This is a genomic window from Nocardia rhamnosiphila NBRC 108938 (assembly GCF_000720425.1).
In the GTDB taxonomy this organism is placed as follows: domain Bacteria; phylum Actinomycetota; class Actinomycetes; order Mycobacteriales; family Mycobacteriaceae; genus Nocardia; species Nocardia rhamnosiphila.
Genome location: NZ_JOAJ01000016.1, coordinates 1 through 57671, shown reverse-complemented (window position 1 = coordinate 57671; position 57671 = coordinate 1). Strand labels below are relative to the sequence as shown.

46 protein-coding genes, 4 tRNA genes and 1 pseudogene (1 of these 51 running past the window's edge) are annotated in these 57671 nt (G+C 67.7%); 18 read left to right on the top strand and 33 right to left on the bottom strand.

Annotated elements, in window-relative coordinates:
- From IG75_RS0134515 to IG75_RS0134490, 6 genes are all read right to left on the bottom strand, one after another.
- Nucleotides 1–123, bottom strand: part of the annotated coding region (locus IG75_RS0134515; RefSeq protein WP_036515959.1) for an NAD-glutamate dehydrogenase domain-containing protein (this coding region is incomplete at its 3' end). 2389 nt of the annotated region lie to the left of the window's left edge; 123 of its 2512 annotated nt are in view.
- A gap of 95 nt (nt 124–218) precedes the next feature.
- A complete protein-coding gene (gene ettA, locus IG75_RS0134510) occupies nt 219–1895 on the bottom strand; it encodes an energy-dependent translational throttle protein EttA (RefSeq protein WP_030525555.1) in 1677 nt (558 codons plus the stop codon).
- A gap of 35 nt (nt 1896–1930) precedes the next feature.
- Nucleotides 1931–2431 carry a single-stranded DNA-binding protein gene (locus IG75_RS0134505; protein ID WP_030525554.1) on the bottom strand — a complete coding sequence of 167 codons (501 nt, stop codon included), beginning with the start codon at nt 2429–2431 and terminating at the stop codon, nt 1931–1933.
- 137 nt (nt 2432–2568) lie between these two features.
- Nucleotides 2569–5352, bottom strand: a complete 2784-nt coding sequence (locus IG75_RS0134500; RefSeq protein ID WP_162183831.1) for a helix-turn-helix transcriptional regulator — start codon at nt 5350–5352, stop codon at nt 2569–2571.
- 297 nt (nt 5353–5649) lie between these two features.
- Nucleotides 5650–6618: a threonine/serine dehydratase gene (locus IG75_RS0134495; RefSeq protein WP_030525552.1), complete on the bottom strand. Its 969-nt coding sequence runs from the start codon at nt 6616–6618 to the stop codon at nt 5650–5652.
- Complete coding sequence (locus IG75_RS0134490; RefSeq protein ID WP_030525551.1) at nt 6619–8658, bottom strand: bifunctional copper resistance protein CopD/cytochrome c oxidase assembly protein; 2040 nt, start codon at nt 8656–8658, stop codon at nt 6619–6621.
- 135 nt (nt 8659–8793) lie between these two features.
- On the opposite strand from IG75_RS0134490, the gene IG75_RS0134485 reads away from it, so the two are divergent.
- The 4 genes from IG75_RS0134485 (at nt 8794) to IG75_RS0134470 (ending at nt 10718) form a co-directional block, all read left to right on the top strand.
- Nucleotides 8794–8867, top strand: a tRNA-Arg gene (locus IG75_RS0134485).
- Between the two features lie 161 nt (nt 8868–9028).
- Nucleotides 9029–9832 carry a mycolate reductase gene (gene cmrA / locus IG75_RS0134480; RefSeq protein ID WP_030525550.1) on the top strand — a complete coding sequence of 268 codons (804 nt, stop codon included), beginning with the start codon at nt 9029–9031 and terminating at the stop codon, nt 9830–9832.
- 84 nt (nt 9833–9916) lie between these two features.
- Nucleotides 9917–10558, top strand: coding sequence for an oligoribonuclease (gene orn / locus IG75_RS0134475; RefSeq protein ID WP_030525549.1), 642 nt, complete (start codon nt 9917–9919; stop codon nt 10556–10558).
- An 87-nt stretch (nt 10559–10645) separates the two neighbouring features.
- A tRNA-His gene (locus IG75_RS0134470) sits at nt 10646–10718 on the top strand.
- 58 nt (nt 10719–10776) lie between these two features.
- Here IG75_RS0134470 and IG75_RS0134465 read toward each other — a convergent pair.
- The 6 genes from IG75_RS0134465 to IG75_RS0134440 all read right to left on the bottom strand — a co-directional run bounded on the left by IG75_RS0134465 (nt 10777) and on the right by IG75_RS0134440 (nt 15790).
- On the bottom strand, nt 10777–11484 hold the full coding sequence (locus IG75_RS0134465; RefSeq protein ID WP_030526095.1) for a DUF4389 domain-containing protein: 708 nt from the start codon (nt 11482–11484) through the stop codon (nt 10777–10779).
- 161 nt (nt 11485–11645) lie between these two features.
- Nucleotides 11646–12695 (bottom strand): mechanosensitive ion channel family protein, encoded by a 1050-nt coding sequence (locus IG75_RS0134460; protein ID WP_036515955.1) that lies wholly within the window; start codon nt 12693–12695, stop codon nt 11646–11648.
- Nucleotides 12696–12803: 108 nt separating this feature from the next.
- Nucleotides 12804–13121, bottom strand: a complete 318-nt coding sequence (locus IG75_RS0134455) for a hypothetical protein (RefSeq protein WP_030525546.1) — start codon at nt 13119–13121, stop codon at nt 12804–12806.
- A gap of 68 nt (nt 13122–13189) precedes the next feature.
- Nucleotides 13190–13522: a hypothetical protein gene (locus tag IG75_RS38720; RefSeq protein ID WP_081877344.1), complete on the bottom strand. Its 333-nt coding sequence runs from the start codon at nt 13520–13522 to the stop codon at nt 13190–13192.
- A complete protein-coding gene (locus IG75_RS0134445; protein WP_030525544.1) occupies nt 13522–14706 on the bottom strand; it encodes a fatty acid desaturase family protein in 1185 nt (394 codons plus the stop codon). The genes IG75_RS38720 and IG75_RS0134445 overlap by 1 nt, the downstream gene beginning before the upstream one ends.
- Nucleotides 14707–14731: 25 nt before the next feature.
- Nucleotides 14732–15790: a ferredoxin reductase gene (locus tag IG75_RS0134440; RefSeq protein ID WP_030525543.1), complete on the bottom strand. Its 1059-nt coding sequence runs from the start codon at nt 15788–15790 to the stop codon at nt 14732–14734.
- A gap of 176 nt (nt 15791–15966) precedes the next feature.
- Between IG75_RS0134440 and IG75_RS0134435 the strand changes: the two genes are divergently transcribed.
- Nucleotides 15967–16575: a TetR family transcriptional regulator gene (locus IG75_RS0134435; protein ID WP_245713453.1), complete on the top strand. Its 609-nt coding sequence runs from the start codon at nt 15967–15969 to the stop codon at nt 16573–16575.
- A gap of 23 nt (nt 16576–16598) precedes the next feature.
- Here the strand turns inward: IG75_RS0134435 and IG75_RS0134430 are convergent, their stop codons facing one another.
- Both IG75_RS0134430 and IG75_RS0134425 read right to left on the bottom strand, forming a co-directional pair.
- Complete coding sequence (locus IG75_RS0134430) at nt 16599–17936, bottom strand: MFS transporter (protein ID WP_030525541.1); 1338 nt, start codon at nt 17934–17936, stop codon at nt 16599–16601.
- A 177-nt stretch (nt 17937–18113) separates the two neighbouring features.
- Nucleotides 18114–18186 (bottom strand) — tRNA-Lys (locus tag IG75_RS0134425).
- A 303-nt stretch (nt 18187–18489) separates the two neighbouring features.
- Here IG75_RS0134425 and IG75_RS0134420 point away from each other — a divergent pair.
- A complete protein-coding gene (locus IG75_RS0134420) occupies nt 18490–19695 on the top strand; it encodes a L,D-transpeptidase (protein ID WP_030525540.1) in 1206 nt (401 codons plus the stop codon).
- Between the two features lie 55 nt (nt 19696–19750).
- Here the strand turns inward: IG75_RS0134420 and IG75_RS0134415 are convergent, their stop codons facing one another.
- From IG75_RS0134415 to IG75_RS0134400, 4 genes are all read right to left on the bottom strand, one after another.
- Nucleotides 19751–20737, bottom strand: coding sequence for an ABC transporter ATP-binding protein (locus IG75_RS0134415; protein WP_030525539.1), 987 nt, complete (start codon nt 20735–20737; stop codon nt 19751–19753).
- A 2-nt stretch (nt 20738–20739) separates the two neighbouring features.
- Nucleotides 20740–21588, bottom strand: coding sequence for an ABC transporter permease (locus IG75_RS0134410; RefSeq protein ID WP_245713454.1), 849 nt, complete (start codon nt 21586–21588; stop codon nt 20740–20742).
- Nucleotides 21581–22408, bottom strand: coding sequence for an ABC transporter permease (locus tag IG75_RS0134405; RefSeq protein WP_030525537.1), 828 nt, complete (start codon nt 22406–22408; stop codon nt 21581–21583). The genes IG75_RS0134410 and IG75_RS0134405 overlap by 8 nt, the downstream gene beginning before the upstream one ends.
- An 83-nt stretch (nt 22409–22491) precedes the next feature.
- Complete coding sequence (locus IG75_RS0134400) at nt 22492–24531, bottom strand: NADPH-dependent 2,4-dienoyl-CoA reductase (protein ID WP_030525536.1); 2040 nt, start codon at nt 24529–24531, stop codon at nt 22492–22494.
- A gap of 734 nt (nt 24532–25265) precedes the next feature.
- On the opposite strand from IG75_RS0134400, the gene IG75_RS0134395 reads away from it, so the two are divergent.
- Together IG75_RS0134395 and IG75_RS0134390 are read left to right on the top strand one after the other, a co-directional pair.
- Nucleotides 25266–25904 carry a transglycosylase SLT domain-containing protein gene (locus tag IG75_RS0134395; protein WP_030525535.1) on the top strand — a complete coding sequence of 213 codons (639 nt, stop codon included), beginning with the start codon at nt 25266–25268 and terminating at the stop codon, nt 25902–25904.
- A 450-nt stretch (nt 25905–26354) separates the two neighbouring features.
- Nucleotides 26355–26666: a hypothetical protein gene (locus tag IG75_RS0134390; RefSeq protein ID WP_030525534.1), complete on the top strand. Its 312-nt coding sequence runs from the start codon at nt 26355–26357 to the stop codon at nt 26664–26666.
- Nucleotides 26667–26765: 99 nt separating this feature from the next.
- Here the strand turns inward: IG75_RS0134390 and IG75_RS0134385 are convergent, their stop codons facing one another.
- A complete protein-coding gene (locus IG75_RS0134385; protein ID WP_245713455.1) occupies nt 26766–28886 on the bottom strand; it encodes an acyltransferase family protein in 2121 nt (706 codons plus the stop codon).
- A gap of 314 nt (nt 28887–29200) precedes the next feature.
- Here IG75_RS0134385 and IG75_RS0134380 point away from each other — a divergent pair, with 314 nt between their 5' ends.
- Nucleotides 29201–29512 carry an excalibur calcium-binding domain-containing protein gene (locus tag IG75_RS0134380; RefSeq protein WP_030525532.1) on the top strand — a complete coding sequence of 104 codons (312 nt, stop codon included), beginning with the start codon at nt 29201–29203 and terminating at the stop codon, nt 29510–29512.
- Between the two features lie 79 nt (nt 29513–29591).
- Here the strand turns inward: IG75_RS0134380 and IG75_RS0134375 are convergent, their stop codons facing one another.
- The gene (locus IG75_RS0134375; RefSeq protein ID WP_030525531.1) at nt 29592–29813 is read right to left on the bottom strand and encodes a DUF3618 domain-containing protein; all 222 of its coding nucleotides are present in this window, start codon (nt 29811–29813) and stop codon (nt 29592–29594) included.
- Between the two features lie 256 nt (nt 29814–30069).
- Between IG75_RS0134375 and bcp the strand changes: the two genes are divergently transcribed.
- Nucleotides 30070–30543, top strand: a complete 474-nt coding sequence (bcp, locus tag IG75_RS0134370) for a thioredoxin-dependent thiol peroxidase (protein WP_030525530.1) — start codon at nt 30070–30072, stop codon at nt 30541–30543.
- A gap of 30 nt (nt 30544–30573) precedes the next feature.
- Here bcp and IG75_RS0134365 read toward each other — a convergent pair whose 3' ends face one another.
- Nucleotides 30574–31377 carry a TetR/AcrR family transcriptional regulator gene (locus IG75_RS0134365; protein ID WP_245713456.1) on the bottom strand — a complete coding sequence of 268 codons (804 nt, stop codon included), beginning with the start codon at nt 31375–31377 and terminating at the stop codon, nt 30574–30576.
- A gap of 207 nt (nt 31378–31584) precedes the next feature.
- Between IG75_RS0134365 and IG75_RS0134360 the strand changes: the two genes are divergently transcribed.
- The 3 genes from IG75_RS0134360 to IG75_RS0134350 all read left to right on the top strand — a co-directional run bounded on the left by IG75_RS0134360 (nt 31585) and on the right by IG75_RS0134350 (nt 34180).
- Nucleotides 31585–32535, top strand: a complete 951-nt coding sequence (locus IG75_RS0134360) for a daunorubicin resistance protein DrrA family ABC transporter ATP-binding protein (protein WP_030525528.1) — start codon at nt 31585–31587, stop codon at nt 32533–32535.
- Nucleotides 32536–32605: 70 nt separating this feature from the next.
- Complete coding sequence (locus IG75_RS0134355) at nt 32606–33337, top strand: ABC transporter permease (RefSeq protein WP_051715529.1); 732 nt, start codon at nt 32606–32608, stop codon at nt 33335–33337.
- A 222-nt stretch (nt 33338–33559) separates the two neighbouring features.
- Nucleotides 33560–34180 carry a TetR/AcrR family transcriptional regulator gene (locus IG75_RS0134350; protein ID WP_051715520.1) on the top strand — a complete coding sequence of 207 codons (621 nt, stop codon included), beginning with the start codon at nt 33560–33562 and terminating at the stop codon, nt 34178–34180.
- A gap of 236 nt (nt 34181–34416) precedes the next feature.
- Here IG75_RS0134350 and IG75_RS0134345 read toward each other — a convergent pair whose 3' ends face one another.
- Complete coding sequence (locus IG75_RS0134345) at nt 34417–35325, bottom strand: oxidoreductase (protein WP_030525525.1); 909 nt, start codon at nt 35323–35325, stop codon at nt 34417–34419.
- A 97-nt stretch (nt 35326–35422) separates the two neighbouring features.
- Between IG75_RS0134345 and IG75_RS0134340 the strand changes: the two genes are divergently transcribed.
- From IG75_RS0134340 to IG75_RS39980, 3 genes are all read left to right on the top strand, one after another.
- The gene (locus IG75_RS0134340; RefSeq protein ID WP_030525524.1) at nt 35423–35989 is read left to right on the top strand and encodes a TetR/AcrR family transcriptional regulator; all 567 of its coding nucleotides are present in this window, start codon (nt 35423–35425) and stop codon (nt 35987–35989) included.
- A gap of 81 nt (nt 35990–36070) precedes the next feature.
- Complete coding sequence (locus IG75_RS39985; RefSeq protein WP_210436877.1) at nt 36071–36343, top strand: Rossmann-fold NAD(P)-binding domain-containing protein; 273 nt, start codon at nt 36071–36073, stop codon at nt 36341–36343.
- Nucleotides 36340–36660 (top strand): hypothetical protein, encoded by a 321-nt coding sequence (locus IG75_RS39980; protein ID WP_210436876.1) that lies wholly within the window; start codon nt 36340–36342, stop codon nt 36658–36660. The genes IG75_RS39985 and IG75_RS39980 overlap by 4 nt, the downstream gene beginning before the upstream one ends.
- Before the next feature lie 277 nt (nt 36661–36937).
- Here IG75_RS39980 and acpS read toward each other — a convergent pair whose 3' ends face one another.
- Complete coding sequence (gene acpS, locus IG75_RS0134330) at nt 36938–37375, bottom strand: holo-ACP synthase AcpS (RefSeq protein WP_030525523.1); 438 nt, start codon at nt 37373–37375, stop codon at nt 36938–36940.
- Between the two features lie 11 nt (nt 37376–37386).
- Nucleotides 37387–46731, bottom strand: coding sequence for a type I polyketide synthase (locus tag IG75_RS0134325; protein WP_030525522.1), 9345 nt, complete (start codon nt 46729–46731; stop codon nt 37387–37389).
- Between the two features lie 388 nt (nt 46732–47119).
- Between IG75_RS0134325 and IG75_RS0134320 the strand changes: the two genes are divergently transcribed.
- Nucleotides 47120–47201: transfer RNA gene (locus IG75_RS0134320), tRNA-Leu, on the top strand.
- A gap of 957 nt (nt 47202–48158) precedes the next feature.
- On the opposite strand, the gene IG75_RS0134315 is transcribed toward IG75_RS0134320, so the two are convergent.
- The 8 genes from IG75_RS0134315 to IG75_RS0134280 all read right to left on the bottom strand — a co-directional run bounded on the left by IG75_RS0134315 (nt 48159) and on the right by IG75_RS0134280 (nt 55731).
- The gene (locus IG75_RS0134315; RefSeq protein ID WP_051715515.1) at nt 48159–49595 is read right to left on the bottom strand and encodes an MFS transporter; all 1437 of its coding nucleotides are present in this window, start codon (nt 49593–49595) and stop codon (nt 48159–48161) included.
- Nucleotides 49596–49695: 100 nt separating this feature from the next.
- Nucleotides 49696–50616, bottom strand: a complete 921-nt coding sequence (locus IG75_RS0134310) for a hypothetical protein (protein WP_210436875.1) — start codon at nt 50614–50616, stop codon at nt 49696–49698.
- A gap of 77 nt (nt 50617–50693) precedes the next feature.
- Complete coding sequence (locus IG75_RS0134305) at nt 50694–51398, bottom strand: DUF8020 domain-containing protein (RefSeq protein ID WP_030525519.1); 705 nt, start codon at nt 51396–51398, stop codon at nt 50694–50696.
- A gap of 6 nt (nt 51399–51404) precedes the next feature.
- A complete protein-coding gene (locus tag IG75_RS0134300; RefSeq protein WP_030525518.1) occupies nt 51405–52769 on the bottom strand; it encodes a serine hydrolase domain-containing protein in 1365 nt (454 codons plus the stop codon).
- Nucleotides 52770–52913: 144 nt separating this feature from the next.
- Nucleotides 52914–53396 carry a GbsR/MarR family transcriptional regulator gene (locus tag IG75_RS0134295; RefSeq protein WP_030525517.1) on the bottom strand — a complete coding sequence of 161 codons (483 nt, stop codon included), beginning with the start codon at nt 53394–53396 and terminating at the stop codon, nt 52914–52916.
- Nucleotides 53397–53557: 161 nt separating this feature from the next.
- Nucleotides 53558–53845, bottom strand: coding sequence for a hypothetical protein (locus IG75_RS0134290; RefSeq protein WP_030525516.1), 288 nt, complete (start codon nt 53843–53845; stop codon nt 53558–53560).
- Between the two features lie 301 nt (nt 53846–54146).
- Entirely contained in the window at nt 54147–54581 is a 435-nt protein-coding gene (locus tag IG75_RS0134285; protein ID WP_030525515.1) for a DUF6640 family protein, read from the bottom strand.
- Between the two features lie 46 nt (nt 54582–54627).
- Nucleotides 54628–55731: an FAD-dependent monooxygenase gene (locus tag IG75_RS0134280; protein WP_030525514.1), complete on the bottom strand. Its 1104-nt coding sequence runs from the start codon at nt 55729–55731 to the stop codon at nt 54628–54630.
- 118 nt (nt 55732–55849) lie between these two features.
- Here IG75_RS0134280 and IG75_RS0134275 point away from each other — a divergent pair, with 118 nt between their 5' ends.
- On the top strand, nt 55850–56575 hold the full coding sequence (locus IG75_RS0134275; RefSeq protein ID WP_030525513.1) for a TetR/AcrR family transcriptional regulator: 726 nt from the start codon (nt 55850–55852) through the stop codon (nt 56573–56575).
- A gap of 216 nt (nt 56576–56791) precedes the next feature.
- Here IG75_RS0134275 and IG75_RS0134270 read toward each other — a convergent pair.
- A pseudogene (locus tag IG75_RS0134270) lies at nt 56792–57115 on the bottom strand (Tn3 family transposase); the annotation flags it as partial.
- Nucleotides 57116–57671 lie beyond the last annotated feature (556 nt).

Here is a 57671-nt window from a genome sequence, read left to right as displayed (position 1 = left end):
GTCGGCGTCGTCGGTCTCGACATGCCGGAAATAGCCGTCCTCCAAGGTGCCGAGGTCGGCGCGTAGCGTGTCCGGCAGCTCGGCAGCCCATGCCTCGCTGGACAATTCGGACGAGACCGTCATTTCCCACTCCCTTGAATCCGGTATTTCTCTCGGACACACCGACACCGACCCCGAGGGTAGACCCGAAGCCGGGCAGCGGGAAAAGTCTCGCGGCGTTACCCGCGGGTCAGCTTGCGATGTGTCACTCGATGCGGCCGTGCGGCTTCCTGACCGAGGCGCTCGATCTTGTTGGCCTCGTAGGCTTCGAAGTTGCCCTCGAACCAGAACCACTTGGCCTCGTTGTCGGCATCACCTTCCCAGGCGAGGATATGCGTACAGGTGCGGTCCAGGAACCACCTGTCGTGGGAAATGACCACGGCACAGCCCGGGAACTGCTCCAATGCGTTCTCCAGCGATCCCAGGGTTTCGACATCGAGGTCGTTGGTGGGCTCGTCGAGCAGGATCAGGTTGCCGCCCTGCTTCAGGGTGAGCGCCAGGTTCAACCGGTTGCGTTCACCACCGGAGAGCACCCCGGCCGGCTTCTGCTGGTCCGGGCCTTTGAACCCGAAGGCACTCACGTAGGCGCGCGAGGGCATCTCCTGCTGGCCGACCTCGATGTAATCGAGCCCGTCCGAAACCACCTGCCATACGGTTTTCGTGGGGTCGATACCGGCGCGGGACTGGTCCACGTAGCTCAGTTTGACGGTATCGCCGACTTTCACCGTGCCGCTGTCCGGCGCCTCCAGACCAACGATGGTCTTGAAGAGCGTGGTCTTACCGACACCGTTGGGCCCGATGACGCCCACGATGCCGTTGCGCGGCAGGGTGAAGGACAGATCCTTGATCAGCTGCCGGTCGCCGAAGCCCTTGTCCAAGTGCTCCACCTCGACCACCACACTGCCCAGTCGCGGACCGGCCGGGATCTGGATCTCCTCGAAGTCCAGCTTCCGCATCTTCTCCGCTTCGGCGGCCATCTCCTCGTAGCGGCCCAGACGTGCCTTGTTCTTCGCCTGGCGTGCCTTGGCGCCCGACCGGACCCAGGCGAGTTCGTCCTTGAGCCGCTTCTGCAGCTTCTGGTCCTTCTTGCCCTGGACCGCGAGCCGCTCGGCCTTCTTCTCCAGATAGGTGGAGTAGTTGCCCTCGTAACCGATGGCCCGGCCACGGTCGAGCTCGAGAATCCAGCCGGCGACATTGTCCAGGAAGTACCGGTCGTGGGTGACCGCCAAGACCGCGCCCGGGTACTGCGCGAGGAACTGTTCGAGCCAGAGCACGCTCTCGGCATCGAGATGGTTGGTGGGCTCGTCGAGCAGCAGCAGGTCGGGTTTACTGAGCAGCAGTTTGCACAGGGCCACCCGGCGGCGCTCACCACCGGAGAGGTTGGTCACCGGCTCGTCCGGCGGCGGGCAGCGCAGCGCGTCCATCGCCTGCTCCAGCTGGGAGTCCAGGTCCCAGGCATCGGCGTGGTCGAGCTCCTCCTGCAGCTTGCCCATTTCGTCCATGAGCTCGTCGGAGTAATCGGTGGCCATGAGTTCGGCGATCTCGTTGAACCGGTCGAGTTTGACCTTGATCTCGCCGAGCCCCTCCTCGACATTGCCGCGGACGGTTTTCTCCTCGTTCAGCGGCGGTTCCTGCTGCAGGATCCCGACCGTGGCGCCCGGCGCGAGAAAGGCCTCGCCGTTGTTCGGCTGGTCCAATCCGGCCATGATCTTCAGCACGCTGGATTTACCGGCGCCGTTCGGACCGACAACGCCGATCTTGGCGCCGGGAAGGAAGTTCAAGGTGACATCGTCGAGCACGACCTTGTCGCCGTGCGCCTTACGAACCTTCTTCATTTGGTAGATGAACTCAGCCATAGCGATCACCCTATCCGTCAAACATCGGTGCGGTTTCACACGTCGGCGTTCACGGGCTCCTCGTCGCGCGCCGGCTGCTCCACCATCGGATCGTTCGGTTCCCCCGCCGCCCCGGTTTCGGCAGTCGCAGCGCCGGGACCGGCGGATATATTCCCGGTCGTGGCCGGATGCCCGGTCCGTCGGCGCTCCACCCGGGCGGTGCAGCGGGTGAGGTCCGGCCCCAGGGTATGCGCTCGCATCTCCAGATCGCGACGCTGGGCGCCTTCCCGGGTGTGGTACTCGTTCGACCGCAGCTGCCCCTGCACGATCACCGGATCACCCCGATGGATCGACGCGTCCACCCCGGCCACCAACCGCCGCCAGCAGCTCACCGTGAGGAAGAGCGTCCCGTTGTCCACCCATTCACCGGTTTCGCGATCCAGCCGCCGCGCGGTACTCGCCAACCGGAAGCTGATCATCTGCTCGCCGCCGGGCAGTTCTCGTCTCACCGGTTCGGTCACCACCGTACCGACCACGGTCGCCACTGCTTCGTACATTTCCGCCCCTCCGTTCGCCCGGTGCTTCCGGGGACGTACTCATGGTTACCGGCCCGACGGGGCGGTGGGGGGCGCGAATCGAATCTGTGCACAACTTCCGCGCGGCCGCGCACTTGTGGAAAGAGTGGTCCCCGGATTCAGCGGCCCGCGGCCGTCATGGCGGCGGCGATATCCCGCCGTGAGCGCACGCCGAGTTTGGCCAGAATGCTCGACACATGCGATTGGACGGTGCGTCGCGACAGGAACATCTGCGCAGCGATATCGGCGTTCGACGAGCCGTCGGCCACCTGGACCGCCACGGATCGTTCGGTCTCGGTCAGCGACGCCCAGCCCGTTTTCGGGCGATTGCGCGGGCCCCGCACGCCCCGGCGGATTCCGTAACGCCGGATCCGGGCCACCGCGCGGGCGGTATCCCACGAAGCACCCAGCCGGGTGTACAGCTGGACGGCGGATTCGAGCGCCTCCCGCGCGTCGGCCCCGCGACCGCCCGCGGCCAGCACGATCGCCGCGTCCTCGTAGGCCTGGGCTTCGTAGAGCGGCCAATCACAGTGCGCGAACTCCCGCGCGGCGGCGAAGAGCGCGTCGGAGTCGCGGTCGGCCAGCCCGCGGCACAGCTGCGCGATACCCGAGCGTGCGGCGGTCCACTGCTTGGCCACCAGTTCGTCGGCCGCCGTCCGCGCGCCGTGCAGCGCCTCCGCATCGCCGGCGTCGAACGCCAGGCGGGCTATATCGGGAAGGATGTAGTGCAGGGTCGAGGCGCTCATACCTCCGTCGAGCTTCGCGTGGGTCTCGACGAGCAACCGCAGCGCCGGTTCCGGGTTGCCCCGGGTTTCGTGGACCAGGGCGGTGACCCACGGTTGCATGTACCCGTATCCGGCGGTACCCAAGCGGTCGTCCGCGACGAGCGCGTCTCCGGGTGGCGCCGCACCACGGTGTATCCCGATCAGCGCCATCACACTGTGGGCGACCGGCGCGTAACCGAGCACATCGGCGGTCTCCAGGCACGCCCGGCACTCCGCGATCGCCTCGTCCCAGCGCCCGTTCAACAGAAACATGCGCGCTTTGGCCATCAGGTTCGCGGCCAGGTAGAGCCCGTGCATCCGGCGGTTGTGGCCGATGGCGGTCTGCAGGGCCTCCACGGCCGCGGCCGGGCGGTCGAGCTCGATCAGGCAGTGCGCGTACAGCACGTACGGATCGATCTGGTCCGAGCCGGCGCCGTCCTGCAACACCGTGAGCGACTCGGTGCTGATCTCCAGCGCTTCGTCCAGGTAGCCCTGGGTGTAGCGCACGGCGCCGAGGGCCATCAGCCCGTACCCGGTGGCCAGGGAGTTGCCCGACTGCCGTCCCAGCGCGACCGCGTGCCGCCCGGCCTGTTCGGCCTCGGCGAACCGTTCGAGGAAGAAATTGTCCAGCGCGCACAGGCCCAGGAAACGCGCCGCGTCGGCGTCGCCGAGATCCAGCGTGTTCAGCGCGGTCTCGGCGACTTCGACGGCCTCGGCCAATCGACCCTGGGCATGGCATACATGAGCCAGCAACCAGCGCAGACCCGGGTCGTCGGCGTGCTCGGGCCGATGCCGTAACGCCACTCGCAACGTGGCCTCGGCCTGGTCGGTCCGGCCGTTCCACAGCAGCGCGCGGGTCCGCATCCGGATCAGGGCGGCACGGGTCGCCGTGTCGAGCCCGGCCGTATCGACTATGCGGGTCAGCAGGCGCATCGCCAGTTCCGGGGCGCGCACGATCAACGCGTCGGATACCGAGAGCAGCCATTGCAGACTCGCCGGCTCGAGTTCCCGGCCGCCGATCGACAGGTAGTAGGCGACCCGTTCTATCGGGGCGCCCGTGGTCTGCAGCACGCGCCCGGCCCGGCGCAGCAGATCCGAGCGCAGGGAGGCGGGTAATCGCTCCGCCAGCACATGCCGGATCAGATCGTGGCGGAAGGCGAGCTCGGAATCGACCATGGTGAGCAGCCCGGCGTCCGTCGCCTCGGTCACCGCGCTCCACACTTCCATGATGTGGCCGTCCAGCACCGCGGCGAGTTCCACGACATCGACCTTCGGGCCCAGTGCCGCGGCCATGGGCAACAGGTCGCGGGTCGGCCGCGACAGCGATTCGGCCCGGCGCCAGATCGCCTCGGCCAGGGAGCCGACCGGCTGCCGGGCGGAACCGGTCGTGGGCTTCGCGTCGCCGGCGGGATCCAGCAGTGATGCGGCCACCAGCTCCGTGATGTGCAGCGGATGCCCGTACGCTCGGGCGACCTGGCGCAGCAGCGCCGGCGGCGGCACCGTGCCGACCATCTCCCGGACCATGGTCGTTGTCGCCGCGTCGGGCAGCGCGCCCAGCCGGACGGTGGTGGCGGCGCAGGTGGTCAATGTGGCGGTCAACACCGCGAAGGCCGGGTCGGAGGTGACGGGGCGGGTCGACAGCACCAGTACCAGCGGCAGCCGATCGGCGAGCGTGCACAGCCGGTGCAGCACGGCCAGACTGGAGCGGTCGGCCCAGTGGACATCGTCGAGCAGCAATGCGACGGGTCGCTCCGCGCACCAGGCACGGATCTGTTCGAGCAGGAGTTCGGCCAAGGCGAATTCGTGCGTGGCCGCGGCATCTCCGGCCTGGTCCGCGCCGTCGAGCAGGGTGCGGATCGGATCGGAATCGGCGGGTGGATCCCCGGTGACGAGCCAGGTGGCCAACGCCGCGAACGGAACATCCTGCTGGAGTTCTCTCGCGCGACTCGTCCGCACCTGCAATCCCAGTTCGGCGAACTGCCGGGCGGCGGCACCGAGCAGCGTGGTCTTGCCGATACCGGCTTCGCCTTCCACGAGGATCACGGCACCGCGCCCCGCGAGCGCGGTACGCCCACCCGAGACCAGAGCCGCGACCTCGGCGTCGCGACCGACGAACACTGTCGCGAGAGATTGCTGCACTCGCATCAGTTTAAGCACCCGGACCATGACATGCATGGACCCACCACCGGCGGAGCCGGTGATATCCCTCCTCAGCGCCAGCGGAGAACGGACAATTCGGAGATAGCCGGCCGCCGTCCCACATTCGCGCGGGGCCGCACGACAACAGCGGGGCCGGGTGTCGAAAACGTTCGGACGCAGCCGGACTCGATGCTCCCGGTGTCTCGTTCACGCCATGGCGACAACCGTCGGACGAAAGATCGCTCGGCGCCGCGTCCGCGGCGTGGTCGAGCGGTGAACCGATACGCGGTCAGCGTGTCAGAGCACCGGGAGTTCGGTGTTCGCGCCGCACAGCACAACCACCGGCCGCTCGCCCTCCCGCGGTACATAGGCACCGCTGAGAATCGCGGCCAGGGCCACCGCGCCGGAGAGTTCGACGACGATCCGGAACTCCCGCCACAGATAGTCCCGGGCGTCGGTGATCGCGTCATCGGTCACCAGCGCGGACCGCACACCGTAGCGCCGGGTCACATCGAGAGCGATCTCGCCGATCCGCGAGGCGCCCAGGGCATCGGCGGTGATACTGGACACCTCCACATCGACCGGCTTTCCGGCGGCCAGCGCGGAATTCAGCGTCGGGATCCCCTCGGGTTCGACGCCCACGATCTCGCGGCGGCGCCCGCCGGCGGCGGCGATCCCGCCGATCAACCCTCCGCCGCCGACCGCGACCAGAATCGGCGGCCGCCCGCGGACCTGCTCCTCGATCTCCAGTTCGATCACTCCGGCCCCGGCCACCACCGCGGGCAGATCGTAGGCGTGCAACTGCAACGCCCCGCGCTCGGCGGTGATCTCGCAGGCGTGCTCATAGGCCTCGGCGTAGGTGGTTCCGTGCCAGCGCACCTCGGCACCGTGCGACCACATGGCGGCGACCTTGGTGTGCGGTGCCGATTCCGGGACCACCACCGTGCAGGTCTTGCCCATCCCGGCCGCCGCCAGCGCCGCGGCGATCCCCGCGTTACCGCCCGAAGCGATCACCACATGCTCGGGACACACTCGTTCCGACAACAGCGCGTTATAACTGCCGCGCACCTTGAATGTGCCACCGTGCTGCAGATACTCGAGCTTCAGGGTGACCGGGACAGGGCCGCCGGGCCCCGGTACGGCGGTGTGGAAGACCGGGGTCTTGCGAATGCGCCCGGTCAGTCGCCGACGCGCCGCCCGCACATCCGACCGGTAGATACGCCGGAGCGGTGGCACAGGTGTCAGCGGGATTCTCTGCTCGGTCATCTACCTACTTGCCCGATCTCGCTTGGCCAATTGGGCGAACATGGCATTGTGCGCGGCGAGTTCCGCGTCGTCGTCGCGTTCCGCGGCGCGGTCGGTGCGCCGGGCCAGCCGCGCGTCGCTGCGCGACCACTGGATCAGCAGCGCCAGCATGACCACGACCAGCGGTACCTCACCGGTGGCCCACGCCAGACTGCCTCCGGTGCGCTGATCACCCAGTAGATCGATGGGCCAGCCCAGGTCGAGGCTCCGATAGAACCAGCCGGCCAGCACCGTGCTCATTCCCATCAACACGACCCCGAAGAAGGCGTGGAAGGGCAGCGAACCGAACACCATGGCCAATCTGGTCAGCGGCTCCACCCGGCGCGGTTTCGGGTCTATCCCGATCACCACCCAGTAGAAGAGATAGCCACTGAGCAGGAAATGCAGGTTCATCAGCAGATGCGCGGTATGGGAATCGGCGTAGGCATCGAAGATCCCGCCCAGGTAGAGCGCATAGAAACCGGCCACGAAGAGCACCGAGGCCACGATCGGCTGAGTGAGGAACCGGGAGACCGGGTTGTGTACGGCCGCCAGAATCCATTCCCGGGGGCCCGGGACGCCGTCCCGCCCGGCCGGCGGCAGCGCGCGCAACGCGAGCGTCACCACGCCACCCAGGGCCAGCAGGATCGGGGTCAGCATCGACAGCGCCATATGGGCGCCCATGTGCACGCTGAACATGGCGGGCGCGTAGCGGCCGACCCCCGACGAGGTCGTGAACAGCAGCACCGCGCAGCCGAGCAGCCAGGCGAGGGTCCGGCCGACCGGCCACACGTCACCACGCGCCCGCAACCGCCGGACGCCCAGCAGATAGAGCACCGCCAGCACGATGGCGAGCGTGCCGAAGATCAGGTCGAAACGCCAGTCGAAGAGCAGCCGCGCCACCGTGGGCGGGCCGTCCAGGTTGTAGCCGAGCTCGACCTCCATCGGGGTCGGCACGCTGGTCGGCGCCGGCGGCGGAGTCCGGCCCAGCCCCACCGCCAGGCCCATGGTCGCGGCGAAGACGAGCAGTTCCACACTCGCGAAGCGGGCGAGCGCGCGCCGGTCGTCCGGGTCGGCGGCCAGTGCCGGAAGCGCCGCGCGCCGCTGGAACCAGCCGAAGACGCCGAGAATCACCAGTGCGGCGGCCTTGGCCAGCACCAACCGGCCGTAGGTGCTGGTGAACAGCTCGTCCCAGGGCACCCGCACCCACGAGTTGGCCAGGCCGCTGACGGCCAGCACCACGAAGGACACCAGGGCCACCGCGGAGAAACGCCGGGCGGCCAGGGCCGTATGGGTACCGTCCCGCAACGCGTGAACCAGCAGCGCGCCGAGACCGCCGACCCAGACCGCCGCGGCGATCAGATGCAGGATCAAACTGTTGGTGGCCACATCGTGGGCACCACCGGACGCGGAATGCCCGGTCAGCGCCAGCGGCATCATCACCGCGACCGACGCGCCGAACAGCACCGGCGTCCATCCCCAGCGCAGGGCCAGCCGGCAGCCGATCGCCAGCAGCAGAGCGCCGATCGCGGTGAGCCGCCAGGTACCGGCGAGTTCGATCTCGTCGGCGACCCCCCACAGATCCTGGGGTGCCAAGATCTCGGTGACCGGCCGGCCGGTGCTGTCGGAGACGGTCAGCGGTACCAGCAGCGCGGCGCTCACCGCCCAGGCCACCGCCAGGCCCGAGGCCCGCCGCACCGCGCGGTAACCCCCAGTGTCGAGTAGACCGCCACGCTGCGGCGGCACCAGAAAAGCCGCGAAGAGCAGCGACCCCACTGTGAAGGCCGCGAAGAGATCGGCCAGCGCCCGGAGCGCGGGCAGACCGTAGGTGGTCAGCGGACCAGGATCGGGAATACCCAGCAGACTCAGCGCTTGGGCGGCCGACAAGCCCACCACCAGCATCGATACCAACGCGGCGAGTGCCGCGGCGAACACTGTCAGCACCGCCGGAACGACCGCCGAGCCACTGGGCCGACCGGCCTTCGTAGCGGGTTCGGCGGCGGGAGCCTGGGCTGACGACATAGCTTCGAGAGTAGTTCGACGGGCACCGTTCGGCCCGCCGGGGCTGTTTCCGGGCAGCCCAAATCAGACGATCCGGTCGATCGCTACACTTTTCAGCTGGACAGCGCGGCCGTTGTCCGCCATGGTGGAACCACTGCCTCCGTAGCTCAGTTGGATAGAGCAAGGGCCTTCTAATCCCTAGGTCGCAGGTTCGATTCCTGCCGGGGGCGCTCCACCCACCCGACTGAGCTGTTCGGGCCAGTCGGAGTGGGTGTACCCCCTCCGTCACGCCCCAAACACCCGATCCCGGTCAGCGAACCTCCGCATTCGCCCCGGCCCTGCGCGGGCTGTGGGCGGGCTACGCCCGGCAGCGCCCTCTAGGGTGTCGGGAATGGGTTTGCCTTCGCCTACCGCCGAGAGCCGCGCCGTGGTGACCGGCGCTTCGTCCGGAATCGGAACCGCACTGGCCGCCGAACTGGCCCGCCGGGGTCATTCGCTCATCCTGGTCGCGCGCCGCGGCGAGCTCCTCGACGACCTGGCCGGTCGGCTGACCAGGGAGCACGGCATCACCGCCGAAGTCCGCGCCGTCGATCTCGCCGACCGGGCGCAGCGGGCTCCGCTCACCGAGGAACTCGCGGGCCGGGATATCTCGATCCTGTGTAACAACGCGGGTATCGCGACGTTCGGGCCCCTGTCCGCCCTCGATCCCGCCTACGAACGCGATCAGCTGGAGTTGAACGCCGTCGCCGTGCACGACCTGACCCTGGCCGTGCTTCCCGCGATGCTGGCCCGCCGGGCCGGGGGCATCCTGGTGAGCGGTTCGGCGGCCGGGAACATGCCCATCCCCAACAACGCCACCTACGCGGCGAGCAAAGCCTTCGCCAACACCTTCGCCGAATCCCTGCGGGGCGAGCTGAAAGGTTCCGGGGTGCACATCACCCTGCTCGCCCCGGGCCCGGTGCGTACCGAGATCCCCGATCCCGCCGACGCCTCCCTGGTCGACCGCATGGTCCCGGATTTCCTGTGGGTGTCATCGGAGTACACGGCCCGGATCTCGATCGACGCGCTGGCCCGCAACAAGATGCGGGTGGTGCCCGGCCTGATCGGGAAGGGTATGAGCGCTGCCGGCAACTACGGGCCCAGAGCGGTCACCGCCCCGATCGCGGGCGCGTTCTACAAGAAGCTCGGCGGCTGACCGGGGGCCGGTCCCGGAGACTTCCCACACGGAGAGGGCGGTGATTGCGCTCGGCGGGTGGCGGCGCTGATTAGGGTGGTGCGGGTGTCGGACAAATTAGTGGTGTGGATGGATTGTGAGATGACCGGGCTCGACCTGGTCACCGACAAACTGATCGAGGTGGCCGCCCTGGTGACCGACAGCGATCTGAATGTTCTCGGTGACGGGGTGGATATCGTCATCCACGCCGACGACGAGGCGCTCGCGGCGATGCCCGAGGTGGTCGCCGAGATGCACGCCCGGTCCGGCCTGACCGAAGAGGTGCGGCGCTCCACGGTCACCCTCGCCGAGGCCGAGCGGCAGGTCCTCGATTATGTGAAGCAGTACGCACCCACCGCCCGGGTGGTGCCCCTGGCCGGTAACTCCATCGCCACCGATCGTGGTTTCATCGCCCGGGACATGCCGGAGCTGGACGCGCACCTGCACTACCGGATGATCGACGTCAGCTCGATCAAGGAACTGTGCCGCCGCTGGTACCCGCGGATCTATTTCGGCCAGCCCGAGAAAGGTCTGGCCCATCGCGCGCTCGCCGATATCCAGGAATCGATCCGGGAACTCGAGTACTACCGGCGCACCGCCTTCGTCCCCGCGCCGGGCCCCTCGACGGCGGAGATCTCCGCGATCGCCGCCGAGGTCAGTGCCGGTACCACGGGCGGAACCGGCGGCGGCGCGCCCGGCCGGGTCTAGAGCCCGGCGACCGGCACACCGATAACCGATTGGCTTGCGGAGGGGTAGACGCGCTACTATCTAGGCCGCCGGTGCAAATCGGCGATGGTGAGTGTAGTTCAGTTGGTAGAGCACCAGGTTGTGATCCTGGCTGTCGCGGGTTCGAGTCCCGTCACTCACCCTGGAAAGCCCGAGGGCCCATTGGGTCCTCGGGCTTTTTCGTTCGGCCCACAGCGGTCTCAGGCCTCGGGTTTGCTCGTATCGACCGCAGGTGGGGGCGCCACCTCGTCACGGGCGCCCTGATCCAGGCGGAAGGGCGGGTACTCGTCGCGGAGGAGCGAGCCGTAGGCCTGCACCCGCAGCATCCACCGGTTGATTCCCATCACGAAATCGAACAGCCCCTGGGAGTAGCGTGCCGCGAACAGCAGCCCGACCAGGGCGACGAAGGTCAGTACGCCGATCAACGGGATTCCCGCGGCACTGGCCGTGGTCTCGGCGTCGTCGAAGTCGACCAGCCAGGCCGCCCCGGTCATACCGCCGATGATCAGGTAGTGCGGGATGGCCAGCAGCCACCATTTCACCAGTACCAGCCCGCGATGCAGGGTCGGCGGATAGTCGATGTCCAGATCCGCCGCGTAGTCGTCGTCGCGGGACAGGGAGAACGGCGGGTATCTATCGGTACCGGCGGGCGTCCAGGCGTAGAAGCTGCCCCGCCACGACCACCGCATGACCCCGACGCTGTAGTCGAACAGGGCGCGCGGGTACCTGCCGGTGAACAGGATCGCGAAGAACGCGATCACGGTGACCACGGCATAACCGATGTGCAGGAAGAACAGAACTATGTAATGCGGAATGGCGAGAAGCCATTTCACGATCCACATCCAGCGCGACAGCGCGGGGTCCAGATCGCCGCGGACTCGGACCGGGTAACCGGCGGGAGCAGGCATTGTGATCAACGCTCCTTCGAGGGTGCTGGCCCGGCCGACCCAACCGGCTCGGCCGCCCCTCAATTGTGAGCTATCACACACGTTTTCGTATTCATCCCACCGTACCGACACGGCATCGAGATCAACCGGCCGCTCGACCGGCCGCCCCTGCCGTACCCGGCTTACCTGGCCGGCGTCTTCTCGAACGTGTCCAGCGCGGCCACGCGCGGCAGCGCGCCCGGATGCTGATTGTTCAGCCAGCTGATCAGTTCCTCGCGGACGGCGCAGCGCAGCGACCACACCGCGTCCGAATCACGCCCGGTCATCGAGGCCCGGACCTCGATACCGGTGGGGGTGCTGTCGGTGACCAGGAGGTTCCAGCTGCGGCCGTCCCAATCGGGATGCTCGCTCAGGTATTCGTAGAGATGCTCCCGGAGCTCGGCAACCGGGGCGCTGTGGTCCAGGTAGAGGAATACGGTGCCGGTCATCTGCGGGCCGCCGCGCGACCAGTTCTCGTACGGTTTGCTGTTGAAGTACGAGACCGGCATGGTGAGCCGGCGGTCGTCCCAGATCCGGACGGTGAGGAAGGACAGGGTGATCTCCTCGACGGTGCCCATCTCGCCCTCGACGACGACCGTGTCGCCGATCTTCACCGAATCACCGAACGCGATCTGCAGGCCCGCCATGAGGTTGCTGAGCGTGGATTGGGCCGCCACACCGGCGATGATGCCGATGATGCCGGCGGAGGCGAGCAGCGAGGTGCCCAGAACGCGCAGTCCGGGGAACATGACCAGCATGGCGATCGCCGCCGTCGCGACCGCGAGCAGCGCGGTCGTGATCCGGCGGATCAGGGTGAACTGGGTGTTCAGCTGACGTACCCGGCGCGGGTCGCGGGCCCGGCGGGAGTAGCTGTTCAGCAGCCCGTCGGCCACCGCGTCGACTATCCGGACCACCAGCCAGACCGCCGACATGGTGACCATGGAGGCCAGGACACTGAGGATCACCGTGTCCTGGCGCAGATGCAGCTCGGCCAGCGGATAGGTGATCCGCAGCGCGGCGAAGCCCAGGAACAACTGCAGCGGTAATTGGATCCGTCGCAGCAGACCGGGAATCGCGGTCTTGGGATGCCGGGCCGACCAGTATCGCAGGCCGCGGTCGATCGCCCAGCCGAGGGCGATCGTCACGGCCAGCGTGCCCCCGAATACGATCAGCAGCCGTATCACGTTCTCCACTGCGCCCACTCCTTGTTACCCATCGCTCGTTCAGATCCCCCGAACAAGGCTACAGTTCGATAACGGCGGATCACCACCAGTCACGGGGATCTCACGGCGGGCCGTGATCTATTGCGGCGCATTCCCCTGCGAGTACAGCCGGATCTCGCCCGCGTCCCCGAGGAACGCGTTCACCAGCATCACCTGGTCGGCCCGGAGTTCGGCCGGGTCGGGCGCGGTGGTGGTGATGGAGATCTGCGGGATGGCCGCCCAGTTCACGACATAGCGTTCCGGCGGCCCATCGTCGTCGGACAACCGTGCCAGCCGGAATACCGAGACGGTTTTGCGCTCCATCAGGTCGCGCACCATCTCCGCGATCCGCTCGGGATCCTCCAGCGCGAACAGGAAACCGAAGGTCAGTTCCGGGGAGGAGATATAGGCGGGCACGAGCCGAGGTTAGCCCATGGGTAACCGCTCGGTGTGACTTGTCCCACCGAGCGGTTCTGCGGATTCGATCAGAAGCGTTTGCCGGAGGGGTCGGGCTCGGCGTCGACGATATCGGCGTCCAGAACGACGCCGGTCTCCCGAGCCGGTGCGGTACCGGCCCCGTCCCGGCTCTCCCCCGGCGCACGCAGGTCGTCGTCCCCTCGCCCCTCGGCCGCGGCATCACGCCGGGCCGCGGCGGCGGCCTCGTTCATCTCGATGGCGTCGGTGATCCATTCCCCGATCTCCCGGGTCACCTCCGAGACCGTGCCGGTGATGATGCTCGCGATATTGCCGACCCGGCGCGCCCCCGACGTGGTGAGTTCCTGGATGAGATCCTTGTTGGCCTCGAATTTGCCGATCATCACACGCCCGCTTCGGTAGGACTCTGCTGACGCATCACGATAACACCGGAGGTGGGCTGTTTCCGCAGCGCAGCGGGCAGGAAGCGGGCGATCCTGGACTCCGTCAACCGCGGCGGCAGCGCCAGTTGGAAGATCTTGGCCCACACCGAACCGATCTGCTTGCCCAGCGGCCCGGTGTTGTAGGGGAGCCCGAACTTCTCGCACAGTGCGCGCACCTCCGGCGCGATCTCCGGATACCGGTTGGCCGGTAGATCCGGGAACAGGTGGTGCTCGATCTGGTGCGACAGATTGCCGGACATGATGTGGAACAGCGGGCTGCCGGAGATATTGGCCGAGCCGAGCATCTGCCGGACATACCATTCGCCGCGGGACTCCTCGGCGGTCTCCTCCTCGGTGAAGGTCTGCACACCGGACGGGAAGTGCCCGCAGAAGATGATCGAGTACGCCCACAGGTTGCGCACCAGGTTCGCCGTAGCGTTTCCGGCGAGCGTGGACAGGAACAGCGGACCGGTCAGCAGCGGGAAGGCCACATAGTCCTTGAGGACCTGCCGGCCCGATTTACGGAGCTGCCCCTTGATCAGCGGTTTGAGGTCGGACCAGCTGCGCTTGCCCTTGACGATGTTGTCCGCCTCGAGGTCGTGCAGCATCACGCCCCATTCGAAGAAGACCATCAGCAGGAACGCGTAGAGCGGGTTGCCCAGGTAGTACGGGTGCCAGTCCTGCCCCTCGTCGATCCGCAGCACGCCGTAGCCGATATCACGGTCACGACCGTGGATATTGGTGTAGGTGTGGTGCATGTAGTTGTGTGAATGCTTCCACTGGTCCGCCGGGCAGACGGTATCCCATTCGAAGACCCGCGAGTTCAGGCCCGGCTCACGCATCCAGTCGTACTGGCCGTGCATGACGTTGTGGCCGATCTCCATATTGTCGAGGATCTTCGACACGCTGAGCGCGGCCACGCCGGCCAGCCAGAACGGAGGCAGGAAGCCCAGGTACATCAGGCCGCGCCCGGCGATCTCGAATCCGCGCTGCGCCTTGATGATGTCGTAGATGTACTGGCGGTCGCGTTCGCCCAGATCGGCGACGATCCGGTCACGCAGCTCGTCGAGCGTGCGGCCGATCTCCTCGACCTGGTCGGGCGAGAGGACCAGCGGTCCGTCCTTGGTCTCGGTGAGGATGGTCATCTGTTTCTCCCCTTCGTCTCAGATGTCAGATTTCGATGTCCACGTCGCCGACGGCGGCCTGGACGCAGAGTTGGATCGGCTGGTCGGGATCGGATTCGAGCTCCCCGGTGCGCAGGTTGCGGGTGCATCCGCTGCGCCGGACCGAGGTGCAGGAGAAGCAGATCCCCATTCGGCAGCCGAATTCCGGGCTCAGGCCGGCGCCCTCGGCCTGCTCCAGCAATGACGACCCGGTGTTCTCGGCAGTGACCCCGCTGGCGGAAAAGGTGGTGGCCCCCGCGACATCCGCGCTGTCCACCGGCGCGGTGGTGGCCACGAACTCTTCGGTGTGCAGGCGTTCACTCAGCTCCGTGGCCGCGTAGACCTCGCGAACCGAGTCCATCAGCGGCGGCGGACCACACAGGTAGGTCTGCGCGTCGGCGAACCACGGCGCCACCCGCACGAGTTCGTCGCGGTCGAATCCGCGGCCGTCCTGTTCCGGATACCGCAGCTCGACCGCGATATTCGGATGGGCGGCAGCGATTTCGGCGAGTTCGCCGCGATGGGGCACCAGTTCCGGCGATCGCGCGTAGTGCAGGAAGACCACCTCGCCGGAGTATCGCTCGTCGACGAGGGTGCGCAGCATGGACAGCACCGGCGTGATCCCGCTACCGCCGCTGATCAGCAGCACTCGCTCGGGCCGCCGGTCCGGGAGGTGGAAGACCCCGGACGCCGGTTCCAGATCCACGATCATGCCGGGGCGCGCGTGTTCGTGCAGGTAGCGCGATACCAGCCCGTGCGGGTGCACCCGGAGGGTGAGGTCGAGACGGCGGCGGCGATCGTGCTGGGAGTTCACCGGCGAATAGCAGCGCAGGTGCCGTACTCCGTCGATCACCACACCCAGCTGCAGGAACTGACCGGCCCGTAGGCCGTCCCACTGCCGGGTCGGGCGCAGGGCCAGCGAGATCGTCCCCGGCACCGAGCGGTCCACAGCGACGATGCGGGCCCGCATATCGCGGACGGTCAGCATCGGGCGTACCAGTTCCAGGTACCGGTCCACCGGATGCGGAGTGGTCAGGGTCTGCACCAGATCGAGGAGGGCCACCATGGGAGTTCTCCGTCCCTGTCTGTCGGTCACGTCACGAGGTCGAACTACTTTCGGTGTACGTCTGTACACTCAACTAGTGTGCCGGATACCCCGCTGCAACTGTCAACCAGGAATCGGTGTGACGCGGACGACAAGAAAGAGATAAGGGAATGGTGAACGTCTGTATGCTCACTGAAATGACCGATCAGGGAGCGAGCCGCGTCGAGCGCAAAGAGCGCACCCGGCAGGCCCTACTCGTCGGCACGCTGGCACTGGCCGCGGAACGCGGTTTCGGGGCGCTGAGCCTGCGCGAGATCGCCCGCTCGGCCGGTATCGTCCCCACCGCCTTCTATCGGCATTTCGACTCCCTGGAGGACCTCGGCGCCACCCTGGTGGACGAGGGTGTACAAGCGCTACGCCTGGCGCTGCGGCAGCTACGCCGCACCCCCGATGCCCGGCTCTCGGAAACGGTGCGGTTCGTCTTCGGTGAAGTCGCCCAGAAGCGAGAGCTGTACGGCTTCCTGATCCGGGAGCAGCGCGGCGGCAGCCCGGCGCTGCGGTCGGCCATCGCACTCGAATTACAACTGATCGTGCGCGAGCTGGTGGCGGACCTGTCCCGCGTCCCGGCCCTGGACGACTGGTCGCCGGGTGATCTGGAGGTCGCCGCCGACCTGCTGGTGTCGACCGTGATCGACGGGATCGCCGACTATGTGGTCGCCACCGCGCGCGCGGAACAACCGGTGATCGACCGCACCATCCAGCAGATCCGGCTCATCGCCCTCGGTATGGGCGCCTGGAAACCCTGAGCGCGCGCCCGCCGGGCCGGCCGTCAGGCGACAGGTGTCTGCGCCGGCTCTTTGCTGCCCGAGGCGTCCGGCGCCGGTACGAACAGCAGGGCGGCGAGCCCGGCGCCCAGCACCACCAGCAGGCCGCCGATACCGGCCCGATCCGCGCCGAAACCCCAGACGAACAGGCCGAACAGGGTGGGTGCGAGGAACGAGGCGGCCCGCCCGGTCGTGGTGTAGAGGCCGAACAGCTGCCCCTCCCGCCCGGGTGGTGTCAGCCGGGCGAGGAAGGACCGCGCCGACGCCTGCGCCGGGCCGACGAAGAGGGTCAGCGCCAGGCCGAAGATCCAGAACATCACGGAGCCCGACACCACCAGCAGCACCGCACCGCACACCACCGCGGACAGTAGCGATACCGCGATCACCCGTTTCGGCCCGACCGTATCGTCGAACCGGCCGGCCACGACCGCCCCGAGCGCCGCGACGACATTGGCCGCGATACCGAAGAGCAGCACATCGGACTCACTGATCCCGTAGACCTGCACGGCCAGCACCGCGCCGAACGCGAAGACACCGGCCAGGCCGTCCCGGAAGATCGCGCTGGCCAGCAGAAACCAGATGACGGTGCGATCGAGAGCCCACAGTTCTTTCAGGTCGCGCCACAGCACCCGGTAGGAGCCGAGCAATCCCGCGCTCGCCGCCCCGGGATCGGCACGGGTGCGCGGCACCTCCGGCACCGCGAACAGCACCGGCAGCGCGAACACACCGAACCAGACGGCGGCGAGCAGGACGACGAGCCGGATGTTCAGCCCGTCCTCGGTGCTCACGCCGAGCAGCCCTCGTTCCGGGCCGTCGCCGGCAATGAACCCGAAATAGCAGATCAGCAGCAGGAAGATGCCCCCGAAGTAACCCATGGCCCAGCCGAATCCGGACACTCGGCCCAGCGTCGACGGGGTGGACACCTGGCGCAGCATCGCGTTGTAGGGCACGGTCGCGAGCTCGAGGAACACCGACCCCAGCGCGAGCAACACCAGCCCGAGCCACAGGTAGGAGTACTGGTCCCGGACGAAGAACATCGCCGCCGTCAGGACCACGACGACGGCGGTCATGATGCCGAGCGAACGTTTGCGATTCGCGGTCGCGTCGAAACGCTGACCGGTGACCGGCGCCGTCAGCGCGACGACCAGTCCGGCGAATCCGAGCGCCCACCCCAGCCAGGCGCTGGCGGAGATATCCCCCGGCAGATCCTCCCCGACACTGTCGGTCAGGTACACCGCGAAGACGAAGGTGGTGATCACGGCGTTGAACGCGGCCGACCCCCAGTCCCACAGCCCCCATGCGACCACCTGCCCGCGCCCCACCCGCGCGTCCGCCTCGCTCATACCGCGCACCCTAATGGATCCACGGCGCACCGGCGGGGCTACCGCCGACGGGCCGCTGACCGGGCCGCAGCCACGGTCGAAATACGGCGAGATAGCGGGTTGATCACGTCTGGGTCCGTCGAATGTACGGGCGCGTAACGCAAACCCTATAGTCGGAGAATGTCTTTCGACTCGAAGTGCGCCATCAGGGACTCGAACCCCGAACCCGCTGATTAAGAGTCAGCTGCTCTGCCAATTGAGCTAATGGCGCGTGCTCCGCTGTGCGGTGCGGGACAGACATTAACAGGCTCGGGCCGCAGAAGTGAAATCGATATCCCGTCGGGCGGGTGTGAGCCGGCCGACACCGTAACGACCGGCGCCCGGAACCCTATGTGTAGGTGGGCCGTGCAGCCGGAAGTGATCGTGGCGGTTGGGATCACCTCGGCGCGGCTGGCAGAATGATGAACGTGGTCTCGACCGATCCCGCTGCCGTGGGTCGAGGTGAGCAGGTGATCGGTCGGATCCGAAGCCGTCGGTGCGTAGCGGGTGCGCCGAGACTTGAAACGGGGTTGATATGCATATTGGTGATCGGCGCAGGCCGGTCCGCTGGCTCTTCGGACCGCTGGTGCTCGTCGCGCTGGTCGTACTGGCGCTGACCGGTTGTTCCTCGTCGGGGGCGTCGGACGGAACCGTCGCCATCGACCGCAACCCCCTCACAGAGCTCATCAAGCCCAAGCTCGTGGCACCCGTCAAGGACGGGGACATCGGCGTCTCGCCGGCCGAGGGGATGAAGTTCGAGATCACCGACGGCCTGTTCACCGAAGTGGCCCTGCTCAACCCCGACGATCAGCCGGTGGCCGGGCAGCTGGCAGCCGACGGCCGCAGCTGGTCCACCACCGAACCGCTCGGGTACAGCAAGACCTACCGCCTGCAGGCCCGGGCCAACGGCCTGGGCGGCGCGTCGACCGCCGGTATGAGTTTCACCACAACCGCGCCCGGCAATGTCACCAAGCCGTACCTGGTGCCCGGCGAGGGTGAAGTGGTCGGCATCGGCCAGCCGGTGGCGGTCCAGTTCGACGAGAACATTCCCGATCGCAAGGCCGCGCAGGACGCCATCACCATCAAGACCGATCCGCCGGTCGAGGGCGCCTTCTACTGGGTGAACAACCGTGAGGTCCGGTGGCGGCCCGAGCATTTCTGGAACCCGGGCACCAAGGTGACGATCGATGTGAACGTCTACGGCAAGGACCTGGGCAACGGGCTCTACGGCCAAGACGACATCCACTCGAACTTCGTCATCGGCGACGCCGTCGTATTCAAGGCCGACGACAATACGAAGATGGTCACCGTCGAGAAGAACGGCCAGGTCGTCCGCACCATGCCGACCTCGATGGGTAAGGACGACACGCCCACCAACAACGGGGTGTACATCCTGGCGGACCGGCACGAGCACATCGTCATGGACTCCTCCACCTACGGTGTCGCGGTGAACTCGCCGGCCGGGTACCGCACCGACGTGGACTGGGCCACCCGGATGTCCTACAGCGGGATCTTCTTCCACTCGGCGCCGTGGTCGCTGGGTGCGCAGGGCAATACCAACACCAGCCACGGGTGCCTCAATCTCAGCCCCGAGGACGCCCAGTGGGTCTACAACACCGCCAAACGCGGCGATATCGCCATCGTGACGAACACGGTCGGTCCGGTCCTGCCCGGAACGGACGGGCTGGGCGACTGGAACATTCCGTGGCCGGAATGGAAAGCGGGCAACGCCGCGATGTGACGCTCGTAGGTGACGAGCCGGTGCCGGGCCCCGTCGGGGCCCGGCACCTCGCTTTTCAGCGGGCGGTTTCGTAGAGCCGCCGCACGATGTCCTCGATATCGGGCTCCTCGATCGAGAGGTCGCGCACCTCGGCCCGGGCCGACACCTCGGCCAGCAGCTGCGCGGCAGTGGTCGTCTCGGCGTCGAAGGCGAGCCGCTGCCGCATACCCTCCGCCTCGACCGAGACCAGTTCGGCACCCGCGAGGCCGTCGAGGGCCGGCGCGGGCGCGGCGAGGTCGACGACCAGCACCCGCTGCGCGCCCACCGTCGCCCCGAGACCGGGCAACGAGCCGTCGTAGGCCAATCGTCCGTGATCCACCACCAGCACCCGGTCGCAGAGGCGCTCGATATCGCCCATATCGTGGGTGGTCAGCACAAGGGTGGTGCCGTGTTCGGCGCGTTCGGCCCGCAGGAATTCGCGCAGGCGCTGTTTGGAGAGCACATCCAAGCCGATGGTGGGCTCGTCGAGAATGATCAACTCCGGGCAGTGCAGCAGCGCCGCCGCCACCTCGGCGCGCATCCGCTGTCCCAGCGACAACTGCCGGACCGGCGTGTCGAGCGTATCGGCCATTTCCAGCTGGTCGACCAGTTCCGCGGTGCGCGCCCGCCCGGCCGCGGGGTCGAGCCGATGGATCGCCGCCAGGATCGTGAACGATTCCCGCAGCGGCAGATCCCACCACAGCTGGGAACGCTGCCCGAAGACGACGCCGATCCGGCTCGCCAGCTCCCGGCGCTGCCGGATGGGTTCCAGACCGCAGGTGCGCACCGAACCGGAGGTCGGCACCAGGATGCCGGTGAGCATTTTGATCGTGGTCGACTTCCCGGCGCCATTGGCGCCGATATAGCCGACCGCCGCGCCGCGCTCGACCCGGAAGGTCATGGCGTCGACCGCGGTGACCACCTCGCGCCGCGACCGCAGACCCTTTCCGGTCCGGCGGGTGAAACACCTGGTCAGCCGGTCGACCTCAATGATCGTATCGTCATTTGTACCGTCGTATCCCAATCTCAGCCACCGCCGCTCTGATAGTGCCTCGTCCCGATCCGCCACATCACCCACGCCAGCACCCACACCCACGCCGCCGCGAGCGGTGCACACCAGGCGAGCCAGGACGGCATCCCGGCGGGGCCGGGAAGATCCAGTAGTGCCAGCGTCGGGAGGTAGGCGGTGAACGCCACCGGTATCGCGACGCAGAACAGCAATTTCAACGGTGTGGGGAAGATAGACGCGGGTTGCGTCGCCGCGAAGGATCCACCGTAGGTGAAACTGTTGGTCATTTCCGCCCCGTCGATGAGGAAGAACTGGCAACCCGCGGCCACCACGAACAGACCGCCGAACAGGACGGTGCCGCTCACGACCGTCAGCGCGATCAGCGCCACGGACCCGGCCGACCAATCGATCTCGTTGCGTACCAGTCCGACGGTCAGCACCACCAGCGCGACCGTGGCCCGGGCCAGACGGCGCAGGGAGAAATCGCTGGTGATCAATTGCAGCAGTACCGGCTGCGGGCGCAGATGGTAGATATCGAGCTGCCCGAGGCGGATGAGATTCGGCAGTTTGTCCAGGTGCCCGAACACCAGCTGGGCCAGCGCGAAGGCCAGATTGCTCAGACCGAACAGGAGCAGCGCGGCGTCCAGGTCCAGCCCGCCCAGCACCTTCGCCTGATGGAAGATCACCCATACCTCGGCGAATTCGGCCAGCCCGACCATGGTCGCCCCCGCCATATCGCTGGCGAAGGACAGCCGGTAGGTGCGCTGCGCGCGGATCCGGGAACGCAGCACCGCCGCATAGGGTGCGAATCGGTCGCCGGCGGGAACGCGCCGGCTCGCCGGCGGACGCACGGCGGTCTCAACCACCCTGCACCTCCAGTTTCCGCCGGCCCGCGGCCAGCAGGATCCGGCCCGCCGCCAGGACGACCAGTAGCCAGCAGAGCTGCGTGCCCACCAGCTGCGCCGCGTCCCAGCCCGCGACCCGGCCGGACAGCACATCCACCGGAACTTGCAGCATCGACGGGAACGGCGTGCACTCGGCGATACTGCGCAGCCAGTCCGGGAAGACGTGCACCGGGACGAACAGGCCGGCGAGGAACGGGCCGCCGACCTGATAGAGCGTCCGCAGCCCCCGGGTCTCCACGACCCAGAATCCGGCGGTGGTGAGCACGAACAGGGACAGGAACGAAAGGGCCGTGGCGAAAACGATACTGAGCAGCCCGAGTAGATAGGACTCGGGAGTGCTGGGGAACACCACCCCGAAGGTCAGCGCACCGACCAGCAGGCTCGGTATCCCGCGCGGGAGCAATGTGCACAGTGCCCGGCCGAGATCGGCGGCGAGATTACCCAGTTGCACATCGACCGGCCGCAGGAAATCGATCGCGATATCACCGGTGCGGATCCGTTCGGCCAGTTCCAGTTCGGCGGCCATGAACTGCAGCGCGCCGAGCAGCCCCTGGGAGATCCAGACGTAGGCACCGATACTGCCCGCGTCGTATCCGCCGAACCCACCGGTGGCGTCGATCGCGGCGACCATCACCGACGCGCGGACGAAACCGAATACACAGTTGGTGAACAACCCACCGAACATGGCCAGCTTGTACCGCCATTGCCGGCGGAACCCGGCTACCAGGAGCCGCCGGTAGACACCGGCCGTGCCCCGGAGATCGACCGCAGTGGCCGACACGGTCACCCCCTACTTCGCGCGGACACAAAGGCCGCCAGCCTACCGCGCCGCTCCGGGCCGGAAAAGCGATTATCGAGTGGCCCTCACAATCGCGCGGCCAGCCGGGTGCCCTGCTCGATGGCCCGTTTCGCGTCGAGCTCGGCGGCCAGTTCGGCGCCGCCGATCAGGTGCGTCGGCACACCCGCGGCGGTGAGTTCCGATTCGAGCTCACGCACCGATTCCTGGCCGGCGCAGATGATCACATTGTCGACCGGGATCGCCCGGGGCCGCTCCCGCTTCGGGCCGAAGCTGATGTGCAGCCCCTCGTCGTCGATCCGCTCGTAGTTCACCCCGCCGATCTGCTCGACTCCCTTGGCCTTCAGCGCCGCCCGATGGACCCAGCCGCTCGTTTTCCCGAGCCCTTTTCCGAAGGCCGTGTCCTTGCGTTGCAGCAGGACCACCTCGCGGGCCGCGGGCGCCGGGCGGGCGGCGCGCAACTGGCCGCGTAGTTGTTCGTCGTCGGTATCGACACCCCACTCCTCGCGCCACTCGTCCGGTTTCAGCGCCGGATGCCCGTCCACGACCAGGTATTCGCTCACATCGAAACCGATTCCACCGGCGCCGATCACCGCGACCCGCTTACCCACCGGTCTGCCTTCCCGCACCAGTTCCGCGTACGAGAGCACCATCGGATGGTCGACACCCGGGATATCGGGGATGCGCGGCCGGACCCCTGTCGCCAGGACGACCTCGTCGTACCGCCGGTCGATCAGTTCGGCCGCGGTGACACGGGTGTTCAGATGCACCTGTACACCGGTGAGATCCAATTTGCGGGTGAAATAGCGGATCGACTCGTCGAACTCCTCTTTGCCCGGAATCCGGCGCGCGATATCGAACTGCCCGCCGATCCGGTCGAGTGCCTCGAACAGATCCACCCGATGGCCGCGCTCGGCCAGATTCACCGCCGCCGAGAGCCCGGCCGGCCCGGCCCCGACCACCGCGATGCTCTTCACGCGCCGGGTCGGCAGCAGGGCGAGCTCGGTTTCCCGGCCGGCTCGCGGGTTCAGCAGGCACGACACCGTACGGTGCTGGAAGGCGTGATCGAGGCAGGCCTGGTTGCAGGCGATACAGGTATTGATCTCGTCGGTGCGGCCGGTGGCTGCCTTGTCGGCCCATTCCGGGTCGGCCAGCAGCGGCCTGGCCATGGAGATGAGCTGGGCGTCGCCGCGGGTCAGGATCTCCTCGGCGACCTCGGGCATATTGATGCGGTTCGAGGCGCAGACCGGGATCCCGACCGCCGCGGTGATCTTCGCGGTGAACTCGACGAAGGCCGCGCGTGGCACCGAGGTCACGATCGTGGGCACTCGCGCCTCGTGCCAGCCGATATCCGTGTTGAGAATATCGACGCCCGCACTCTCCAATTCCCGGGCGAGCGTGAGGATCTCATCGAATGTCTGCCCGTTCTCCACCAATTCCGCCATCGACAAACGGAATATGATCAGAAAATCGGCCCCGACCGCCGCACGGGTGCGCCGCACGATTTCCACCGCGAGCCGCCGGCGATTCTCGGCGGAGCCACCCCAGCGATCGGTTCGTTTATTCGTACGCGGCGCGAGGAATTGATTGATGAAATAACCCTCCCCACCCATGATTTCGATCCCGTCGTATCCCGCGAGACGGGCGAGTTCGGCGCACCGGGCGTAATCGTCGATGGTCCGCCGAATTCCACGGTCGGAAAGAGCGCGGGGGCGGAACGGATTGATCGGCGCCTTGATCGAGGAAGCGGACACGCTGCCGGGGACGTAGGCGTAGCGTCCGGCGTGCAGGATCTGCAGCGCGATCCTGCCGCCGGCCTCGTGCACCGCGCGCGTGATCGCCCGATGGCGGTAGGCCTCGGTCCGGTTGGTCAGTTTCGCGCCGAACGGCAGCAACCATCCGGTGCGATTGGGGGCGTAACCACCGGTGATGATCAGGCCGACCCCACCGCGGGCGCGTTCGGCGAAATAGGCGGCCAACCGGTTGGTATCCCAGGCCCGGTCTTCCAGACCGGTGTGCATGGACCCCATGACCACCCTGTTGCGCAGTGTGGTGTGCCCGACCTCGAGCGGGGTGAACAGCTGCGGATAACTCGGCGTCGAGTACATCGCGGGCTCTCTTTCCGATATCGGTCCGGCCCCGCGGCGACCCGGCCGCCGGGCCTCCATGACCTCATCACACCATTTCGCCGCGGCGCCGTTCCACCCCCGGAGCACACCACCGTGGGAAAGCCGGTCACCGACGGGGTCGGCACACCCCCGCGACACCCACACGACCACCCTGTTTTCCCATCACGGAACCATCACGAGCACCTGAATCCACCGTTACCGATCAGAAATTTTGTGGCCTGCGCCACAAGAGGTTTAGAACCATTTCCCCAGGTCGTCGCGAAGTTGCAACGCGTTCATTTCTCACTTCAAGATCGCACTCAAGATTTTCTCAGGCTCCGTTTACCTGCTGTTCACCTACTGTGACCATTCTGAGATCCGGTCATAAACGACCTGAAGTTCGGCTAGTCCGCGATGTTGTGGACAGAGGGTTGGAAACAACCGCGAAAACACGCCGGCGCGACAACCACAAACGGTATCGCGATAGTCGAACTCGAGTCCACTCGACTTCACCACAGTGTGGAGTTCCTGCGGGCGCGGCGGACCGGGAAACCACCCGGTAACCGCGATATGCGTCATCCGGACCCGGACCGCCCTGCGTTCGGTGTCACACAAAAGAACCCGACAACAGCACAGTCATGTTTTTCCGGTCGCGGGCCACCTGCCCGCACCGAAGATCCGTGCTGCCCGAACCGGGCCGGATCCCGAGACCGAACAAGGAACCGAATCCGATCATGCCTTCCCACAGTTTCACCAGCCTGCGCCGTCGTACCAAGCGTGAAGCCTTCGGCTTCGCCCTCGCCACGGCCGGCATCGTCGCCGTCACCGCCTCCTCCGCGGTCTCCATGGCCGACGACAGCTCCCCCAGCCGGGTTGCCATGGTCGCCGAGCAGGCGCCCGCCCCCGTGACCACCGAAGCGACCGCTATCGCCGCGCCCGCCGCCAAGGCCGAGATCATCCCGGCTCCGGCGCCCGCCCCCGAAGCGCTGGCCGCCCCGGCTCCGGCCCCCGCTCCCGAAGCGGCACCCGCGCCGGCACCCGCCCCGGTCTACCCCAACAACCTGGACGGCTGGATCCAGGAAGCCATGGACATCATGGCCGCGAACGGCATCCCCGGCAGCTTCGACGGCATCAAGCGCAACATCCTGCGGGAGTCCTCGGGCGACCCGGGCGCCATCAACCTGTGGGACTCCAACGCCATGATGGGCATCCCCTCCAAGGGCCTGCTCCAGGTGATCGACCCCACCTTCGCCGCGTACCACGTGCCCGGCACCCCGTTCGACGTATGGAACCCGGTCTCCAACATCGCGGCGGCCTGCAACTACGCCGCCCACCGGTACGGCTCCATGGACAACGTCAACAGCGCGTACTGAGTTGTCCGTCCCGCCTCCGGCGGGGCGGGGACGAGGCCCTCGTGATCCCGGCCACGGATGTACACCCGCCGCAGCAACGGTGAGGTGAACGGGTCCGGTACGGACCCGGAGAAAAATTCCATGATCGGCGGGGTGGCGCAACGGAGCGCCGGCCGCGGCGGATCCCCGGATGACGGGACCACGGTGAGGGTCCCGGACATTCCGGCCCGGGACAACGTTGTCCCAGGCCACGGCCGCTACCCCCGCAGATCGCCCGCACCGCGCAACGACGCACGGTCGCGGCGACCCGCCGAATCGGCGGGAACCACAATGAGGTGGGTGCGCGATGCCGTCCGATCCGGGCGGCATCGCGCATTTCCGTCTCGGGCCCCGGCCCCGCCGCGGGCGGTCGGAGGCGGAGGCGAAACCGTTCTCCAGGAACCGGATTCCGCGGACCTTCTACACTTGCTCATGGCCGATTACGCGCATTCCCCGGCCGCGGAGGCCGGCCGGGCCGCCAAAGCGCGGCAGCTGGCCGGCTATCTGTGGGACCGGGACATCTCGGGGTCCGAACTGCTCGGCATCTCCGCCGCGGTGCGGCGCAAGCTCGCCCGGGCGGCGGACACCAACCCACCCGGCACCGAGGAGACCTGGCGTTCGGTGGCGCGTCTGCTGGACGAGAAGGCCGCCTGGGCGGCGCGGCATCCCGGCCATCCGGCGGCCGCGCGGCACCATACCGACGAGAAGCTGCTCTGGGTGAAGCCACCGGTCACCCCCTGGTGATCACCGCCCCGCGCAGACGCCGCGGCCCACGCGACCGTGCAGGTCACGTGGGCCACGTGCCGGACGAGCCGATGGGAGCAGTGCACCGGCGCCCGGGTCTCACCACCAGCCGGTGGCCGTCCCGATCTGCCGCTCCAACTCCGGAGCCAGGGTCCGGGCATAACTCGCGCTGAGATGGTGCTCGTCGTGGTAGACGAGCACATTGCCCTCGACCACCCGGCAGATCTCGGGTCCGCACACCGAATCGGTGAGATCCAGCAGCCGCATATTCGGGAACGCCGCGGCATGCACCAGTGCCGGGTTGACCGGTGCCAGCGCGGTCGCACGCTGCATACCGCAGGTGGCGCTGTCACCCCCGGCGGCCAGGCAGTCCACAGCGCTGTAGCGGATACCGGTCGGGCTGCGCAGCCACGGGGTATCGCGGATGGCGAGCACGTTCAGATGGCGTTCGGCCAGCGCCGCCCACACATCCAGGTACTCGGCCGGGACCACATCGCCGCCGCTGGGCCAGATGGGCGCGGTGGCGGTGGTGAACACCCAATCCGGCGGGTCGGACGCGAGCAGATCGATCACCTGCCGGGACCAGTCGCGGCAATCGGAGATGTCCAGGCCGCGGTACTGGGCGTCGTCGCGGATGTTCAGCGAACAACCCATCTTCAGATAGACGACGACCTTGATGTCGTGCACCTGGGCCAACGCGTCCATGGCGGGCATCCAGTGCTCGGCGTGCGAGTTACCGACCATGGCGATGGTGCGCGACCCGTTGGGGTCGCCGTAGGTACAGGCCACGACCTCTTTGTTGAACCAGTCGGAGATGCAGCCGTCACGGGTGGGTGCCGGCAGATCGTTGGACGCCTCCAGGATGGACGGCCGCAGTTTCGCCACCGGGACCGCCGCCCCGGCGAACAGCGCCTCCGCACCCGGGTACTCGTTCACCGGTAGCGCTTCCACCGGTTCGGAGGGTGTGCGGGCCATCACCACCTGCCACGAGATACAGGAGCCGAGGACGAGCGCGCCCACCAGACTCACCGCCACGGCGGGGATACGACGCTGCCAGACCGGGGTCACCGTGGTCCGCCCGGAACGCAACCGCAGCGGCTCCTCGACGAATTTGTTGGTCAGCACCGCCAGCACCAGCGACGCCGAGATGACCAGCAGACCACCGCCGAGACCGGCATGCGGTTTCCCGGTCTGTACCAGGTAATAGATGAGCAGCGGCCAATGCCACAGGTACAACGAATAGGCGATCGAACCCAGTTCGACCATCGGGCGGGAGGCGAGCAGCCGGGAGACGACCGACCGCCAGCCGCTCTCGGTACGGACACCGGCGACGATCAGCGCCACCGCCGCGCCCACCGGGAACAGCGCGGCCGGCCCCGGGAACTGGCGGGCGCCGTCGAAGAGCACCCCGCAGACGAGAACCGCTGTGAGTCCGGCGGCGGCGACGAGCGTCAGCAGCACGCGCGCGGCCCGGCCTCCGGCGATCCGCACCCAGGGCAGCACGGCCGCCAGCAGCGCACCGGTCAGCAGCTCCCAGGCCCGGGCGCCGCTGTCGTAGTAGGTCCATTCCTGCGACCTGGTCATCCATACGGCGGCGTAGACGAAGGAGCCGGTACCGAGCACCAGCGCCAGCACCGCGATCGTCGGGCGCACCGCCGAGGCCCGGCCCAGCCGTACGCACACCCAGCCGATCACCGCCAGCAGCACCGCGATGGCGAGATAGAACTGGCCCTGTACCGCCATCGACCACATGTGCTGCAGCGGGCTGACCGAGGGGTCTGCGGCCAGATAGCTTTCGGAGGCCTGCGCCAGATACCAGTTCTGGTAGTAGAAGGCGGTGGCGATGGTCTGACCGGACATATTGCCCCAGGTGGAGTACGGCCGGTACAGCACCGTGACGACCGCCACCAAGGCCAGCACCACCATCAGGGCGGGGAGCAGCCGGCGCGCGGTACGCACCGCCGTCTGCCGCAGTCCCACCGCGCCGGTCCGTTCCACCTGGCGCAGCAGCATGCCGGTGTAGAAGAAGCCCGAGAGGACCAGGAAGATATCGACTCCGCCGGAGACCTTGCCGTACCACACGTGGAACGCGACGACCAGGGCGATCGCTATCCCGCGCAGGCCGTCCAGATCCAGCCGGTAATCGGCGGGGCGGGCCGCGGCGGCGGGAGGTGGCGCGGACGGGCCACCGGTGACGTCACTGTCCTTGATTCGCAACAACTGCTTTCTCCGACCTATCTCTTTCTCCGGCCGACCCGGGAGGAGTCGAGTAACAGCAGCGGAGTACGAGCCTCGGACATAGCAGAATCCCTATCACAGTGTGTCGTCCACGGCGAAACCTCCCCGTACGGCGCGAGAACTTCGCCACTGCGGCGCGGTACGCCACAGCATCCGGTGAGTACCCAACCCGGTGTCCGTTTTCCCCTGTCTTATCCAGGCCATACGAGTTGACAATCGACCCGCCCCTCACAACAGTGGAAGCCGCGCGTTCTGGTCGAACGCAGATCCACTCCCCAGCAGACATAGAGGAATTCATGAACGTACGCCAGCTCTATGTCAGCGCCGCCGCCGCGGGGCTGACTCTTCTGGCCGCTCCCGCCGCGAGCGCCGCCGGCCCGATCGGACTCCCGCTGCCCTCGCTGGCAGGCACCGGTTCCTCCGCGGCCGACGCCGTGCTGGGCGCGACCGGGTCGGCCCAGCTGACGCAGACCGGGTCGGCCGGCGGTGCCTTCAAGAACTGTGACGAAGCACGCGCCGCGGGCCGGGCGCCGATCTTCCGCGGTGAGCCCGGTTTCGGTCCCCACCTGGATCCCGACGGCGACGGGTTCGCTTGCCCCACCGTCTGAACCACGGGTACTGCGCACGAACACCCGGTGACAGAAGCTTCTGTCACCGGGTGTTCTGCATTCCGGGCCGATACCCGGATCAGCGCAGGATCTTGAACAGCAGTGCCCCGGCCACCAGCGCGCCGACACCGATCAGGGTGTATTTCACCTTCGGCTCGTTCACCTTCGCCAGCGCCAGCTGCTTGGTCCCCTCCGCGATCCGCTGCGGATCGGCCCGCACGGCGATCTCGTCGAGAGTGCTGGCCAACCGCTCCCGCGCGGCCTCGATCTCCTGCTCGATCCGCTCGGTATCCTTTGCCACCTTCACGCCTCCTGTAACTGGTCTGCCGCGCTCGTAGGCGGCCGATGTTCCACCCCTGGGCCGCTGTCGTCCGCGGATCGGCCGGGGCCCGGGCTCGAGTGTATCCGCGCCCATCACACTCGCCGGTTGTTCATCCCGCCCGCGATCCGCCCGGTGCGCGGTCCTCCGGACACGGCCGGGCGGCGCGCCGCGTTTCGCCGGATCGCCGCGACGAGTACGCGGCCGGGAACCCCGCGGGTCGATTACGGTAGCGAGGGTGACCGACAACCAGCGACTCTCCCCCGGCGACCCGGCACCCGATTTCACCCTCCCCGATGCCGATGGCAACGAGGTATCGCTCGCCGACTACCGCGGCCGCAAGGTCGTGGTGTACTTCTACCCCGCCGCGAGCACCCCCGGCTGCACGAAACAGGCCTGCGACTTCCGGGACAGTCTCGGCGAACTGAACTCCGCCGGTCTCGAGGTGATCGGTATCTCCCCCGACAAACCGGCCAAGCTCGCCAAGTTCCGGGACGCCGAGAAGCTGAACTTTCCGCTGCTGTCCGACCCCGACCGCGCGGTGCTCACCGCATGGGGCGCCTTCGGCGAGAAAACCATGTACGGCAAGACGGTGACCGGCGTCATCCGCTCGACCTTCCTCGTCGATGCCGAGGGGAAGATCGAAGTGGCGCAGTACAACGTGCGCGCGACCGGGCACGTCGCCAAACTGCGTCGCGATCTCTCGGTCTGATCCGTGACCACCCGGGCCCGGCCCGGGTGGTCACTCGTAGGAGGCGATCAGCCGCTCGTAGCCGTCGAGCAGCAGCGCCAGACTGTTGTCGAAGAACAGCGTCGCCCACTGCTGATCGTCCTGTTGGAAGGCCTGCGCCCGCACGGCCGCGGTGAGGGCGGGGAATCGGCCGGGGTCCAGCCGGTCGATGATCCCCCAATCACCTTCGGACCCTTCTTCTTCCGCTTTGATCTCCTCGGCCAGCCGGGCCCGGCCGATGATGTACAGCGACAGGTTCATCACCAGCTGGAGCTTCAACGCCTCGGGTATCCGGGTCTGTCCCAGCGCGGCCAGGCCTGTCTCCAGCCAGGCCATGTTGTTCGGTCCCAGTGGCGGTGCGCTCACGCGCACTTGCAGCCAGCCGGTGTGCCGGCTGATGATCCGATACTCCTCCCGCGCCCACAGTTCCAGCGCCTCGCGCCACGGGGTATTCGGCGGGATCTCCGGCGGCGGGCCGATCACCCGGTCCAACGCGACCTCGAGCAGCGTCGCCTTGCTGTCCACATAGCGGTACAGCGACATCGCCGTGAAGCCGAGCCGCTCGGCCAGCTTGTTCATCGACAGGGCGTCGAATCCTTCTTCGTCGACGAGTTCGATGGCGGCGTCGACGATCTGCTCCAAACTCAGCCCCCGACGGGGGCCCCGCGTTCCGGCCGGCGCCAGCCCCCACATCAGTGCGACGGCCCTGGACAGCGGCGGGCTGTCGGGGCCCGCGGCCCACGGCCCGGTGTTCTTCTCGCGTGGTGTCTCCGACTCCGGGTGCCGCCCGTTCTCGCCTGCGCCGACTCTCGCCATCGACTTCCTTCCGTTGCGGTCCGCGGCAGCGGGCACCACCACCCGCGCACCGCCGCCGGCCGACCCGGCCGGTGGCGGCGTCCTCGAGCACCTACTACACCACCCGGAGCACGAGTCTTGCGCCCCGCCCTGAACTGTGTACTCTTTAAACAGAATTTATGCCATATACAGTTTAGCTGGCATACAGTTTTGGAACGGAGTCCGCCCATGACCGCCCCGCCCGCCATCTCCCTCGCCGGTCTCACCAAATCCTTCGGCGACCGACACGTCCTCGCCGGTATCGACCTCGATATCGCTCCCGGGTCGGTGTTCTCCCTGCTCGGCCCCAACGGTGCCGGGAAGACCACGATGGTGCGCATCCTCGCCACCCTGTCCGCCCCGGACACCGGAACGATCCGAGTGGCCGGCCACGATGTGATCCGCGAACCCGACCGCGTCCGCGCGGCCATCGGAGTCACCGGCCAGTACGCCGCGCTCGACAAGGTGCTCACCGGTGCCGAGAACCTGCACATGGTCGGGCACCTGCTGCACCTGGGCAGATCCACCACCCGGCAGCGCACCGCCGAACTACTCGAACGCTTCGACCTCACCGACGCCGCAAACCGTCCCGCGAACACCTACTCCGGCGGTATGGGCCGCCGCCTCGACCTGGCCATGAGCCTCATGGGACGCCCGGAGGTGGTCTTCCTGGACGAACCCACCACCGGCCTCGACCCCCGCAGCCGCCGCGAGCTGTGGACGGTGATCCGGGAACTGGTGGACGACGGCGTCACCGTTTTCCTCACCACCCAGTACCTCGAGGAGGCCGACCGGCTCGCCGACCGGATCGCGGTCCTGCACGACGGCCGCATCGTCGCGGACGGCACCGCGGCCGAACTCAAACGGCTCACCCCCGGCGGACATATCCTCTTCCGCTTCGCCGGCCTCGCGGACCTGACGGCCGCCGCCCGGGCCACCGGCCATCCCGAAATCGACCCCGCCGAACTCACCCTGCAGATCCCCTCGGACGGCTCGGTCGCCCACCTCAAACATCTGCTCGACCGGTTCACCGAACTCGACCTCACCGTCGATGAACTCGGCGTGCACACGCCCGACCTCGACGATGTGTTCTTCGCACTCACCAGCCGGCCCGCCGCACCGCTCCCGGCCGCCTCCTGACCTTCCCGTCACCGCACAGAAAGCCACGCTCGTGACCACTCTCGCCCACTCCGCGCAGGACGCGGCCACCATGACCGCCCGCAATATGCGCCATACGCTGCGCAGTCCGGACTCCCTGATCAGCACGCTGGCGCTGCCGATCATGATCCTGCTGATGTTCGTCTACGTATTCGGCGGCGCCATGAACGTCGGCGACAGCACCTTCGTCGACTACGTGGTTCCCGGAATCATCCTGCTGTGCGCCAGTTTCGGCGCGTCCACCACCGCGGTCAGCGTTTCGGTCGACATCACCGAAGGGATCGTGGACCGGTTCTCCACCATGGCCATCAGCCGCTCGGCGTTCCTCACCGGGCACATCACCGAGAGCCTGCTGCGCAATATGGCCGCCACCACGGTCGTGGTCGGTGTCGCACTGGCCATCGGTTTCCGGCCCACCGCCGACCCGCTGCGCTGGCTCGCCGCCGCCGGGGTACTCGCCCTCGTGGTACTGGCGCTGTCCTGGATATCGGCCTGCTTCGGGTTGATCGCCAGTAGCCCGGAGGCCGCCAACGGATTCACCATCTTCGCGATGTTCATCCCCTACATCAGCAGTGCGTTCGTGCCGCCGGAGACCATGCCGAGCTGGCTGCGCGGGTTCGCCGAACACCAGCCCGTCACACCGGTCATCGAAACCCTGCGCGGGCTCCTCGTCGGCACCCCGATCGGCAACAGCGCGGTACTCGCGCTCGCCTGGTGGGGCGCGATCGCGGCAGTGTCCTATGTCGCGGCCCTGGTGCTGTACCGCAAGCGCACCCGGAGCTGATCGTTCTTCCCGCCGATCCGGGCGGCCGCGGCAAGTGTTGCGCGGCCCGGATCGGCGGTGTGGCGAGTGTGAGACATGACAGACTCGCCGTCACAGTTCCATACTCTGCACCATGGTGTTCCCGCTACCGCTAGCCTGGGACAGGTGAACGTACGGACGGAGGCCAGGGCCAAACGGCGTCCGGACCCTGCGCTGGAGCTCCAGGACGACCCGCAAGAGCTGATGCCACGCCGGCGTCCGACCCAGGAACGCAGCAAGCGGAAATTCGACGCACTACTGCAGGCATCGCGCGAACTGCTGGTGGAAGTGGGTTTCGAATCGTTCACCTGCGAAGAAGTCGCGGCCCGGGCCGAAGTTCCCATCGGCACCCTCTACCAGTTCTTCGCCAACAAATATGTGATCGTCTGCGAGCTGAACCGGCAGGACCTGGTGGCGGTATCGCAGGAGCTGGCCGATTTCCACGGCGAGATCCCGTCCCTGGACTGGCTGCGGCATATGAACCAGTTCGTCGACCATCTCGCCAACCTGTGGATGACCGACCCGTCGCGGCGCGAAGTGTGGCTGGCCATGCAGTCCACGCCGTCCACCCGGGCCACCGGCGCCATCCACGAGAAGGAATTCGCCGAGGTCGTCTCGCAGATGCTGCGCCCGCTCACCCCGCGCACGCCGCGGGCCCGGCGGACCATGATGGCCGAGGTGCTGGTGCACGTGGTCTATTCGATGATGAACTTCTCGGTGCAGGACGAGCAGAGCCACGCCGACGCGGTCGCCGAGCTCAAACGGCTCATGGTCGCCTATCTCCTGGTCGCGGAGAAGGAATCCCGCACCGCCAGCCAGCGCTGACCCACCGCGGCGACTGCTTCACCGGAACACAGCGGCCGGCCCATTTCCCGTGGCAGAGTACGGCCCGGCCATAATCGCGGCAGCGACGGACGAAATACTATGTGCGCCCGCGCTTTTCGCCGCCGGAAGGTGCCCTGGCAACTTCTTCGGCCAGAACACCGGATCGGCACGAGGGGACCGACCCGGCGGTTTCGGTGCTCGTGCTCGTGCTCGTCGAGTAACTCCCCTGAGCGAGGTCAGGGCTCGAAGACGACTTCGGTGAGTCTTTCGCTGTCGGCCCACAGTCGCGCGCCCAGCCCGGTATCGTCCGCACCTTTCGGGAATTTCGCGAGTCCGGGGGTGCCGGAGGTCTGGTCGCGTCCGGCCGGACCGATGAACTCACCACTGGTCACGTCAGGGCTGGTGGCGGCGTAGAGCGAAGGCCAGGCGGCGCCGGTGGCGGAGCCCATGAACAAGCGCGCGGCGAGCGGGGTCAACAGGCGCGTCAGCGGGCCTGCGCCGTGTCGCTGGAGGCCGGTCATCGCCGAACCGGGGTGGATGACCAACGCCTCGACGGGAGTACCGGCGCTGCGACGGGCGAGTTCGAGGGTGTAGACGATGTTGGCGCGCTTGGACTTCGCGTACGCGGCCATGCCACGGTAGCTCTTCTCGCTCATCAGGTCATCGAGCTTGCCGATGGGCCAGCGCGCGGCGATCGCGCTGACGGTGACGACGCGAGCCGCGGCCGAACGGCGTACGGCGGGCCAGACCTGGGCGTCGAAAGCGAAGTGGCCGAGGTGGTTGGTACCCACGGTCATCTCGAACCCATCGCGGGTGGTCCGGCGGGTGGGCAGGTTCATCACACCGGCGTTGTTGAACAGCAGGTCGATGGTCTCGGTTTCCGCGATCCGCCGGGCCGCGCTGCGCACCGAGGCGAGTTCGGACAGATCCAGGACCAGGGTGTCCGTCTCGGCCTGCGGTGCTGCGGTGCGCACGGCGTCGACCGCCTCGTCGAGCCCGGCCTGGTTGCGACCGGCCAGGATGACCCTCGCACCGTGGGTGGCCAGGACACGGGCCGTCTCCAGGCCGATACCACCGCTACCGCCGGTGATCAGGGCGGTGCGGCCGGTCTGGTCGGGGATGTCGTCAGGGGTCCAATGCACCATGCAGATCCCACCTCTCTTGTTGAATGAATGTTCATTAACAGCCTGACGCCTTCCCGATCCCTTTGTCAAATGAACGTTCAATAACTACGGTGGAGGGATGCGGACCAGGAATCCCGAAGCGAAACGGCGGCTGCTGTTCGATGCCGCGCTGGCGGAGTTCGCCGAGTTCGGCCTGGCCGGGGCGCGCATCGATCGGCTGGCCAGGCGCGCGGGAATCAGTGCGGGGCTGGTGTATTCGTTCTACAAGGGCAAAGACGAACTGTTCGACGCCGTCTTCGACATGATCGTGGAGATGACGGTGGCGACCGTGCCGCTGGACGCGGACCGGTTGCCGGAGTATGCGGGGCAGCTGTACGACGCCGGACTGGCCCATCCCGAGATGATGCGGTTCCTGATGTGGTACCAGTTGCTGCGCGGCGAGTCCGCCCAGCGCGCGTCGGTCGCCGAGTCCATGCGCGCGAAGGTCGAGGCGATCGAACAGGCTCAGCAACGCGGGACAGTGACCACCGCGCACCCTGCCGCGCACCTGCTGGCCCTGGTGCTGACAATTGCGAACATGTGGAACCAACCTGCTGAAGACGTCGTGCGACTGGTACCAGAACCCCAACGCCGCAGCCTCGTCCTGGACGCGGTCCGCACCCTGATTTCACCCGCCCATGCCTGACCCGACCCGCGGCGCGGATCTCGCAGCAGTACGCGGGACAGATCCGATCGATCCCTTCGCCGGCGAAGCAGGATGTCCGATATGAAGGTGATCCTCTTCGGCGGTATCGGCATGATCGGGCAGGGCGTTCTCGATGAGTGTCTGCTGGACGAGCGGGTAACGCAGGTCCTCGCGGTGGGACGCAACCCGCTGGGTATCTCGAACCCCGAGCGGCGCGAACTGGTCCAGCCCGATCCGGCCGATCTCTCGGCGATCGGCGACGAACTGCCGGAGTTCGACGCCTGCTTCTTCTGCCTCGGCGTCTCGGCCGTCGGTATGAAAGAGACGACTACCGCCGGATCACCTACGACTTGACCTTGAAGGTCGCGCGCACGCTCGCGGCCGCGAATCCGAACCTGACGTTCATCTACGTCTGGGGGCAGGGCACCGACAGCACCGAGAAGGGCCGCTCCATGTGGGCGCGGGTGAAGGGCAAGACCGAAAACGATCTACTCGCGCTTCCCCTCCGGGCGTACATGTTCCGGCCCGGATTCGTCCAGCCGACCGACGGCGCGGTCTCGGGGACCCGGCTGTATCGCGCCGCGTACGCGATCACGAGGCCATTGACCCCGCTGCTCAGGCGGCGGCACCGAATGCGATCAACAACAACCGCGAAATCGGTCGCGCCATGATCGCCGTGGCCGCCGCCGGAGCGGACAGTCACGTCCTCAGGCCCGGCGAGATCACCGCACAAGCCACACCCTGATCCGAAAACCGTTGGAGTGGGCAGGCGAAGCCCCCGGCGGGGAGCGACCGTTGCCATCACCCACTCGGCGGCCCGATCGGCGGCGGGCGGTCGGGCCGCTTCCGGTCGGCTGGACCCCTCATGCCGGATCCGACGGACGTAATCCATCCGTCGACACAGCGAACGACCCGGAGTTGCGCACTCCGGGTCGTTGCGTATCCATATCAGTTCTCCGGCGACCGACCTTCGATCAGGTCGGCCAGTTCGCCCGGGTCCTCCAGCACCACCATCGCGGCCGCCGTGTCACCGTCGTGGGTGAGCGACAGGTGCACCCGCACCCGCGGCAGGAATTCCGCGGCCAGGCCGTGCAGTTTGATGCTCGGCCGGCCCCAGGCGTCATTGACGACCTCGATCAACGGGTACGGGTTGTCCCCGATCTGCGGCCGGCGGGCGAAGCGCGACGATGCCCAGGCCTTGAGCACCGCCTCCTTCGCCGCCCACCGCGCCGCGTAACTCCGGGCCGGATCGGTGGCCTTGCTCTGGCAGTAGCGCCGCTCACCGGCGGTGAAACTCTCTCTGAGCATGGTCGTTCCGGCACGGTCCAACTGTTCGGCGAACTCGGAGATGGTCACCAGGTCCAAGCCGATTCCGAGGATGGTCACAGTGGCGCAGCCTACGCAGTACCGGCGACGCCGGCATCGGAACCGCCACCGACGAACCGTCCGGTCTCGCAACCGGCTCCATCGACCTGGTAGACCCCGCCGGTACCGAGCCGCGCGTCCTCGGACAGCAGTACCTCGGCCTCGAGACCGCGGATCTTCGCCGCCGGGGTGCCGTCGCCACCGAGACGCCGGTCGGCCGGACGCTCGTAGAGCGCCGCCCCACCGCACATCGCCTCGACGATCCGCTGCCGGCCCGCCAGCAGGCGTTCTTGCGCCCGCCGCTGGTACTCCGCCCGCCGGGCCGGTTCGATCGCCTGGATGAACGCCTCCGGGTGGACGACCGCCAGCAGACCGGACACATGCCCGAAGCCGAGCGAGGTCACCAGACCCGCCTTGAGCGGGAACCGGTCACCGAAGCGCAGCGCCTCGCGCACCCAGACCAGATGCGGGTATTCCGACATCTTGTCGTCGACGCAGTCCAGGCTCCGGTTCGGCGGCACCACACCGTTTTCCAGCACCTGGCACAGGCCGATCAGCTGGAACGCGGCCGCGCCACCCTTGGCGTGCCCGGTGAGGCTCTTCTGCGAGACCACGAACAACGGCGCTCCGTCGGACCGGCCGATGGCCGCCGCCAGCCGCTCGTGCAGTTCGGACTCGTTCGGATCGTTGGCCGCGGTGGAGGTGTCGTGCTTGGACACGACCGCGATATCGTCCGGGCCCACACCGAGTTTGCGCAGTTCGGCGGCGAACCGGGATTCCCGGCCGCCCCGGCCCGCACCGAGGGCGCCCAGGCCGGGCGCCGGGATCGAGGTGTGCACGCCGTCGGCGTAGGACTGGGCATAGGCGACCACACCGAGGACCGGCAGGCCCAGTTCCAGCGCCACGTCACCGCGGGCCAGCAGCACGGTGCCGCCACCCTGCGATTCCACGAACCCACCGCGACGGCGGTCGTTGGCCCGGGAGAAGTAGCGGTCGCTGATGCCCTTCGCGCTCATGGCCGCCGAATCCGCGGTGGCCGACATATCGCCGAAGCCGACGATGCCCTCGATACCCAGATCGTCGAAGCCACCGGCCACGACCACCTCGGCCTTACCGAGCTTGATCTTGTCGACACCTTCCTCCACCGACACCGCGGCGGTGGCGCAGGCCGCGACCGGATGCACCATGGCGCCGTAGCTGCCGACGTAGGACTGCACGACATGCGCCAGGGCCACATTGGGCAGCGCCTCCTGCAGGATGTCGTTGGGCCGCGGCTCGCCGAGCAGGTTGTCGACGTAGAGCGACCGCATCGACGACATACCGCCCATACCGGTGCCCTGGGTGTTGGCCACCAGGCTCGGGTGGACCCAGCTCATCAGCTCCGACGGGCTGAACCCGGAACCGACGAACGCGTCGACGGTGCAGGCGATGTTCCACAGCGCCACCCGGTCGATCGAGGACGCCATATCCGCGGAGATACCCCAGACGGTGGGATCCCAGCCGGTCGGAATCTGGCCGCCCACCGTCCGCGACAGGTTCGCCCGGCGCGGCACCCGGATCTCGGTGCCGGCCTTGCGGGTCACGGTCCAGTCGCCGGAGTCGGCGACCGGGGTGATGACCGTGTGCTCCGGGTCGGCCGCGTAGAAGGCACGCGCCTCGGCTTCGCCGCCGACCGTGAACGACAGGTCCTGATCCAGGAACACCGAGGTCATCAGCGGGCTGCTGTTGTCGACCATGGCACCGTCGTCGGCGTAGCGGCGGATACCGCACCGCTCGACCACGGCGTCGTGATACCGCTCGGCCAGTTCGTGTTCCGGCACGTAGTCACCGGATTCGGTGTCGTACCAGCCCGGCTTCGGGTCGTTCTCCCAGGCCACCATGCCGGTGGTCCAGGCCAGTTCCAGTACACCGCCGGCCGACAGCTCGTCGGAGACCTCCATCTCGAACCGGGTCCGCGCCGAACCGTACGGTCCGAGTTCACCGGCGCCGACGATAACGACCATATCGGCGAGATCGGCAGTCACCGCGCCCCATTCGGGGACGGGCAGTGCGGAGGTCAGCGCCGGGGGCGCGGGCAGCGCGGAGATCCGCGGCGCGTCCGAGGCCGGCACTTCGTCGGCCTCCTCGGCGTCCGCGGCTTCCTGCGCCTGCTTGGCCAGCGCCGCCAGGTCCAGATCGGCACCGGCCAGCCCGCCGGTCAGGTCGATCTGCTGCGGATCGGCCGCGGCGGCCGCACGGGCCTGCTCGGTCGCCCACTTCAGCAGTTCGTCGGCGATCTCGTCGGTCGACCAGGTCTGCACCCCGGCCTGCTCGACGGCGTCCACCATCGGATCGTTGTGGCCCATGAGCCCGGTGCCCCGGACCCAGCCGATCAGCGCGTGCACCAGGGTGACCCGGGCCGCCCACGTCTTCTCGGCCCGCCACCGGGCGACCACGGCGTCGAGCGCGGCCTTGGCCTCGCCGTAGGCGCCGTCACCGCCGAAGAGGCCGCGGTTGGGCGAACCCGGCAGCACCACATGCAGTTTCGCGTCGACATCGTGGTCGGCGCCGAGCGTGGACAGACCGCCGATGAGCCGCTCCACCGACCACAGCAGCACCCGCATCTCCATTTCGGCGCGGGCACCCGCGTCGGAGAGGTATCCGGAGACCCGCGGCGCCGCGAACGGCAGCAGCAGGGTGGGGGTGAGCGCGTCCTTGGTCTTGATCTTGGCGCCGCCGGCATTGTCGACCTGCTCGGTACCGACCCAGTCGATGAGGGCGTCGATATCGGTGTAGGAGGCCATATTCGCCGGAACCACCCACAGCGCCGCACCGTGCCGGGCATTGGCGCGGTACAGGTCACGGTAGAAGCCGAGCCGGGTGTCGTCCAGACGCGAGGTGGTGACCACCACGGTCGCCCCGCCACCGAGCAGGCGCCCGGCGAGCGCGGCGGCGATGGAGCCCTTGCTCGCCCCCGTGACCACCGCGACCTCGTCGGACCACACGCCGGCTTCGGTGGTGTTCCGCGCCGCCTCGGCAATCCGCTCGTAGTGACCGGCCAGCACGGAACGCGCTTCGCCTACGGCCCGCTGCCGCCACCAGTCGGCCTGCGCGGCAACCGCTTCACCGGCGCCGGTGAACCCGGCGACCGGCAGCTCCGCGGTCACGGCGTCCGCACCCAGCCACAGCCGGGCCAGATCCTCACGCGCGGTGGCCCACCGGTCGTCGATGAGCACCGCCTTGCGGGCGTCGAACGCCGGGGCGACCAGCCGCGGCCAGTCCGAACCCAGTTCCGCCGACACCAGGTCGACGAGTCCGTCGTCGGTGGCTTCCGCCGCGGAGGTCTGCTCACTCAATCCGAGCTGCTCGAGCACCAGACGGGCCGCCGAGGCCAGCACACCGTCCTTGCCGGTGATCTGCTCGGTGAACTCACCCAGAGCCGCCGCATCCACGGTGCCGCCGCCGGCGCCGCCGGCCGCGGGCAGCGAGACGGCCACACCGCGCCGCGCCGCCACCGCCTGGACGGCGGCGTCGATCGCGGCGTCCACGGACGCGCCGTCGGAGAGCGCCCCGGGAACCAGGCCGCCCAGGTCGCCGCCGCGCACACTGGTGCCCTCGCGGGTACCGAGCGAGACCTCGGCGGTGATGTGGCTGGCCCAGCCCTCCCCCAGTTCCCAGACCTTCTTCACCCGTTCGGCGATCGCGGCCGGCCGCTTACCGGACGGCCCGAACACCTTGCGCAGATGATCGTTGATCGCGTCGCCGAGCACCGAGCCGAACGGCTTGTAGGTGCGGGCGAGGCGTTCCACGGTCGCGGACAGCGCGCCCATATCGGCGTCGGCGGCACCGTCGATCGCGCCCAGCGACAGTTCCGACCCGAGGTCGACCAGCAACTGGTTACGGCGCGAGGACACCCCGTCGCAGAGGCCCTCGATCGTATCGACCGGGCCGATCTGGTCGATCCGGAGCTTGGTCCACAGCGCGATCAGCACGCGGGTGGCGTCGGCGGCGGTGAAGGCGATGTCGTCGGGCCGCGGACCGCCGGTCGCGGCCGGAGCCGCGGGGGCGGGCGCGGCGGCCGGAGCGGCCGCGGCGACGGGCGCCTCGGTGGCCTCCTCCACGGGCTCGTCCACCGGAGCCGGGTCGGTATCGGTGGAGTACACCACCGCCGCCTCGCGCTCGATATTGAGCACCTCCACCGTGCTGGTGGCGAAATCGGGCAGTTTCAGGGTCTGGCTCGCCAGGTTCGCCACGGTCGGGGTGGCGCCCAGGCCGACCTCCACGAAGCGCTCCACACCCAGCTCACCGAACAGCAGGTCCTGGGTCTCGATCCAGCGCACCGGGCTGGCGAACTGCCAGGCCAGCAGTTCGATCAGCACCACGCGGCACAGTTCGCTCGGGCGCTGCGACCAGGAGTCGAAATCGGCGAGGACGGCGGCGAGCGGCTCCGAGGGCACCAGGTCGGCGATCTCGGCGACGAACTCCCGCTCCAGCGAGAACGGCTTCGGCACGAGGTTCGGGATATAGCGCCCGACCAGCACCTCCGGCTGCAGTTCCTCGGGCAGCAACTGCTCGAGCTTGCCCCGGAACTCCGGCACACCCTTGCGCAGCACCGTGGAATGGAACGGCACATCGATACCGGGGACCAGGATGAAGGCGCGCTTACCGCCGAATTCCGCGCGGCGGCGTTCGATCTCGGCTTCCAGGGCGTCGAGACCGGCGACGGTACCCGCGATGGCGTACTGCGAGCCCCGCAGGTTCAGGTTCACCACTTCCAGGAATTCCCCGACCTGCTCGCCGACACCGGCGACGAAGCCGATGACATCGTCGTCGGGCAGTCCGATCTGCGAGGGCCGGATAGCGGCCATCCGGTAGTCGCTGCGCCCCTGCGCATCCCGCGGCACCAGCTCGTGCATGGCCGAACCACGCTGGAACACCACCTCGAGGACGGCCTCGAGCGGCAGCACACCGGCCACGGCGGCCAGCGCGTTGTACTCACCGACCGAATGCCCGGCCAGCAGCGCGCCCTCCACGAACGCACCGGCCTCGCGGAGTTCCGCGACCTGGGCGACACCGAGGGTGGCCATGGCGACCTGGGTGAACTGGGTCAGGTGCAGGACACCGTCCGGGTGCCGGTGCTCGACCCCGCGCGCCTTCAGATAGGTCGGGTTGTCCCGCACCACGGCCAGGATCGAGAAGCCCAATGCCTCCCGGGTGTGCTTGTCGGCCCGGTCCCAGATGGCCTTGGCGGCCTTGGAGCGCGACCGCGCGTCCAGGCCCATCCCCTTGCGCTGGATGCCCTGGCCCGGGAACGCGTAGACGGTCTTCGGCGCGACGGTGCGACCGGTCGCGGTCATCACCAGATCGCCGGCGGCGCGGCAGGAGACCTCGATGATCTCGTCGCCCCTGTCGACCGCGATCCGCTCCACCCGCACATCGATATCGGCGCCCGGCCGGACCATGCCCAGGAACCGGGTGGTCCACGCGGTCAGCGTGCGAGCCGGCACCGAGGCCTGCGGGTCCACCGCCGACACCGCGTGCTGCGCCGCGGCCGACAGCCACATGCCGTGCACGATCGGGCTGCCCAGGCCGGCGAGTTTCGCGGCGGCATCGCTGGTGTGGATGGGGTTGTGGTCACCGGAGACCGAGGCGAACGCGGCCATGCTCCGGGGCGCCACCATGGTGACGTCCCGGCGCCGGCGGCGCGGGGTCTCGGTGGCGTCGGCGCTCACGGTGCCCGCGGCCCGCGGCGGATCGGTCAGTTCGCCCGCGCCGGTGCGGCCGCGGATGGCGAAACGTTCGGTCAGGCGGGCCAGCGGCACCACGTCCAGGCCCTGATCGCGCATTTCACCGACGGTGACATCCACCTCGACGACCCGGCCGAGGTCGGTGTCGACGACCGTCCCGGATTCGGCCCGCACCACGAGGATGCTGGTCTCGCCGGGAAGTTCGCGCAGCAGCTCGATCCGGTGGTCCAGATGGACCAGATCCAGCATGCCCTCGATCACGCTGGTATCGGCCGCGGTCCGCGCTGCGCCCAGCACCCCGAACACCGCCGGCCAGCAGGCACCCACCAGCACATCGGGCACCGTGCGGCCCAGCGTGCTCAGCTCCGCCGGCAGCCCGGCGCCGGTGACGCCGGCGTGATCGGCGACCAGATCCGGCGACCAGGCCAGATTCAGGTGCGCGACATTGCCCTTGACCTCGGGCAGCGCCTGTCCGGCGGCCACCCCGAGCAGCGCGGACATGGCCGCGTCGGCATCGGCTTCGGTCACCACCGGCGCGCCGCCGTTGTACACGGTCACCGGCACCGTGATGCGGATGCGCACCACATGTCCGGCGTACAGCGGGACGGTCAGTTCCAGGTAGTTGTGCTCGGCCTCGGGACCCTCGGCCTCGACCAGGGTGGCTCCGGTCGGCGGGTGCACCGCGCCCTTCTCGTCCACGGTCCACTCGTGCAGGTCGCCGAGCCGGTGCACCGGGTTCACGGTGGCCCGGCCCGACCAGTTCACGTCCGGCGCGGCCAGCACCACATCGATCGGTCCGCTGGTCACCGCGGCGACCCGGCGGGCGTCGACCGCGGTCGGCGCCAGGCCGTCGCGGACCAGCTTGTAGGCGGTGTCCTGCTCGAACCGGTCCAGCAGTTCGCCCACGGGCTCATCCACCCGGGTGATCCCGGCGACGGCGACGGTGCCCGGGATGACGCAGACCTGATCGGCGGAGTAGCGCGGATCGTGGGCCTGCCACAGCGAGTCCGAGCGCCACCAGCGCCGCACGTCCTGATCGACCACCGGAACGAAGTTGACCGGTTTACCCGGCGTCTTGCACAGGGTGACGAAGAACGGCACATCCGCCGGATGCAGCAGGCTCTGCGCCGCCGCCGGATAGTGCTCGCGCAGCGTGGCGAGCGCGGTGGCGGGGTCTTCCAGATCCTCGTCGCGGAACAGCGAGTCGATCTCGCCGCGGTCGGCCGGGGCGAGCCGGGCCTCGGCGCGGCGCAGCATTTCGGCGAATCGGTCGCGCCAGCTGATGTCCAGCCACACCGACCGGGTCGCCGCGGTGATCGCGTCACCGAGGTCGGTGCCGCAGTCGAAGTCCTGCCGGCGCTCCTGTCCGATCGCCAGGTCCACGTAGCGTTCGAGCCAGGCGAGGTAGGTCATGGCCGCGATATCGCCGAAGTAGGGCTTGGCGGTCGCGTTCAGCGCCTCGATGATCTCGGCGCGGCGCTGCGCCACCGCCTCGGCGTCCCCGGCCACCTCGTCGAGCAGACGACCGGTGCGCGAAGCGGCATTGTCGATCTCGTGGATATCGGCACCCAGCTGGCTGCGGCCCGAGGCCATCCCGCCGCTCGCGGTGCCCGCGCCCACCCAGTCCGGGGTGCCGGGGGTATCGACCAGCAGCTGTTTCACCTCGGGCGCGGTGGTGGCCTCCAGCGTCGCCATCGCCGCGGTGCCCACCAGCACACCGTCCAGCGGCATGGCCGGGTAGCCGTGCGGCGCCGACCAGGCGCCGGTCAGGTATTCGGTGGCCCGCTCCGGCGTCCCGATGCCGCCGCCGACGCAGACCACGACGTTTCCGTGGCCACGCAGTTCGGCATAGGTTTCGAGGAGGAGATCGTCCAGGTCCTCCCAGGAGTGGTGCCCACCGGCCTTACCGCCCTCGATGTGCATGATCACCGGGTAGTCCGGCACGGCGTCGGCGATCCGGAGCACGGCGCGGATCTGCGCGACCGTGCCCGGTTTGAAGGCGACGTGGCTGATTCCCGCCTCGGTCAGTTCCTCGATCAGCGCGACGGCTTCCTCGAGCTCCGGGATACCGGCGGTCACGATCACACCGTCGAACGGAGCGCCCGCCGCGCGGGACCGCTGAACCAGCCGTTTTCCGCCCAGCTGCAACTTCCACAGGTACGGATCCAGGAACAGCGAGTTGAACTGCACCTGCCGGCCCGGGTGCAGCAGTTCCTGCAGTTCCGTCACCCGGTCGGCGAAGATCTGCTCGGTCACCTGGCCGCCGCCGGCCAGTTCCGCCCAGTGGCCGGCGTTGGCCGCGGCCGCGACGATCTTCGCGTCCACCGTGGTCGGGGTCATACCCGCCAGCAGGATGGGCGAACGCCCGGTGAGCTTGGTGAACGCGGTCTCCACCACGATGCGCCCGTTCGGCAGTCGCACCGGGCGCGGCGCGAACGCGGTCCACGGCTGCGCGACCTCCGGCGTGGCGCCCGGGGTCAGCAGGTTCCGCTGTCCGGCCCGGGTGGCCGCGGCGATCATGCCGACACCGGTGCCCTTGAGCGAACCACCGCTGACACGGGAGAGCAGGTCGCCGGGGCCGAGGTCCAGGATCCATTCGGCGCCGGTGCCGACCACTTCGTCCACGGTCCCGACCCAGTCGACCGGTTCGACCAGGATGTCGCGGGCCAGCTCGCCGGCGAGTTCGGTATCGAGCCCGCACTGCCCGGCCCACCCGGCGACCAGTTCGACGGTGTCGGCGAGGGCCGGATGGTGGAACGCGACATCGACGTCGAGGTCCTCGAAGACCGGTGCGAAGACCGCACCGCCGCGCTGTTTGGCCGACCGCTCACGGTCCTGTTCGGCGTGCAGCTGCGCGCAGTGCTGCTGCACCCGGCGCAGCTGATCGGGGGTCCCGGACAGCACCACGCGGCGCCGGCCGTTGCGGATCGACAGCACCGCGGCCACCATCGGGTCCACACCCGCGGAGACCTCGGCGAGTACTGCCCGCAGTTCGTCGGGGTCGACATTGGAGACCGCGACCATCGAGGACCGCTCACCCACCGGCATCAGGCCGCGCCGTCGCGCGACCAGTCCGGCTGCCGCGCCGACCAGCTGGGCGATGGCGAGGATCTCCGCGTCCCGCTCCCCGGCGGCGCGCACCGCGGCGGCCGCCAGCAGCCCCTGCGAGTGGCCGACCACGGCGACGGGCGCGATCTCGGCCGGGTCCAGTCCCTGCAGCCGCAGGGCCCGCAGCGCGGCGAGCTGGGTCAGCAGTACACCCGGCATCGATACCGCGGCCGAACGCAGCACCCGCTCCGGCGGCGCGTCCGAGGTGTCGGTCTCCTCGTCGGCGAGGTCGTCCTCCAGCATCCAGGCGACGGGGTCGAATCCCACCGGGCGCACCACCAGCAACTGGTCCGCGACGGGGCCCAGCAGCGCGGCCGCCTCGTTGACCAGTGCGGTGAGTTCGGGTTCCAGGGCGGCGTCGCGGCCGATCTCGGCCAGTTCGCCCAGCCAGCTGGCGCCCTGCCCACCGAAGGCGAGCGCGTACGGGGTTCCTTCACGCAACCGGTCCAGCAACGGCGTGCGATTCGTCTCGGTCACGGTCCTGCCTGCGGCGGCGTCCACCCGGTGTCCGGCCCCGGACGCAGTGCTCTCGTTGATCGTCAAGACGCTTCGACTTTCTCTCGTGGCGACATGTCTTCGGAGACTTCCCCGGCTCCCAGTCCGCGCGCGGGCGGTCCACGCCCATCGGCCTGCTCTCAGCGAGAATGGCACAAAATCATGAGGGAATCCTCACGTTTGCCTGCCCGTGCGTCGGCTACCGGCGAGTATTCGTGCACCCATGTACCAGAATCGACGGAAACATGAACCTCCCTCATATTTGAACCCGCTGGTGAGGGCCGGTCCTTACCCCCGCGAAACGTGAGTACTCCTCATATTGCCGGTTACCGAATCGTTATAATCCCAGGTGGGGTTACCGGCGAGTACAAAACACCGACCCGCGTCTTCGCGATCCGCCGACGGACCGGTAGAGTTTGGACGGTCGTACCACCAAGCGCGAGTGGCGAAATTGGCAGACGCGCCAGATTTAGGTTCTGGTGTCCACGGACGTGGGGGTTCAAGTCCCCCCTCGCGCACAGATTCACGGCAGATTTGCCGCATTTACGTGCCGTGTGTTCGAGCGCACTCGAACACACGAAGGTGACCTGGGAAATGCGCACCCACCTGCAAGAACTCCTGGCAGATCTGCCAGGGTCGACCATCCCAACCCTGCCGGGCAGTGCACAGGGCACGATCGGGGTCTGCGGTGATTCCCCCGCAGGCGCCACTGGAACAGCTGATTCGCGGCCCACTGCCGAAGGCGCCGGAACCAGCCCCGATCCCCCACGACGATGTCCTGTACGGCATATCAACGGTCGGCGAGGCCCGCAGAATCTTGAACCGATACGTGATGACCACGCTTGACTGGCTGCCGAGAACACGTCTGGAGATTCCGCAGTCCATCCGGCATCCCACAGCGGGCGATGACCGGCGGCCTCCAGCTCGGCGCGGACGGTGTCGACCGCTGCGTTCCAGCTCGCATGTGGCGCGTACCGCAGCAGGACCGCAGCCGAAGTGTCCGCCATCCGCAGTTCCATGTTCCGTCCAGAGCGCGACCCGAGCCGCAGGCCGGCCACTCCTGTGACGAAGGTGCCATCCTCGCCCACACAGAGCATCAGGAGACGTAGCACGCCCGAAATCTGAGGTTTCCTAGTGAGCTTCGCGGGCATAGGTGAGAGGTAGCTACCTCCTCCCCGGCCCCACCGATGTCGCCGGCCTCGGTCGGTGTCGGCGCACGGGTGCACCATCGAGGGCATGAGCGAGCACGAGGCCGTCAACACCGCCAACGCGACCTCGGCCCACGCCGCCGGGTGGCCAAAGCTCACGGGTTCGCTCAAACAGATCGAATGGGCTACCACCGTGCGCGGACAAGATCCGCGAGATGGGGGCCAGCGCCCTGGTTCTGATCGCGAATCTGGACACCACTTGGTCAGGCCGCAGCGATACAGGGCGCCGCCCCTCGGCGTGTATCGACGTGAATGACCTCGGCGAACTCAGAGCGCGGCGACCTGGTCTGCAATCACCACCGATTCTTCGTATCCTGGCAGGAAGAAGGCGACGACGAACGCGGCGAGCGCCGAACCTGCGGCAATGATCATGAGGACGCGAAAGGCGTTCTCGGTCGGAACCGCCGTGCCCCCGACCGTCATGGTCATCTCGGCGAGTACGAGACCGGTCACGGCACTGGCTGCCGAAGTCCCCAGGGCACGTATCAAAGTATTGAAGCTATTGGCCGCGGCGGTCTGCGACGGAGGCACCGCGCGCATGATGAGTGCGGGCATCGCACCATATGCCAAGCCGGTTCCGAAGCCGATGACCACACCGGTGACGATCAATTGCCAGATCGAGTGCAACATGAAGATACCCACGAGATAGCCGATCGCAAGCACCACAGCTCCCGCCATCAGCGTGACCTTGGGCCCGTACCCATTTGTCAGCCGCGAAGAAACCGGCGCCGCGACCAGCAGTACCGCACCGAGCGGCGCCATCACCAAACCGGCCGCCGGCATGGAGCCACCCAGGCCGTAACCGATCGATTGCGGCAGCTGCATCACCTGGGGAAAGACCATTGTCGCGGCGAGCACGGCGAATCCGAGCACGATCGAAGCGATATTGGTGAGCAGAACCTGCCTGCGCCCCGCCACGCGCAGGTCGACCAAGGGCTCGGCGCTACGCAACTCCAGCCGGACCCAAACAGCCAGCGCGAGAACAGCAATGCCGAACGCGACCGATGTCGAAGCACTTGTCCAACCCCAGCCGGCGGCTTTGGATATGCCCAGCAACAGAGCAACCAAGCCGATAGCGAGCATGCCGGCGCCCGCAAAGTCGAAACCCCCACCGCTTCGTACCTGCGACTCGGGAAGGACAAACGCGATCACGGCGGCGGCGACAGCCCCCAGCACGGCAGAGGCCCAGAACAGCATGTGCCAGTCGGCTTTATCCGCGATCAACGCCGCAATCGGTAGACCGAACGCGCATCCGACTCCGAGGGAAGCGCTCATCACGGCCACCGCGCTCGCGAGTTTTTCCTTGGGAAGCACATCGCGCATGACGCTGATACCCAGTGGGATTACACCGGATGCGAGGCCCTGGAGCGCCCGGCCTACAACGAGCGGCACGAGGGTCGTACTCAGAGCACCTACTACAGAACCTGTAGTGAGCAGTACCAAGCTGATCAGCAACATGCGGCGCTTTCCGAACATGTAGCCCAGACGGCCCATCACCGGCGTCGCGACCGCGGCGGCCAGTAGTGTCGCCGTGATAGCCCACGCCGTATCGGACGCCGGTGCGCCGAGGTACTCGGGCAGGTGCGGGAGGATCGGAATCATCAACGTTTGCATCAGGGCTACGACGATTCCCGCCATAGCGAGGACCGCCACCACAGGCCCGGTAGCCGGAGCCTTGCCCCTGAGCGGAACAGTGGTAATCATCAACAGATCTCCATCGAATGCGGACCGAATATCCGAAGCGGAACGCGAGGCGCCGGGCGCCTCGAGATAGAAGTCGCGCGCTGGGAGCCGGTGGCAGCCGCTAGGGCCGGAGTCGGGCTTCCTCCGGTGTGCCGGATCGACGTTTCGCGGTGCGGATCACAAGCACGGTAGCGACGGTCGTGATCAGTGCCGGAACAGCGAAGGCAGCGAAGGTAAGGGCATCGGGGTTGATCAGGGACTGTCCTCGCCGGGCTTGCCAGGCGGTGGCGACCAGCAGTCCGGCATAGCCGAATGCCGAGATCGTCACCAGGTGCGCACGCGTGTTCGTGTCCATCCACCGGTGACGAACAGCGAGCGCAGCGAGGAGAGCGGCCGTGAGCAGCAACGCGTGGATGCAGTGCATGCCGATGAAATGGGGTACTCGGAGATCACCTCCGGTGGTACTCCAGTTCGTGAACGGCATCCCGGTGCCGTCGGGGTCTCCGATACCGTGTCCGCCGAGCAACCGGACTTCCGCGCCCGCGGCGTTGCGGGCGGTGCGTTCGGGGGCGTCGACACCGATTCCCAACCACAGGGGAATCGTGGTGCCGATGGTGGACAGCACGATTCCCAGGCGCATCGCCCTGGACAGGGCCTGGTCGCAGGTGCGCTGTATCAGCACGACGATCGCGATGGCCAGATTCGAGAAGAAGATCGCCGGCACACCGTTCTGAAAGAGCGAGACGAGCACTCGGTTCAGCGGATCCGGATCACCGATATTGAAATGACTGAAAGAGCCACGTCCGGCGATGATCGCGATCAGTCCGACCTCGATGGCCGCGAAGATCGCGAACACCGACCCCATCCACCAGCCCACCCGCGCAGCCTTGTCCAGTTTCGTCAGCAGCCACGCGAGGGTCACCGTGTAGAGCCCGAATGCGAAAGCGAATTTCAGCGGCTTCGTCCATACCGATTCACCGAGCAGTACGCGGTCGTCGACGATCATGCCGACCCCGGACACAACCACGACCCCAGCCAGCATGATCGAACTCAGCACCAGCGGGCGGTGCCAGTTTCGCCAAATATTCCAAGCGGTCCGGAGTCTCATGGCCGGCGCGTTCACGTCGTGGGTGAGCCGAACGGCTCGTTGATCGTGATGAAGTACTGGATCGCCGCGGCTACCGTGATGGGGGCGGTGACAAACAATTGGCCGGCCACCGCACCCAGGGGGCCTATGGCGGCGATCCCGCCCAGACAGCCCAACGCTGCGGCGGGCAGGAACGGTCCGAACATTCCGACGATGGCGGCCGCGGCGATCGTCGCCCCGGTCAGACCCCCGAGCAAGCAGCCCACAGCCGCGCCACCGATCGTCCCGGCCATGGCACCGAGCATTGCCCCCATCCCGATGGAGCTGGTCAGCCGTCCCCATGCAGCCTGCTCGCGTTCATAGGCACTGGACCACGGACCCGGATCGGCGACCGGCAGGGCACTCGGCCGATAAACAGCCTGCCGTGGGTCCAAGTGCGGGGTGAGCGTGACGGTACGGTCATGGATCTGCGCGGTGATGGGAAGCACGAAGTCATCCAGGCGAAAGGACAAGTCGGTTCCGGCGAGCACCGTACCGTCTTCCGATCTCACCTCGAGCACATTGCCTTGCTGAACCAATGAGCCGCTCTCCACGGTGATGACGGCCGATTGCCCGATCGTTACGGCGCTGATGCCGAGACCGTCGGCGGGATTCGGAGTGGCGTCGGCGGCGGCCGCGGTGATGCCCAACGCTGCCGCTACTCCGGCAGCGAGCACGGCTGTCTTCTTGATGAGCATCGGCGCTCAGCCGACCTTGGGAGTGGCGCGCATGCTGACATAGACACATGGGGTGCCGTCGGCCAATGTTCCGAAGATGACGGGTGTGTAGTCCTCGCCGGATGGGCCTCCCGTAGCGGCGAAAACCGACGGTGAAACCGCGGTCAGATCTGTTTCGATCGGGGGTGAGAAGTGCTTCATCCCCTCGATGAACTCGTAGCGGATTCGTGCGCGTCCGTCTTCTTCGCTGATCGTGATCTCGACGCCTCCGCGACGGTAGGTACCCACCAGAGCTGTCATATCCACGGCGAGAGGGCTGGCGGGCGGCGCAAACGGCGGCGGTATCCGCACACCGGCGGTCTCGACCAGGAGTTCGCCCACCAGATCGGCATACAGCTTGCCGAATTCGCCACCGTTACACAGCAGTACGACCACCACACCGGCGCTCGGGACGACCCGCAAGTAGGAGTGCTGGGTGATGGCACTTCCGTCGTGGCCGAAACCGGTGATGCCGTCCCAATCGTAGAGAGCGGGCCCCAGGCCCCAACTTTCGGCGGACATCGTCCATTTATCCGGGCTCGTGACCTGTGGCCGTTGCATGGCGGCCACCGCTTCCTCCGACAGCAGGCGGACACCATCGGGCCCGGCACCACCGTTCAGGAGCATGGTCGCCAGCCTGGCGACATCTCCCGCGGAGGTGATGACGCGGCCGTAGGGGCCCGCGGAGCGGGGCATCATGTCCCACACCGGCGCCGGTTCGGGATTACTACCGGTGGTATGACCCATGGCGACTCGGAAGCGCAGTGCTTGTTCCGGCAGGGTCATGGAGCGCTCGAGTCCGAGCGGCTGAAAGAGCATCTCGTCGAGAGCCTGGTCCCAGGTCGTCCCGGTCAGTATTTCGACGATGCGCCCGAGCACGACGTAACCCAGGCTTCCGTAGGAATAGGAGGTGCCGGGCTTGCAGTCGAGCGGCACGCTGCGGGCGGCCTCGACGTATCGGGCGAGACAATCGTCGCCGCGACCCGAATCGTAGTTGAAATCGTTGGTGACGCCACCGGTATGACTGAGCAGGTGACGGACGGTGATCTGCCGAGTCGCTTCCGGGTCGGGGGTGGCGAATTCGGGTAGCACCTCAATTACCGGTGCGTCGAGATCCAGTTTTCCGGCATCGACCAGACGCATGATCAGGATTGCCGTGTAGATTTTCGCCGTCGACCCGGAAAGAAATACCGAATCGGGCGTGACCTCGACGCTGGTCGCCGTGTTCAGCACCCCGCTGGCCAGTTCGTGCAGGGTGCCGTCGGCCACCACGCCCAGAGCTGCTCCGGGCACATGATATTCGGCGCGCAGTTCGTCGAGCCGATGTTGCCAGAACTCGGTGGGAAAGTTCATGAGATTGATCCTCGATTCGGTGATGGATCTGATCGACGGGCGGCCCGGAGCCGGGCAGGAGTGATCGCGCGCCCGCCGTACGGGCACGTGGGAAGCAATGAAGATAGGGGTGGCCTGAGTTCGAACCGTTAGTGCGTTGTCGACCTATTCGCCTGGCGCCCCGAGTTCGGTACGGCGAGCGCGCCATTCAGCGGCAATGACCGGCATCCGCTCGGCGAGGAAATCGGCGAAGGCCGCGGCCTCGTTCAGGCGAGACCGGCGGGTAGCCGGTGCGTCTTCGAGTAGTTCGAGTCCGCGCTGGGCGAGCGCGTGCAGAGAGGTGTACTCCTCGGTTTTGTCCAGGAGCCGCACCCAGATCGCCGGATCGAGCTCTACTCGGTCGACTCGCTCTCCGGCTGCCCGGGTGCGCTGAATCCACGACCAGCCCTCGAGTTGCGCGACGGCACCGGCAATGGCACTACGGCTGGCGTGTAGCCCCTGACCGACCTCGGCAATGGTTTGCTGCGGCGGATCGCAGACCAGCAACCACCCGACTACCCGGCCGGTAACCGGCGGCAGGCCGTTCTGACGCGCGAAGTGCCGACCTACCGCGTCGGCAAAGCCCCGTTCCATATCGTCTGAGGTCATACGACCAACAATACACACAGATAGCTGAAATGTCAGATATTCCTGTCATTTGAGTTGAGGAGCAGCCGGCTCCGGTCAGCAAGCGACATCACATCGAGGGTCATACCTGCCCGGTGTCGGCTCACAGCCGAGCCTCGATTCCTCAGCTCGCCGGGACGTGCTCAGGGCATCACAGCGTCAGCAGGATTCCGGTCGCTGCACCAGCCGTAATGCCAGCCGTGGCGTGCAGGCCAGTTCTCGATCCCGGTGTCGGGTCGCTGCTCGTACAGCGTGCGCAGGCGAGCGCGCCGTCCGTGCAGGGCTTCGAGTATCCGCTCGGCCACGACGGCGTCCCCGGCGCCGAACCACACTCCATCACCGCCTCCGGTGTGGGCGCTGTCGCAGGACCGGCCGGTGTGCTCGGCGATCCATCCGCAGGTGGTCTCGATAGACCGGGTGTAGATGGGCATCCACGCGCGCGAACTCCCCGTCGCAGGCGCGCGGCCGCGTCGGTCCGGAAGGTGTCGACGTCGGTATCGGGCACCTGCGGCAGGTCCCGGCTGTCCGCTGCCGGGGCAGTGGTCGCCCCCACCGCAGTGGTGGAACCGAGGAACGCGCCGAGTGCCATGTCCGGGTCTTCGATGAAGTGGTGGGGTAGCTCGGTTCGGCTACCGGAACACCCCGCCGCGGAGGCCGAAGGGACTCCGCATCAGCCTGGCCGCCGCCAAGGACAAACTCCAGCTCGGCAACACCCGCCCCCGGCACGCGATCTCAGGTGGCGGCGGTGCGTCGGAGGGAGGCCGCAATCGCAGCGAGCAGGGCCGCGAGTAGGACGATCGCCATGAACACCTGCCCGTGCAGGCCGAGGATGAACAGGGTTCGATCGGCGAACTCGGGGTCGTAGGTGGCGGTATCGGGGAATGCGAGCGCGGCAGTCATCCCCAGCCAAGGGGTGGCCAGAACCGCTGCGGCGCAAAGTGTTCGGCCGCGTGGGTTTCGATCCGGCCGCAGGGTGAGCGTCAAGCCGATGATGCCGAGGAGCACCGTCATAACCATGTATTGGGCGTCGTGGAATTTCGCGTGTGGCGGCCAGCCTGGGTTGAAGGCGTGCTGTGCGGCCAGGTCGGGGATGACCAGGTCGGCGAGTACGGCACTGACCATCGTGATCACCGCGACGGTGGCGATCACGATTCGGGGCAAAGGCATCGAGCCGGCCTTTCTTTTCGTGTGGAGGGTTGTGTGCGCTTGGCGGTCAAAGCGTCCAGGTGTAGGCCGACGTGATCGAACGGCCCAACAGCGCGCTGGGCAGTCGAGGGAGCGCGGCGTCGCGTAGCGCGGTCACCAGCGGGGAGGTCCAGTGCGCGGGAGCGCCGACCCGGCGCGAGAGCTGAGCAATCATCTGGGTACGGGGCCTGCGGAGACGGTCGTATTCCTCCAGTCCGGCGTCGACGCCGAGGGTATCCACAGCCACAGCGAGTGTGGCCGCGTCCTCGAGTGCCTGGCAGGCGCCCTGGCCGAGGTTGGGGGCCATGGCATGGGCGGCGTCACCGAGGATCGCGACCTTGCCGTGGACGTAGCTGCGCAGGTTGGGCAGTTCATAAGTGTCGTGCTGCAGGACGGCGTCCGCGCGTGCGGCACCGAGCAGGGCGGGAACAGGGTCGTGCCAACGCGCGAACCGTTCGCGAAGTCGATCCAGGCCGACGCGAGACCCGGCCGGTGCGTTGCCCATCAGATAGCAGTAGACGCGCCCGTCGGGCATCGGTATATACCCCAATCGGTCGCCCTTGCCCCATATTTCGATACTGCCTTCGACAGGATGAGGTGCGGTGAGCAGGCGCCAGGTGGTGTAACCCAGGTACCGCGGCCCAGCGGCATGTGGCCAGACCGAGCTTCGCGTCACGCTGCGCACACCGTCAGCGCCGATCACGAGATCCGCGGTGCTGGTGCCACCGTCGTGGTGGACCGTGCCGTCGGGCAGTACCCGCCGCACGGTCGTGCTCGGCCGCAGAACATCTTCCGGCACCGCCGCACGCAAGATATCCACCAGTACGGCCCGGTGGACGATCACCCACGGGCCGAAGCGCCGTTCGAGGTCATCGATATCGTTGCGGATCAGCCAAGCCCCGTCCGCCCGGCGGATGCCCTGCGGAGGACCGGTCCGCGTGCCGGTACGCAGAAGATCACCGACACCGAGCGCGTCGAGAGCACGCAGCCCGTTGGGCTGAATCGACAGTCCCGCGCCGATCTCGGTGAATTCCGGCGCGCGCTCGAATACCTCCACCTCCCAGCCATTGCGATGGAACGCCACGGCCGCAGCCAGCCCACCGATACCGCCGCCCACGACGAGTGCCTTCATCGCCGATCCCTCCACCGCTCCATGCCATCTCCTATATGCTCTAGAAGTTCTAGAGCCTCTAATTAAACAGAGTGTATCTAAGATGTCAATCGGTGTTGGGCTCAGCAGAAAGGCGACGATGACGACACGGACCGAAGGAAGGCGCGAGCGGTTACGCAAGGCCACCTTGAACGACATCCACGAGGCAGCGCGCACACTTCTGGTCGAGCAGGGAGCGGCCGCCGTCACCATCAACGCGGTAGCCCGGCGAATCGGGATGAGCGGGCCGGCCCTCTATCACTACTTCCCCAGCCACGAGGCGCTAGTCGGGGCAGTGACCGCAGACTTCTTCGATGAGCTGGCCGCCGCGATGGAACACGCCCGCGACGCCCGCGACGACGCCCCTGTCGGCCAACGCATTCTGGCGGTCTGCCGCGTCATGCGCGTATGGGCGATCACTCATCCGGCCGAATTCGGCTGGATCTTCGCGGCCCCCATCGCCCCGCCGAACCGGAAACCGGATTCCGAACGCCACCGAGCCGGGCAGCGGTTCGAGCGAGTGCTGTTGGACCTGACGGTCGAACTGTGGCGGACGCGCCCGTTCCCGGTGCCCGACACCGCCGACCTACCTTTGTCCTTACGCGAGCAGTTGATCGCCTACTCGGCCGCCATCGGCGATCAGCTACCACCCGAGGCCGCGCATGTCTTCCTGTCCTGTTGGATCCGGCTGTACGGCCTGCTGTGCATGGAAGTCCTGCACCAACTCGACTTCGCCTACTCCGACCCCGAACCCATCTACGAAGAATGCCTCCGCGAGCTGAGCGTCACCCTCGGCCTGGAAGATTCCGGCCAACCTACCGAATGACCGTCACGACCCGCTGTGCCGCCCATCCCCTTCTGCAGGGCGGTCGGCGGCTACCAGGTCGCCGTGGACAATGATCTGGCCTGCCGGTGGGCCCGAACCTCGATGGCCGGCCCGGGTGACCATAGACAGACAGACCCGGATGCCGATCCCGGCCGAATTCCACGCCACCCCGATCGCCACGGCAACCAGCCCGGATGGCACCTTCACCGCAGGTCATCAGAACAGGGTGTCACGCACCCGCAGCGGCCGGTAACCGGTCGGCCCGAGCGCGGCCAGTTCGGCGTCGATGTCGACCTCGGTGGTGCCGAAGAAATTGATGTTCTCGGTGTGCGCCCGGGAGATGTGGGCCAGCACCTCGTCATCGATGCAGTGCCCGGACCGGCGCAGCTGCTCGACCGCGATCCCGAAATACTCGGTCGTCCAGGCGATCACCGAGTTGGTGGCGAGAGTGAGGCACCAGGCTTGTTCGGTCTGGGTCTCGAGGTGGCGAGCACGGATCGTTCCCTCGTGCGCGTAGAGGAGGCCGCGTTTGAGGGCGTGTTCCGGGAATGGCGAGCACACCAGCACACCCGACCGGCAGACTCGAACTCGGCTACGCCCGAGTCCTCACCCCATGCGCCGGCACCGCCGCGGAGCTCAAGGGGTTCGCGAGCAGATCGCGGGCTGGCCGCACTCGCGGGGCCGCCACCTCTCCGATCGTATGGGTGACGAGGCCGTGGATGTAGCGTTCACAAACAGGTCTTCGATGGACAACTTCTTATTGGGATCCATCGCCCACCAGCGATGATCGCGCCGAAAGCGTCCAGGAATACATCATTTTGCGAGCGGGTCACTCGCCGTGCAATTCGGACACTTGCAGGCGCCGGGATCGTGGAATGCATTTACATAGACTATGAATATAAAACTGTTATGCTTCCGGCGTGAGTCGTCACGATGCCGCTCCTGGCGCGTCCACCGCCATCGGAACAGTCCTCTATGGCCTGGCCACCAGCGCCGTGAGACGCCTGCCTCGGGACATGAGCTTGACGTCCGCCGCCACCCTGGCCACCCTGGACCGGACCGGCCCGCGGCGCATCACCGATCTGGCCGCGGTCGA

Coding starts and splice junctions, on each gene's coding strand:
- IG75_RS0134435 (WP_245713453.1), top strand. CDS start 15,967: ATGACCGATCAGGGAGCGAGCCGCGTCGAGCGCAAAGAGCGCACCCGG.
- IG75_RS0134355 (WP_051715529.1), top strand. CDS start 32,606: ATGACCGCCCGCAATATGCGCCATACGCTGCGCAGTCCGGACTCCCTG.
- IG75_RS0134350 (WP_051715520.1), top strand. CDS start 33,560: ATGCCACGCCGGCGTCCGACCCAGGAACGCAGCAAGCGGAAATTCGAC.
- IG75_RS0134345 (WP_030525525.1), bottom strand. CDS start 35,325: ATGGTGCATTGGACCCCTGACGACATCCCCGACCAGACCGGCCGCACC.
- IG75_RS0134365 (WP_245713456.1), bottom strand. CDS start 31,377: ATGGCGAGAGTCGGCGCAGGCGAGAACGGGCGGCACCCGGAGTCGGAG.
- IG75_RS0134285 (WP_030525515.1), bottom strand. CDS start 54,581: ATGCCTTTGCCCCGAATCGTGATCGCCACCGTCGCGGTGATCACGATG.
- IG75_RS39985 (WP_210436877.1), top strand. CDS start 36,071: ATGAAGGTGATCCTCTTCGGCGGTATCGGCATGATCGGGCAGGGCGTT.
- IG75_RS0134390 (WP_030525534.1), top strand. CDS start 26,355: ATGGCCGATTACGCGCATTCCCCGGCCGCGGAGGCCGGCCGGGCCGCC.
- IG75_RS0134395 (WP_030525535.1), top strand. CDS start 25,266: ATGCCTTCCCACAGTTTCACCAGCCTGCGCCGTCGTACCAAGCGTGAA.
- IG75_RS0134290 (WP_030525516.1), bottom strand. CDS start 53,845: ATGCCCATCTACACCCGGTCTATCGAGACCACCTGCGGATGGATCGCC.
- IG75_RS0134445 (WP_030525544.1), bottom strand. CDS start 14,706: ATGACCATCCTCACCGAGACCAAGGACGGACCGCTGGTCCTCTCGCCC.
- IG75_RS0134495 (WP_030525552.1), bottom strand. CDS start 6,618: ATGACCGAGCAGAGAATCCCGCTGACACCTGTGCCACCGCTCCGGCGT.
- IG75_RS0134380 (WP_030525532.1), top strand. CDS start 29,201: ATGAACGTACGCCAGCTCTATGTCAGCGCCGCCGCCGCGGGGCTGACT.
- ettA (WP_030525555.1), bottom strand. CDS start 1,895: ATGGCTGAGTTCATCTACCAAATGAAGAAGGTTCGTAAGGCGCACGGC.
- IG75_RS0134465 (WP_030526095.1), bottom strand. CDS start 11,484: ATGCCTGCTCCCGCCGGTTACCCGGTCCGAGTCCGCGGCGATCTGGAC.
- IG75_RS0134315 (WP_051715515.1), bottom strand. CDS start 49,595: ATGATTACCACTGTTCCGCTCAGGGGCAAGGCTCCGGCTACCGGGCCT.
- IG75_RS0134400 (WP_030525536.1), bottom strand. CDS start 24,531: ATGTACTCGACGCCGAGTTATCCGCAGCTGTTCACCCCGCTCGAGGTC.
- IG75_RS0134490 (WP_030525551.1), bottom strand. CDS start 8,658: ATGTCGTCAGCCCAGGCTCCCGCCGCCGAACCCGCTACGAAGGCCGGT.
- IG75_RS0134420 (WP_030525540.1), top strand. CDS start 18,490: ATGCATATTGGTGATCGGCGCAGGCCGGTCCGCTGGCTCTTCGGACCG.
- IG75_RS0134430 (WP_030525541.1), bottom strand. CDS start 17,936: ATGAGCGAGGCGGACGCGCGGGTGGGGCGCGGGCAGGTGGTCGCATGG.
- cmrA (WP_030525550.1), top strand. CDS start 9,029: ATGGGTTTGCCTTCGCCTACCGCCGAGAGCCGCGCCGTGGTGACCGGC.
- IG75_RS0134440 (WP_030525543.1), bottom strand. CDS start 15,790: ATGGTGGCCCTCCTCGATCTGGTGCAGACCCTGACCACTCCGCATCCG.
- IG75_RS0134275 (WP_030525513.1), top strand. CDS start 55,850: ATGACGACACGGACCGAAGGAAGGCGCGAGCGGTTACGCAAGGCCACC.
- IG75_RS38720 (WP_081877344.1), bottom strand. CDS start 13,522: ATGATCGGCAAATTCGAGGCCAACAAGGATCTCATCCAGGAACTCACC.
- IG75_RS0134310 (WP_210436875.1), bottom strand. CDS start 50,616: ATGCTGGCTGGGGTCGTGGTTGTGTCCGGGGTCGGCATGATCGTCGAC.
- IG75_RS0134280 (WP_030525514.1), bottom strand. CDS start 55,731: ATGAAGGCACTCGTCGTGGGCGGCGGTATCGGTGGGCTGGCTGCGGCC.
- IG75_RS0134505 (WP_030525554.1), bottom strand. CDS start 2,431: ATGTACGAAGCAGTGGCGACCGTGGTCGGTACGGTGGTGACCGAACCG.
- IG75_RS0134295 (WP_030525517.1), bottom strand. CDS start 53,396: ATGACCTCAGACGATATGGAACGGGGCTTTGCCGACGCGGTAGGTCGG.
- IG75_RS0134300 (WP_030525518.1), bottom strand. CDS start 52,769: ATGAACTTTCCCACCGAGTTCTGGCAACATCGGCTCGACGAACTGCGC.
- IG75_RS0134305 (WP_030525519.1), bottom strand. CDS start 51,398: ATGCTCATCAAGAAGACAGCCGTGCTCGCTGCCGGAGTAGCGGCAGCG.
- IG75_RS0134360 (WP_030525528.1), top strand. CDS start 31,585: ATGACCGCCCCGCCCGCCATCTCCCTCGCCGGTCTCACCAAATCCTTC.
- IG75_RS0134340 (WP_030525524.1), top strand. CDS start 35,423: ATGCGGACCAGGAATCCCGAAGCGAAACGGCGGCTGCTGTTCGATGCC.